Genomic DNA, 55,772 nt, shown 5'->3' with positions numbered 1-55,772 from the left:
CCTGTCGCTCGGGCTGGACGCCGTCGCCGGGGCAATCCTCGACCCAGCGGATCACGATCAGGTCGCCTTCGTGCAGCCACCGCACGCGCAGCACACCGCCCGACTTCCAGCACCCGTACTTGACCGCGTTGGTGGTCAGCTCGTGCAGGACGAGGCCAAGCGGGGTCACCTGCTTGGCGGGAAGGTCGACGCGGGGGCCGTCGAGCTCGACCTTGCGCGTCGAGGCGAGGTAGGGACGCACGGTCGTCTCGATCAGGGACTTGAGCGACGCCACCGGCGTCTCGAGCGTCCCTTGCGTCACCTCGTGCGCGGTCAGCAGCGCGTGAATTCGCTCGGCGATCCGATCGACCACCGGCTTTGCCTCCGGCGCGTCCTTGGCGCTCATCCGCACGATCGCGAGGATCACCGCAAACAGGTTCTTGACGCGGTGGTTGAGCTCGCGCGCGAGCAGGTCCGCGCGGTCCCGCGCTTCCGCCAGCGCGGTCGCCTGCGCCGCTTCCGCCTCGGCCCTGGCGGTGCGGACCGACAGCTTGAGGCCGAGCCAGAGCGCGACGAGGATCAGCGCCAGCAGCCCGACCAGCAACGGCATCACGCGGCCTTCGGCGCGCGCCGCGTTCTCGGACGCGTCGAGGAGGATGCCGCGCTCGATGTCTTCGAGCTCGCGCACGGCGATGCGCAGGCGTTCCATCGCTTCCTGGCCTTCGTCGGTGAGGACGAGGCGCCGCGCGCCGATCAGGTCGCCGTTCTCGATCAGGCGGAGCGACTGGTCGATCTCGGCGAACTTGGCATCGCCCAGGTTTTCGATTTCGTCGAGAAGATCGCTCTGTCGCGGCGTCGTCGTGTCGCCGAGCAGCTTGCGCAGCCGGCTCATCGTCGGCGCGTACTGTTCGCGCCCGAGGTGGTACGCGGCCAGGTACCGGCGATCGAGCGTGATCAGGTAACCGCGCTGGCCTGTCTCGGCATTGACCGCCGACCGGCCGATGTTGCCCAGCTCGGTAAGCACTGCGTTGGTGCGCGCAACCTGCGCGCGCTGCGCACGTTCGGCATCGATCGTGTTGAAGATGAGGAACATTGCCAGCAGCAGGGCTGCCGCGACGACGCCAAACGTGGCGAACGTGCTCCACCGCCTTCCCAACCGGGGCAGGGTGAATGGCGCGGCTGGGGGGCCCGCCTCGGTCGTCCTCTCGTCCATTCGATTGCCCGGTTAGGGACGGATCGTTGCGGCCACAAGAACTAGTGCGCAGCGCCCCAATTGGTTCCGTGCCCGATCTCGATCCCGAGCGGGACGTCGAGCGCCACGGCCGGCAGTGCGGCCTCGGCCATCACGCGTTCGATCACCGGCGACGCCCTGCCGACATCGCCCTCCGGCAATTCGAAGACCAGTTCGTCGTGGACCTGCAGCAGCATCCGGACGTGACCGAGCCCGGCGTCCTCCAGCGCGGGCATCATCCGCGCCATCGCGCGTTTGATGATGTCGGCGCTGGTGCCCTGGATCGGTGCGTTGATCGCGGCGCGCTCGCTGCCCTGGCGCTCGGCCTGGTTGCCCGACCGGATCCGCGGAAACCAGGTCTTGCGGCCGAACAGGGTTTCCGAATAGCCGCGCTCGCGCACCCGCTCGAGCGTGGTGTGAATATAGGCCTGGATGCCCGGGAACCGCTGGAAGTAGGTGTCGATGATCGCCTGCGCCTCGTCCGCCTCGATGCCGAGGCGGCCGGCCAGGCCCCAGCGGCTGATGCCGTAGAGGATCGCGAAGTTAACCGTCTTGGCGCGCGCGCGCGTCTCACGGTCGACCGTGCCGAACATTTCTTGAGCCGTGCGCGCGTGGATGTCTTCGCCCGCGGCAAAGGCTTCCTTCAGTTGCGGCACGTCGGCCATGTGCGCGGCGAGGCGAAGCTCGATCTGCGAATAGTCGGCGGCGAGCAGCACGTTGCCGGGCTCGGCCACGAAGGCCTCGCGGATCTGGCGGCCGATCTCTGTGCGGATCGGAATGTTCTGCAGGTTCGGATCGGTCGACGACAATCGCCCGGTCTGCGCGCCGACAAGGCTGTAGCTGGTGTGCACGCGCCCCGTTTCGGGATTGATCGCGGCCTGCAGCGCGTCGGTGTAGGTGCTCTTGAGCTTGGTCAGCTGGCGCCATTCGAGCACTTTCGTCGCGACCTCGGCTCCCTGCGCGGCAAGACCCTCGAGTATCGCCTGGTCGGTCGAATACTGCCCGCTCTTGCCCTTGCGTCCGCCCTTGTAGCCCATGCGGTCGAACAGGACGTCGCCGAGCTGCTTGGGACTGCCGATGGTGAACTCGACCCCGCAGCAATCCCACACCTCGCGTTCGATCCGCGCCGTCTCGCGAGCAAATTCCTTGCTCAGCTTCGCCAGCGCGGCGCGGTCGACCTTGATGCCGTGTCGCTCCATCGCCGCGACGACGGGGATCAGCGGCCGGTCGACACGCTCGTAGACCCGGGTTCCGCCTTCTTCGGCGAGGCGCGGTTTCAGCGTCTTGTAGAGCCGCCAGGTCACGTCGGCATCCTCGGCGGCGTATTCGGTCGCGCGGTCGAGCGGGACTTCGCCGAAGGGGATCGCCTTCTTGCCGGTGCCGCAGATGTCCTTGAAGGCCAGCGTGGCATGGCCGAGGTGGCGCTGCGACAGCTCGTCCATCCCGTGCCCGCCGCCGATCCCCCCGGCACCGATTCCGTCGAGGCTGCGGCCCGCGTCGAGCGCGAAGCTGACGATCATCGTGTCGTCGATCGGGGCGACGTCGATGCCGGCGCAGCGCGTCAGGATGTTGAGGTCGTACTTGATGTTCTGGCCGACTTTCAGCACCGCGTCGCTGGTCAGCAGCGGCCGCAGCGCGTCGTAGGCGGCCTGCCGGTCGACCTGCTGGGGCCTCTCGGCGAACATGTCGCTGCCGCCGTGTCCCAGCGGAATGTAGCAGGCGTCGTTCGGCCCCAGCGCCAGGCTGATGCCGGCGAGTTCCGCCCGCATCGCGTCGAGGCTGCTGGTCTCGGTATCGATCGCCACCAGGCGCGCCGCGAACGCGCGGTCGATCCACTGTTCCAGTCGTTCGAGGGTGGTCACGCATTCGTAGGCCGAGCGGTCAACCGCGGGCAGCTCGGGCAGGGGCTGGCGATTGCCCGCGGGCGAGGCGGCAGCACCGGCGGTCTGGGGCTTTGCCGGGTTGAGCTGGGTCGGGCGGTCGGGGCTGCCCTTGCCCGCATCGAGCCGCTTGAGCAGGCTGGTAAAGCCGTGTTCCGCGAGGAACGCCGACAGCGGTTCGGCGGGGACGCCATCGAGCTTCATGTCGTCGAGCGCGATCGGCAATTCGCAATCGCTCTTCAGTTCGACCAGCACACGGCTCAATTCGGCCATCGCGCGACCCTCGATCAGCCGTTCCTGCAGCTTCGATTTCTTCATCTGGGGCGCGGCGTCGAGCGCGGCGGCGAGGCTTCCGTATTCCTGGATCAGCTTCGAGGCCGTCTTGGGGCCTACGCCGAAGATCCCGGGAATGTTGTCGACGCTGTCGCCCATCAGCGCGAGCACGTCGCCCACCAGTTCGGGCGGCACCCCGAACTTCTCGATCACCTCGTCGCGCCCGATGCGGGCGTTCTTCATCGTGTCGAGCATGTCGATGCAGCCGCCGGTTTCGACACCGGGCTCGAGATCGTCCTCGGCGCACTGGCCGATGAGCTGCATCATGTCCTTGTCGGAACTGACGATCGTAACGTCCCAGCCCCGGCGGGTCGCAGCCTTGGCGTAGCTTGCGATGAGGTCGTCCGCCTCGAGGTCGTCCTCCTCGATGCACGGCAAGCTGAACGCGCGCGTCGCGTCGCGAATCAGCGGAAACTGGGGGACGAGGTCCTCGGGCGGGGGTGGGCGATTGGCCTTGTACTGATCGTAGAGCGCGTTGCGGAAGCTCGTCGAGCCCTTGTCGAGGATGACCGCGAGATGCGTCGGCCCGTCCGCCTTGTCGAGATCGTCGGCCAGCTTCCACAGCATCGTCGTGTACCCGTAAACCGCGCCCACCGGGGTTCCGGCGGGGTTGGTCAGCGGCGGCAGCCGGTGGTAGGCGCGAAAGATGTAGGCCGATCCGTCGACCAGGTAGAGATGCTGCTTGTCTGCCATCGCGGTCCTGCTAGCAGCCGCCGGAGCCGGGGTCAGCCTTATTTCCCACGCCCAGAAAAATGGCGGAATCCCGGCATTTCTGGGGCAAATTGCGGCGAAAATCGGGCCGAATCGCCACAATTCGCTTGCAGCGCCACAAAGCGGCCATTATTTGGGGCCGGCACGGCGGTTGCGCCGGGCTTTTACAACGCTGTTCAAGGAACAACGACTATGCGTAAGATCATCCTCGCCGCCGCCGCTGGCGCCGCCGCCCTGACCCTCTCGGCCTGCTCGGAAAAGACTGAAGACGCCGCCGCTGAGACCGCCGATTCGGCGATGGCCGACACCGAAGCCAATGCCGACGCGATGGGCGAAGCCGTCGAAGGCGCCGCGGACACCACCGCCGCTGCTGCCGACGACGCCGCCGCTGCTGCGGAAGCCGAAGTGCAGGACGAGACGACTGCCGAAGCGCAGGCCGACTGATCCTTCGCATTTCGCGAAAGACACGAGAGGGCGGTGCCGCAGGGCGCCGCCCTTTTCGTTTGTCCGGCCTGTTCGGCGCTGATGCGCGGCACTAGGATCCCAGGATGACCGCGATCGTCTTCGTCCTGTTCCCCGGTGTGACCCAGCTCGACCTGACCGGGCCGGCGCAGGTCCTGTCGCGGTTGCCGGGCGCGCGGGTGACCGTTGCTGCCGCGACGCGCGACCCGGTTGCGACCGATTCGGGCTTCGCGATGCTGCCGACCGCCACGTTCGACAGCGCGCCGTCCGCGGATATCCTCTGCGTTCCCGGCGGCCACGGGGTTGCCGATGCGCTTTCGGACGAACCGTCGATCGCCTTCATTCGCGCGGCGGCGGAAAGCGCCCGATGGGTGACGAGCGTGTGTACCGGCGCCTTCCTGCTCGGCCGCGCGGGACTGCTTGACGGGAGGCGCGCCACGACCCATTGGGCCTATGCCCACCTGCTTCCGCTGGTCGGGGCGTCTCATCAGCCCGGACGCGTCGTGGAGGACGGCAATCTCCTCACCGCGGGCGGGGTGACCGCGGGCATCGATTTCGCCCTGACGCTCGTCGCGCGCGAGGCGGGCCAGGCCGTGGCCGAAAGCATACAGCTATCGCTCGAATACGATCCGCACCCGCCGTTCGACAGCGGGACCCCGGCCACCGCCGGAATGCGGCGCACGCACGCGCTCAGGGCGTCGGTCTACGATGACGCGGCTGCGCGGATGGAATCCGCGCTGCGCGATCGGGCAGGCAACCCTCAGTAGGTGGCGTTGGCGTAGGCGCGGGCGGGCGTCGCCTGGTAGCCGTCGTATAGCGCGCGGGCTATGCTCGCGATCTTCGCGTCGCGGGCGGGTTTGGAACCTTGCCCCGTCACGTAAATCGCCACCGCGATCGCCCGACCATCGGGCGTGTGGATGATGCCGATGTCGCTCGCGGTGTTGCTGAGCGTGCCGGTCTTGTGCGCCACCTGCGTGCCATCGGGCAGCATGCCCTTCATGCGCCGGGCGCCGGTGCGGCAGCGTTCCATCGCGCCCAGGATCACCTTGCGGCTCGATTCCCTGAGGAACTTGCCCTGGTAAAGCCCGGCCAGCAGGCGGACCATCGTCTGCGGGGTGGCGCTGTCGCGGATGTCGATCCGCTTGGCGGGGTCGATTTCGCCATCGTCGCGCACGAGGGTCGCGATGTCGCGGGTCAGGTTGAAGTCGGGCATCCCGTTGCGGCTCGCCCAGGCGTTGACCGCGCTCGGCCCGCCGACCACCGCCAGCAGGGCATCGGTCGCCGGGTTGCTCGACCGCGTGATCATCATCTCGATAAGGTCGATCGCCTGGAACCGCTGTCCGGGCACGACGGGCGCCTTGGCCGACGAGAAGCGGGCGGACGCCACCGGCACCATCAGCGGAAACTCGCTCGTCAGGCTCCAGCGGCCCTGCTCAACCCCTTCCATGAAGGTCGCGGCGATTGCGATCTTGCTCGTCGAGGCCATCGGGAAACGCTGGTCGCCGAGCACCGAAACCTCGCGCCCGCTCGCCAGGTCGACCGCGTACACGCCGATGCGCCCGGCGGATCCGTCGGCGATCCGGGCCACCGTCGCCTCGAGCGGCCAGTCTGGCTGGGCGTCGAACCGCTGCGGCGCCCGCACGTCAGTGCCCAGCATCGAATCGAACAGCTGGTTGAATTCGGCGCTGTCGGCCGCCTGCGCGCTCGTGGCGCTCGCAAGCCCGAGCGCGATTGCGGCCCCCAGCCGCGCTATCCTTCCTAGTGCCATGACCCCACTCTCATCCCATCATGCTTATCAGGGACTTAACGGCATCGAGAAAAAACGATCAACACCGCTACGACGAAGAGTGGCGCATGCGCGGTACGAAGCGCAAGCCCCTTTTCGCGGCGGTCCCGCGGCGGGCCGATGTCAGATCCCGAACGGGAAGGTATCCGCCGCACCGTCATGCGGTTCATGGCCGGCGGGCTCGAGCGCGCTGGTCTCGTCGAACCAGACGTAGGCATCGAACTGTTCGGACAGGCTCGCCTCGCTGTAGTGGCTCCATCGCTCGCTTTGCGGGCGATAGATGACGCCGATGAACCGTTCCAGCCGCGGTTCGGCGAGGCGCGCCCGCAGCGCCGGATCGGCCCCCGGAATCACCAGGAATCGCGGTATTCCGGTCTCGTGACACGGATGTTCGATGCTGTCGGGGCGCGAGGGCAGCACGCGCTTGACCTCGCGCTCGCCGTCCCAGTCGCTCGCCGCCGAAACGGTGCCCGTATGGGTGCCGAAACCGACGAGCGCCACGTCCTCGCCCCACCGCTCGCGTGCGAGCTGGCCGATGTTGTGTTCCCCCCGCACGGCGCCCATGTCGGTCGCCCGGGCATCGCCGATGTGGCTGTTGTGTGCCCACACCAGCGCCTTGGCATCGGGTCCGCCGTGATCGAGGAGATGGCCAAGGGTCTCGGCCATGTGCGCGTCGCGCAGGTTCCAGCTTTCCGAGCCGCCGTAATACATCACCCGGTAATAGCGCTCGGCCGAGGCGACCAGGCGGGCGTTCATCGCGGCGCCGAACCCTTCGCCATCGCGGACCAGCGCCGCGTCGAGCAGTTCGCGGCACTGGTCGACGACCGCGTCTTCGCAGGCGGCGTAGCCGGCGGACACGGCCGCGCGGCCATAGACCGCGGGATCCGATTGCCACGGGGTGAGGCACCCGTAGCGTTCGCGCGCGACCGCCGCCGCCGCGGGATCGGTCTCGTCGAGATAGGCGAGCACCGCCGCAATCGAACCGGCCATGTTGTAGATGTCGAGGCCATAGAAACCGGCCATGGCATCCGGCGCCCGGTCGCGGTTGATCGCGTGCAGGTCGTGCATCAGCCGGGCGATCGCCGGGTTGCGCCACATCCAGGTCGGAAAGCGGGTGAACGGGCGCGGGGCGTCGGCGCGGTGCGGCAGGTGGCGAATCGCGCGGTCGAGGACCGCCGCGTCCGGCCAGTCGGCCTCGGCCGCGACGATGGTGAAGCCGTGCGTTTCGACGAAGCGCCGGGTGATCGCGGCACGCGCTTCATAGAATTCGCGGGTTCCGTGGCTGCATTCGCCGAGCATGACCACGCGCCGATCGGCAAGACCGTCGAATGCCTCGGCGAAACCGTGGTCGGCGGGGTCCGGCAGGGTGACTGCGTGGGCGGCGATCAGCTCGGACAGCGATGCGGCCCGGGCCGGCCGGTGGTCGGTCCGCGAACGCGCGCCGTCCTCCGGCACAGCGCCGGGCAGAAGGGGCACGAACCGGACCGGCGCAATGTCGTGGCCGGACCATTGCTCCTGGCCCGTGCGGGTGATGCAGCGCAGCTGCTGCACGTCCTCGCCCCCGACCGGCATCACCAGCCGCCCGCCGATCTTGAGCTGGTTCATGAGCGCGTCCGGCACCGCCTCTCCGCGTGCGGCGACAAGGATCGCGTCGAACGGCGCCTGTTCGGGCAACCCCGCCATGCCGTCGCCGGCGATCACTTCGCAGTTGTCGTATCCGAGCGCGGCGACACGCTCTGCGGCCTCGCGCGCAAGCACCGAATGGCGCTCGATCGCGAATACTTCGCCTGCCATCCGCGACAGCACCGCCGCCGCATAGCCCGACCCCGCGCCGACCTCGAGGACCCGGTCGGCGGGGCGAATCGCGGCCGCGTCGATCATCGCCGCGACGATGTAGGGTTGGCTGATGGTCTGCCCCTCCCCGATCGGGAGCGGTCCGTCCTCGTAGGCAAACTCGCGCATCTCGGCCGGGACGAACGCCTCGCGCGGCACCGCACGGAAGGCGTCGAGCAATCGCCGGTCGGTCAGGCCGCGGCGGGTGATCTGGCGTTCGACCATCCGCGACCGGCGTGAGTGTTCGTCACCCACGACGCCGTCAGGCCCCCTCGATGACCTCGAGGATCTCGGGACCGGGCATTCCGGTTACCTGCTTGTCGATTTCCGCGACCAGCACGTCCCTGGTCTCGACATGGAAGTGCCGGCGCATCTCGCCCAGCGTATCGGGGTCGGCGACCACGACCAGTTCCTCGATCCAGTGCTGCAGTACCGCGCGGTTGAGCCAGCTGGCGGCCGAGGCGGCATGATCGAGTTTTTCCTGCGTGTGATAGTCGTCGCTCTTGGGATCGTGATGCCCGAACGCGCCGCTTTCCTGCTCCCCGTCGAGCGACGGCTCCTCGACGAGTTCGAGCTTCGCCTCGTCGGGTGTGCCGCCATTGCGCATGAGCAGGAAGCGTTCGCCATCGGCGATCGCCACGTGGGCCTTTGCGGGTATTCGCATTTCCTGGTCTCCTCTTTCCTATCAACGGGTCGCCGCCCCCTCGGTGCCGGAAAAAGTGCGGCGCTCGCCTGCTAGGCCGGCGCTCTCTGCGGCAAGGCGGTTTCGCCTGGCGCGCGCGTGAGGTCCGTGCCGGTCACTTCGTCGGTGTGCACTTCGAACCGGGTAAGTTCGGCATGGCCGAATGCGGTGGTGATCGCCGTGTCGGTCGCGTCGCGGCCGCGCGCCATGACGATGCGGCCGATCCGCGGCGTGTTGTGGCGGGCATCGAAGGTATACCAGCGCCCGCCGAGATAGGCCTCGAACCAGGCCGAAAAGTCCATCGGCGCGTCGATCGGGTCGATCCCGATGTCGCCGAGGTAGCCAGTGCAGTAGCGCGCAGGGATGTTGACCGCGCGGCACAGGGCGATGGCAAGGTGCGCAAAGTCGCGGCACACGCCGCACCGCTTGTCGAACACCGAGCGCGCGGTGTTCTCGGTGCTCGCCTTCATGTAGTCGAACTCGATCCGCTCGTGCGCCGCGGTCACCAACGCCTGCGCGCGTGCCCAGCCCGGCGGATGGTCCCTGGCGATCTTCCACGCCTCGTCGGCAAGCCTGGTGACCTCGCAATAGCGCGAGCTCATCAGGTACGGCAGCGTTTCGTCGGGCAATTCCTCGACCGGGATCTGGCGGGCATCGGTATCGACCGCGTCGGGCTGACCGCTGTCCTCGATCACGAAATCGGCGCTGAGCCGTATGCCCCCTTCGGGCACCACGAAGCGCGTCGCGACGTTGCCGAAGGCATCGATGAACCGGCGCGCCGGGACCTCCGGTTCGGTGCGCAGGATCTCGGGCGTGCGCAAGTCGCCCTGGCGTTCGGGCCTGACGTTGAGCAACGCCACCATCGGCACGGGCACGGCGGTTTCGAAGGCGATGTCGTAGCCGGTGCGGATGAGCATCAGGCGGGTTCCTTGTGCGGGAAATGGGGATGCCGGGTCTCGACCTCGAGTTGCTTGATCCGGACATCGACGTTCATGTCGATCTGGCTGCCCTTGACGCCGCGCCAGGTGCCCGAAAGCGGGGTGGCCTGCTGCGGATCGCGCGCCACGGCGACCCGGATCAGGCCGCGGTTGCCGACGATCCCGTTGGTCGGGTCGTATTCCACCCAGCCCGATCCCGGCAGGAACACGCGCACCCAGGCGTGGGTCGAATGCCCGCCGACGCGGGCGTTGTCGTTGTCGGGCTGGTAGAGGTAGCCCGACACGAACCGCGCGGCGAGGCCGAGCGATCGCACCGCTTCCATCATCAGCAGTGCAAAATCGCGGCAGGTGCCCGATCCCAGCGACAGGGTCGTCAGCGGCGGCTGGATTCCTTTCGTTTCGCGCGGCTGGTAATCGAAATCCCGCCTGATCGCCTGGGTCATCCGCTTGAGCAGCGCGAGGGTGCCGCCGGCATTGCCAGGTTCGACGAAGCCCATCGCCCAGTCGTCGATCACGCGGTCGCGGTCCGAATAGTCGCGCTCGATCGAGCGAAGCAGGTCGGGCATGTCCTCGGCCGAGTAGGTGAACGGGTAGCAGGCGGCGTAGGGTTCGACCTGGATGTGCTCCTCGCAAGTCGGCAGGTGCTCGACTTCCGCCGAGCCGCGAATCTCGAGGGTGTCGGCCCGCCGGTCGAACGTCGCGATCGCGACGGCGTTGCCGAACACGTCCTGCAGCCAGCGCAGCGAGACCGGCTCGGGATCGATCTCGAGCGAGGCCGACAGCACCCGCTGGTCGTAACTCTCGCGCGGCCGCACGAGAATCCGGTGCTCGCCGAACGCGACGTCGCGGCGATAGCGGTAGCGGGTGACGTGGTTGATCGAGACTGTCGGCATCAGGGATTGGGATCGGGATTCGGCGTCCGGGTTGGCCAGCTTGCAAGAAACGTGCGAATGGCGCTGGCCCAGATGGCCAGACCTATCCTTCTCAACCCGCGAGACCCGAATCCGGTCCGGAAAATCCCGCCGGTCCGGGGCGATAGTCCCTTCGTCCTGGTCGGGGACCATGCCGGGAGCGCGATTCCCACGGGGCTTGGAGACCTTGGACTAGGCGCGGCCGACCGCGCGCGGCACATTGCGGTGGACCTCGGCTCGCGGGCGCTCGGCGATGCGCTTGCCCGGACGCTCGCGGCGCCTTTCGTGAGCCAGGTCTATTCGCGGCTGGTGATCGACTGCAACCGCGATCCGGCACGTGCGGATTCGATCGTCCCCGAAAGCGACGGGACGCGGATACCGGGAAACGTCGGGCTGTCGGCCCCCGCGCGCGAGGCGCGGCGAACCGAGATTCTCGAGCCCTACCAGGCGGCCATCGCGGAGATGCTCGATGCGCGGCCGGACCCGATCCTGATCGCGCTTCACAGCTTTACGCCGGTGATGGGGGGCGCGGCGCGACCCTGGGAGATCGGGGTGCTGCACGACGGCCGCCGGAACGACTTCGCGCTGCGCGTGCTCCGTGCATTGCACCGGCGGGGCGACCTCGTGGTGGGTGACAACGAGCCCTACCGGATGGACGATACCGACTACACCGTGCCGCGCCATGCCTACTCGCGTGGGCTGCGCTATGCCGAGATCGAGGTGCGGCAGGACCTCCTGGCCGACGATGCCGGCACGGCGCGGATCGCCGCGATCCTCGCCGGGGCGTTCGGCGCGGCCCTTGAGCCATAGAAAAAGGCCCGGCGGATCGCGCCGCCGGGCCTTCGCTGGTTCGGTTCGGCGCGGGCCTAGAAGCCCATGCCGCCCATGCCGCCCATGTCGGGCATGCCGCCGCCAGCGGCGGGCTTGTCTTCCGGCTTCTCGCTGATCGCCGCTTCGGTGGTGATCAGCAGGCCGGCGACCGAGGCCGCGTTCTGCAGCGCGGTGCGGACGACCTTGGTGGGATCGATCACGCCGGCCTGGACCAGGTTCTCGTAGGTGTCGGTCTGGGCGTTGAAGCCCATCGTCTCGTCGTTGCCGTCCATCAGCTTGCCCGAGACGACCGCGCCGTCGTGACCCGCGTTCGAGGCGATCTGGCGCACCAGCGAGGTGAGCGACTTGCGGACGATGTCGATGCCGCGGGTCTGGTCCTCGTTGGCGCCGGTGAGGCCCTCAAGGGCCTTCTGCGAGTACAGCAGCGCAGTGCCGCCGCCCGGGACGATACCTTCCTCGACCGCGGCGCGGGTTGCGTGAAGCGCGTCGTCGACGCGGTCCTTGCGCTCCTTGACCTCGACTTCAGAGGCGCCGCCGACCTTGATCACGGCCACGCCGCCGGCGAGCTTGGCGAGACGCTCCTGCAGCTTCTCGCGGTCGTAGTCGCTGGTGGTCGCGTCGATCTGGGTGCGGATCTCGCCCACGCGCGCCTTGATGTCGTCGGCCGAGCCGGCGCCATCGACGATCGTGGTGTTGTCCTTGTCGATCGACACGCGCTTGGCTTCGCCGAGCATCCCGAGGGTGACGTTCTCGAGCTTGATGCCGAGGTCCTCGGAGATCATCTCGCCCTTGGTCAGGATCGCGATGTCCTGCAGCATCGCCTTGCGGCGATCGCCGAAGCCGGGCGCCTTGACCGCCGCGACCTTGAGGCCGCCGCGCAGCTTGTTGACGACGAGCGTGGCGAGCGCCTCGCCCTCGATGTCCTCGGCAATGATCAGCAGCGGACGGCCCGACTGCACCACCGCCTCGAGGATCGGCAGCATCGCCTGGAGCGACGACAGCTTCTTCTCGTGGATCAGGATGTAGGGGTTATCCAGCTCGACGGTCATCTTGTCGGGGTTGGTGATGAAGTACGGGCTGAGGTAGCCGCGGTCGAACTGCATGCCCTCGACGACGTCGAGCTCGAATTCGAGACCCTTCGCCTCTTCGACGGTGATCACGCCTTCCTTGCCGACCTTTTCCATCGCCTCGGCGATCTTTTCGCCGACTTCGCGGTCGCCGTTGGCCGAGATGATGCCGACCTGGGCGATTTCCTGGCTGCCCGAGACTTCCTTCGAGCGGCCCTTGATGTTCTCGACGACCTTCTCGACCGCGAGGTCGATGCCGCGCTTGAGGTCCATCGGGTTCATGCCGGCGGCGACCGACTTCATGCCCTCGGTCACGATGGCCTGGGCCAGCACGGTGGCGGTGGTGGTGCCGTCACCCGCGTTGTCGTTGGTCTTCGAGGCCACTTCGCGCAGCATCTGCGCGCCCATGTTCTCGAACTTGTCCTTGAGCTCGATCTCCTTGGCGACGGTGACGCCGTCCTTGGTGATGCGCGGCGCGCCGAAGCTCTTGTCGATGACGACGTTGCGGCCCTTGGGGCCGAGCGTGACCTTCACCGCGTTGGCGAGGGTGTCGACGCCGGCGAGAATGCGTTCGCGCGCGTCGCGGCCGAACTTAACGTCCTTGGCAGCCATGTTGGTTTCTCCTGGAATTCGTCTGGATTGGGAAAGGCGTCAGGATGCGGCGTTCAGCCGATGATCCCCATGATGTCGCTTTCCTTCATGATGAGAAGGTCTTCACCGTCGATCTTGACCTCGGTGCCCGACCACTTGCCGAACAGCACGCGGTCGCCGACCTTGACGTCGAGCGCGATGCGGTCGCCGTCGTCGTCACGGGCGCCGTCGCCGACGGCGACGATCTCGCCCTCGCTCGGCTTTTCCTGCGCGCTGTCGGGAATGATGATGCCGCCGGCGGTCTTGCTGTCAGCCTCGATGCGGCGGACGAGAACGCGGTCGTGCAACGGACGAAATGCCATGATGCTTAGCCTCTCTCGATTGAGTGAACTCTTGGCACTCTCATGAAGAGAGTGCCAGCGCCGGCGCATTTAGTGCGCGCGCAAGCGAGGTCAACCGGTCGCGGGCAAGATTTTCGGCGGGCGTTCGGCCGCTGGCATCAGGCCGAAGCGTTCGCGCAGCAGCCACCGTCCGAGCAGGCCGGCCGAAACGGTTACCAGTGCGACGAGCAACCCGATCCACACACCCAGCCCGCCGAGCGGGGTACGGAAGCCGAGCCAGAGCATCGTCGCAAGACCCGGAATCCAGAACCCGGCCAGCGCGATCCACATCGGCGCGCGGGTGTCCTGTAGCCCGCGCAGGGACCCCGCGGCAACCGCCTGGAACCCGTCGAACAGCTGGAACGCCGCGGCGACCCGCAGATAGAGCACCGCGTATCCCACCGTCGCCGCGTACTGCGGCGCCCGGGGATCGATGTAGAGCGACAGCAGGGTCAGCGGGGCGACCAACATCGCGGTCGCCGTGGTCAGCATGAAGCCGGTGCCGACCACGATCGCCGACCAGCCGGCGCGGGCGATGCCATCGCGGTCGCCGGCGCCGTAATAGTACCCGACGCGGATCGTGGCCGCCTGCGATATGCCGAACGGGACCTGGAACGCGAACGAGGCGAGCTGCAGCGCCAGCGTGTGTGCGGCGAGCTGGTCGGCGCCGATCCGCCCGATCATGAACGCGGCGCTGTTGAACAGGCCGCCTTCGGCGATGATAGTCAGCGTCACCGGAGCGCCGAGCACCGCGAGGCGGCGGAAATAGCGCCAGTCCGGGCTCCACCACCGTCCAAAGATGTGGAACGCGCGCAGTCGCCGGTCGGCCTGGATCAGCGCGACATAGGCGAGCACGCCAAGCCAGGCGGTGACGCTGCTCGCAATCGCCGAGCCGATCATGCCGAGCGCGGGAAACCCGAAATGGCCGAATACGAGCGCGTAGTTGCTGAGCGCGGCGAAGCCGACCTGCAGGCCCACCACCATCGTCGCGATGACCGGCCGGTCGAGCGCCGAAACGAAGCTCCTGAGGACGTTGCAGACGAGCATCGGGATCGCCGCCCAGCCGAGCACGGCGAGAAATTCCCCCGCGCGGGCGGATATCTCGGGGTCCTGCCCCGTCATCAGCATGAAGGCCTCGCCCCGGTGCATCGCGATGGCGAGCAGGGCGGCGCTTCCGACCGCGAGCCACAGCGCCATGCGCGTCGCCCGCCTCACCTCGCGCACGACCCCGGTGCCCCGGCCGAGCGCAGCGGCGATGAGCGCGGAGACGATGCCGGTGAGGCCGGTCAGCGACCACATCAGCGTGCCGAACAGCGCGAACGACAGGCTCGCCGCGGCCAGCGGAATGGTGCCCAGCCGGGCGATGAACATCACGTCGATCGCCCAGACCATCATCTGCAGCAGGTTCGCCGCGGCCAGCGGCCAGGCTAGCGAGAGCGTCGCGAGGATCTCGCGCTTCCACGCCGCCCGGGCGTCGGGGATGCCTGCGTCCGACATAAAGCCGGCCCGGATAGGCGCGCGCGGTTGCCCGCGAAAGCGCCGGCTGAACCGGCGGCATATTTTCGCTTCAGCTTGCGGCAAGCGTGTCACAGCCTAAGAGGCTGGCCATGATCCGCATCCTCACGACCGCCGCCGCCGCAGCCCTCGCCGCCGTCGCATTGCCAGCGCACGCGGGCGAGCTTTACGGCGGTGTCTACAAGCACGCGGTCGACACGCCGTTCACGCTCGATTCGGGCGAACGCGGGGTCGACCTCCAGCTCGGCTGCCGGCTCGATCCCGTGCTCCCGCTCGCCAGGATCGAGCCCTACGTCTTCGGCTCGGTCAACACCGCCGAAGGGGGAACCGATCTCGTCGGCGTCGGGGTGAGCCGCAAGTTCGGGCTCGGGGGGGTCTACCTGCGACCGGGCGTGGGGCTCGTCCTGCACAACGCGCCCGAAACCCGGGTCAGTTCGACCAGCGGCCTCAGGACCGACCTCGGCAGCCGGGTTCTCTTCGAGCCGGAGATCGCGGTCGGCATTGCGATCGCTCCCCGCGCGACCATCGAGGCGAGCTGGGTGCACATCTCGAACGCGCGGCTGTTCGACAGCCAGCAGAATCCCGGCATCGACATGATCGGGCTGCGCGCCAATCTGAAGCTTTGACCCCGCACCGTCTGCGCCTACAGCGGCGCTGATGGAACACGAGGCCGCCACCCACTTCCTGCGCGACGGGGTGATCATGCTCGGCTTCGCGCTGGGCTTCGTGCTGCTGTTCCGGCGGCTGGGGCTGGGGGCGACGCTGGGCTACCTGGTCGCCGGCGCGGTGATCGGCCCGCAGGTCCTCGCGCTGACGGGCGAGGCCGAAGGCAAGATCGCGATCGCCGAACTCGGCATCGTGCTTCTGCTGTTCGTCGTCGGGCTCGAGCTTGCGCCGCAGCGACTGTGGCGCATGAAGAAGGAAATCCTCGGGCTGGGGTTTGCCCAGGTCATGCTGTGCGGCCTCGCGCTCACTGGCGCAATCGGGCTGCTGACAGGGTTCAGCTGGCCCGCGGCGATCGCCCTTGGCCTGCCGCTGGCGCTGTCCTCGACCGCCCAGGTCCTGCCGATGCTCCAATCGGCCGGACGGCTGCGGACGCCGTTCGGCGAGCGCGCGTTCTCGATCCTGCTGTTCCAGGACCTGTCGATCATCCCGATGATCACGGTGGTCGCCGCGCTGTCGCGCAACCCGGCGGACCAGGGTGGACCGCCCGGCTGGCAACTCGCCGCGACGACCGTGGCAGCGATCGTCGGGCTGCTGCTGGCGGGCCGGTTTCTGATCCGTCCGCTGTTTCGCCTGATCGGCCGGTTCGGCGAGCGCGAGATGTTCATCGTCGCCGCGCTGTTCACCGTGATGGCGAGCGCCGCGACGATGGAGTTGCTCGGCCTCTCGACCGCGCTCGGCGCATTCATCGCGGGCGTGATGCTGGCCGACACGCCCTATCGCCACGAGCTCGAGACCGACGTCGAGCCGTTCCGCTCGATCCTGCTCGGCCTGTTCTTCCTCGCCGTGGGCATGATGCTCGACCTTCAGGCGATCGCCGAGCGGCCGGTGTTCGTGCTCGTCGCGGCGATCGGGCTGATCGCCATCAAGGCGGCGGTGATCGGCGGCATCGGCATGGTCATGGGCATGGGCTGGCGCGGTTCGCTCGCGCTCGGGTTGCTCCTGAGCCAGGGCGGCGAATTCGGCTTCGTGATGTTCGCCCAGGCCCAGCAGGGAATGCTGATCGAGCCAGAGGCCGCCAGCCTGTTCGGCGCGGTGGTCACGCTGTCGATGGCGTCCACACCGTTCCTGATGATGCTGACCGCGCCGTTGCGCCGCGCGCCCGAAAGCAGCGAGCGGCGCGAGGGACCGCGGTCGGACGGCGCGGCGGCGCTTGTCGTCGGCTACGGCCGTTTCGGGCAGACCGTGGCGCAGATCATGATCGCCAGCGACATTTCGGTGACGCTGATCGATACCGATACCGACATGATCGACGTCGCCGGCGAGTTCGGCAGCAAGGTCTATTTCGGCGACGGCACGCGGATCGACCTGCTGCGCCAGGCGGGCGCGGCCGAAGCAGCGGTGATCTGCTTCTGCATGGACGGTCAGCAGGTGAACAAGGAACTGCTCGACGCCGTGCAGGAGGCGTTTCCCAGCGCGAAAGTGTTCGTTCGGGCCTACGATCGGCGGACGCTGATCGATCTGCGCGATGCGCCGCACGATTACGCCATACGCGAGGTCATGGAGTCGGCGGTGGCGATGGGCCGCAGTGCGCTCGAGGCGCTGGGCGATTCCCAGCAGGACATCGACGAGGCGGAGGATCACTACCGCAAGACCGACGCCGAACGGCTCGACGTCCAGCGCGAGGCGGGCGACTACCGCGCTGCTCGCGAGATGGTCATCCGCCAGGGCGAGCGGCCAAAGCGCGCGGGAAGCTGAATGCAAAAAGGGCGGCCCGCGCTTGCAGGCCGCCCTTCCCATGTCTCTCGAAGAGACGAGGCTCGTAAGCGCGAAGCTTACTTGAGCTCGACGGTGCCGCCGGCTTCCTCGATCTTCTTCTTGATCTCTTCGGCTTCCGCCTTGTTGACGCCTTCCTTGACGGCCTTGGGCGCGCCTTCGACGAGCGCCTTGGCTTCGGTCAGGCCGAGGCCGGTGATGGCGCGGACTTCCTTGATCACCTGGATCTTCTTGCCACCGTCGCCGGTGAGAATGACGTCGAATTCGTCCTTCTCTTCAGCGGCAGGGGCGTCGCCACCGGCACCGCCGGCAGGGGCGGCAACGGCGACCGCAGCGGCGGCGCTCACGCCCCACTCTTCTTCCAGCGCCTTGGCAAGCTCAGCGGCTTCCAGGACGGTCAGCTTCGACAGTTCTTCAACAAGCTTGGCGATATCGGCCATGATGTTTCACTCCAAATTCGGGCCGGGACAGGTGTCCCGAGAAAAGTTGCTTCAGGGAAAAACCGCTTACGCAGCGTCCTTGGCGCCATAGGCACCGAAGACGCGGGCAAGCTTGCTGGCGGGCGCGTTGACGAGCTGGACGACCTTGGTCGCCGGCGCGTTGACGAGGCCGATCAGCTTGGCACGCAGCTCGTCGAGGCTGGGCATCGAGGCGAGCGCCTTGACCCCTTCCGCGTCGAGCACCTGGCTGCCCATCGATCCGCCGACGATCTCGAGCTTGTCGTTCGTCTTGGCGAAATCCACCGCGGCCTTGGCCGCCGCCACCGGGTCGGTCGACCAGGCGAGGCCCGTCGGACCGTTGAGGAAATCCTCGAGGCCCGTGTAGACGGTGTCGTTGAGTGCCAGCTTGGCCAGACGGTTCTTCGCCACCTTGTAGGTCGCACCAGCGTCGCGCATCTTCGCGCGCAGGTCGGTGGACTGGGCCACCGACATGCCGAGGTTGCGGGTGACAACCACCACGCCGACCTCGTTGAAGACTTCGCTCAGCTCGGCGACCGCGTCGGCTTTCTGCGAACGATCCATGCCTTGCTCCTTCACTAGTGGCCGCGGGAAACCCGCGACCGGCTCACGTAGCCACGAACGCGCCGAAACACGCCGTGGGCGAGTCCATCGATGGGGAAGGAGCGGTGCGAACACCGTGATAGGCCGCAGCGCAGGGCTAGGGCCGGAAAATCTCGTTTCCCCGTCTAGGCTGGAAATTAAGGTCGGGCAGATCCCGGCCACCAACTGTCTCGGACGGACGACCGGACGGCACGGAGCCACCGGTCGGGGCGGGCCTCTAGAGAAAACGGCCGCGAAGTCAACAGACGACTTCGCGGCGCGCAAGGAGGACAGGAGGGCAGGCCGGAGCCGGCTTCAAGCCGATTCCGCCTCGCCCGGGCGATAGGCGATCAGGTCGCCGGGCTGACATTCCAGTTCGCGGCAGATCGCGCCGAGCGTCGAGAAGCGTATCGCCCTGGCCTTGCCGGTCTTGAGGATCGACAGGTTAGCAAGGGTCAGCCCCACGCGTTCGGCCAGTTCGGTCAGCGTCATGCGGCGCGCATGCAGCAGGTCGTCGAGCATGATCACGATCCCGGTGGCTTCCTCGGCGGGCATCAGACGGTTCCCTCCAGATCCGCGCGCAGGGCAGCGCCGTGACGAAACACCCGGGCCAGGATGAAGAGGACGACCACCAGCAGGATGCCATCGACGTCGAGGCCGCCGTCCACCGAAAGGTGCAGGTTTTCCGCCTCGTCCGCGTAGGAAACCAGCTGCAGGCCGAGCCAGACCGCCGGCAGGGTGACCAGTTGGACGCCCAGGATCAGCCAGCCCATCTGCGCCAGCCTGGTCGCATTGGCGGGCTGGAAAGGATCACCTTCACCCACGGTGGCGATGATCCGGCGAAGATCGCGGAAGAACAGGAACAGCATTGCCACGATCGCAAGGCCGATCGCCATGACCCCGGCCAGCGCCCAGAAGGGAAAGCCTGCAGGCAAGTCGTCGAGGCCGAGCGAGGTGGCGAGCGGCGAGCCCGCCAGCAAAGCAACGGGAATGCCGGCAAGAAGCGCGGCCGCGCCGACCGCAAGGCCGATTTGGGCGATCACGCAGATCACCTTTCCGGCAAGGAGGAGCGGGTCGGTCCCGCGACCCGAGTGTGCAGTATCGGCCATCGGATCAGGCCAGCTGCGCGGCAGCGATCGGCGCGGGCGACCCCGGAACGACGACGGTCTGCTGGAAGGTGACGACCGTCAGAACGACGGCGGCGACGATGGCCATGAGGTTGGAAGCGGTGCGGGTCATTTCTCGATCTCCAATATGCTTGATGCCGATTATCGATAAACAATTGCCGGCATATCGTCAATCGATAAATATCGAAAAACGATAAGATACTGAAGCGACGAAGATAATTTCAGCGAAAAATGCCCGCTGCGTGCGAGAAGGGCGGGTCGGCGGGTTTGACTCGCCCGATTCGCGCACCTATATGCGCCGCCGACCGCTCGCTTCGAGCACGGTCCGGCGATGCGCGGCGACGGACCCAGGATGGAAGCGGCGTTTCCATAATCGCGACGCAGGAACCGTAGCGGGGCCCCGGAAAGGGTGTGCCCATCGCTGCGGCCTTTTTGCGTCTCGCGGTTTCTCGCCCGCGCACGAGATTTCGAAGGCACCGCCGCTTTTCCCGCGGCGACAAGACAGAGGCAATACCCCTCCTATGGCGACCAAGGCAAAGGCACCGGCGACCAGCCGCGGCAAGCAGACCGGCACCGCGAAGAAGCGCATCCGCCGCATCTTCGGCGACATCCACGAAGTCGTGCAGATGCCCAACCTGATCGAGGTCCAGCGCGAGAGCTACGAGCAGTTCCTGCGCTCGGACAAGAACACCGGCTACGTGTCCGGTCTCGAGAAGACCCTGCGCAGCGTGTTCCCGATCCGCGATTTTGCCGGCACCGCCGAGCTCGATTTCGTCCATTACGAACTGGAAGACCCCAAGTACGACACCACCGAGTGCCGTCAGCGCGGGATCACCTACGCCGCCCCGATGAAGGTCACCCTGCGCCTGATCGTGTTCGAGGTCGACCAGGAGACCGAGACCCGCTCCGTGCTCGATATCAAGGAGCAGGACGTCTACATGGGCGACATGCCGCTCATGACCGAGAACGGCACCTTCATCATCAACGGCACCGAGCGCGTGATCGTATCTCAGATGCACCGCTCGCCGGGCGTGCTGTTCGACCACGACCGCGGCAAGACCCACTCCTCGGGCAAGCTGCTGTTCGCCGCGCGGGTCATCCCCTACCGCGGCTCGTGGCTCGACTTCGAGTTCGACGCCAAGGACATCGTCAACGTCCGCATCGACCGCAAGCGCAAGCTGCCGGTGACCGCGCTGCTCTATGCGCTCGGTCTCGATAGCGAGGAAATCCTCCACCACTTCTACGACACCATCGTGTGGGAGCGGGTCAGCGGCAAGCAGGGCGACGGGTGGAAGATTCCGTTCACTCCCGAGGCGTGGCGCGGCCAGAAGCCGGCCTTCGCGCTGGTCGATGCCGCAACCGGCGAGGAAGTGTTCCCGGCCGGGCAGAAGATCAGCCCGCGCGCCGCGAACAAGGCGGCCAAGGACGGGCTCGAGGCGCTGCTGATCCCGACCGAGGAGATCTTCGGCCGCTTCGCCGCGAACGATCTCATCGACGAGAAGACCGGCCGCATCTGGATCGAGGCGGGCGACGAAGTCAGCCCCGAGAACCTCGAGGCGCTCGACAAGGCCGGCGTCGACCGGCTGACCCTGCTCGACATCGACGACGTCAACACCGGTCCGTGGATCCGCAACACGCTCAAGGTCGACAAGGCCGAGAACCGCGAGGAAGGCCTCGAGGCGATCTACAAGGTCATGCGCCCGGGCGAGCCGCCGACCAAGGAAACCGCCGAGGCGCTGTTCGAGGGCCTGTTCTTCGACAGTGAGCGGTACGACCTGTCGGCCGTTGGCCGCGTCAAGCTCAACATGCGGCTCGGCCTCGATGCCGAGGACACCGTGACCACGCTGCGCAAGGAAGACATCCTCGCGGTGGTCAAGGAGCTCGTCGGCCTGAAGGACGGCAAGGGCGAAGTCGACGATATCGACAACCTCGGCAACCGCCGCGTGCGCTCGGTCGGCGAGCTGCTCGAGAACCAGTACCGCGTCGGGTTGCTGCGCATGGAGCGCGCGGTCAAGGAGCGGATGAGCTCGGTCGACGTGTCGACCGTGATGCCGAACGACCTGATCAACGCCAAGCCCGCCGTGGCCGCGGTGCGCGAGTTCTTCGGTTCCTCGCAGCTCTCGCAGTTCATGGACCAGACCAACCCGCTGTCGGAAGTGACGCACAAGCGCCGCGTTTCGGCATTGGGGCCGGGCGGCCTCACCCGCGAACGTGCCGGGTTCGAGGTGCGCGACGTGCACCCGACGCATTACGGCCGCATCTGTCCGATCGAGACGCCCGAAGGTCCGAACATCGGCCTGATCAACTCGCTGTCGACCTTTGCGCGCGTCAACAAGTACGGCTTCATCGAGACGCCGTACCGGCTCGTGAAGGACGGCAAGGTATCGGGCGAGGTGGTTTACCTCTCGGCGATGGAAGAGCAGAAGCACGCGGTCGCGCAGGCTTCGGCCGAGACCGACGCCGAGGGCCGCTTCGTCGAGGATCTCGTCTCGGCCCGCCAGGGCGGCGAGTTCGTGATGCTGCCCAACGACCAGATCACGCTGATGGACGTTTCGCCCAAGCAGCTCGTCTCGGTCGCCGCCTCGCTGATCCCGTTCCTCGAGAACGACGACGCGAACCGCGCGCTGATGGGTTCGAACATGCAGCGCCAGGCGGTGCCGCTGGTTCGCGCCGAGGCGCCGTTCGTCGGCACCGGCATGGAAGAGACCGTGGCGCGCGACAGCGGCGCGGCGATCACCGCCAGCCGCGGCGGCGTGGTCGACCAGGTCGACGCGACCCGGATCGTCATCCGCGCGGTCGGCGACGTCGAACCCGGCCAGTCCGGCGTCGACATCTACCGGCTGCAGAAGTTCGAGCGGTCGAACCAGTCGACCTGCATCAACCAGCGCCCGCTGGTGAAGGTGGGCGAGACGGTCGAGGCCGGCGACATCATCGCCGACGGCCCGTCGACCGAGTTCGGCGAGCTGGCGCTGGGGCGCAACAGCCTCGTCGCGTTCATGCCGTGGAACGGCTACAACTACGAGGACTCGATCCTGATCTCGGAACGCATCGTCAAGGACGACGTGTTCACCTCGATCCACATCGAGGAATTCGAGGTCATGGCCCGCGACACCAAGCTCGGGCCCGAGGACATCACCCGCGACATCCCGAACGTCGGCGAGGAGGCACTGCGCAACCTCGACGAGGCGGGCATCGTCTACATCGGCGCCGAAGTGCACCCGGGTGACATCCTCGTCGGCAAGATCACGCCGAAGGGCGAAAGCCCGATGACGCCGGAGGAAAAGCTCCTCCGCGCGATCTTCGGCGAAAAGGCCAGCGACGTGCGCGACACCTCGCTCCGCCTGCCGCCGGGCGTGACCGGGACGATCGTCGACGTGCGCGTGTTCAACCGCCACGGCATCGAGATCGACGACCGTACCCGCGCGATCCAGAACCAGGAGATCGAGGCCCTCCGCAAGGACAGCCAGGACGAGCGGGCGATCCTCAACCGCGCGACCTACAACCGCCTGAAGGAGATGCTCGTCGGGCAGGTGGCCTCGGCGACCCCCAAGGGCGTCAAGAAGGGCGAGACGATCACCGAGGACCTGCTCGAGGGCGTCGAGCGCCACGAATGGTTCAAGTTCGCCGTCGCCGACGACCAGCGCCAGTCGCAGATCGAGGCGATCAAGGGCCAGTACGACGAGGCCGTGAAGGGCATCGACGAGAAGTTCGAGGACCGTAAGGAAAAGCTCGAGCGCGGCGACGAGCTCGCCCCGGGCGTGCTCAAGATGGTCAAGGTCTTCGTCGCGGTGAAGCGCAAGCTGCAGCCGGGCGACAAGATGGCCGGCCGCCACGGCAACAAGGGCGTCATCAGCCGCATCCTGCCGGCCGAGGACATGCCGTTCATGGAAGACGGCACCCCGGTCGACATCGTGCTGAACCCGCTCGGCGTGCCGAGCCGCATGAACGTCGGGCAGATCTTCGAAACGCACCTTGGCCTCGCGGCCCGCGGCCTCGGCCAGCAGGTCACCGCCGCGCTCGAGGAATGGCGCGAGGCGAACCCCGATCCCAAGGCGGCCGCGGCCCCCTCGGCGGTCGTGGAAAAGCTCAAGGAGGTCTACGGCGAGCAGTACCACGCCGACATCGACAGCCGTTCGGCCGAGGACATCGTCGAGATGGCCGGCACGCTCAAGGACGGCGTTCCGTTCGGCACCCCGGTGTTCGACGGCGCGCGCGAGGCCGACGTGTCGGCGATGCTGGAAAAGGCGGGCCTGCCCACCTCGGGCCAGGTCACGCTCTACGACGGGCGCACCGGCGACGCGTTCGACCGGCAGGTGACCGTTGGCTACATCTACATGCTGAAGCTCCACCACCTCGTCGACGACAAGATCCACGCGCGCTCGATCGGGCCGTACAGCCTCGTCACCCAGCAGCCGCTGGGCGGCAAGGCGCAGTTCGGCGGCCAGCGCTTCGGCGAGATGGAGGTCTGGGCGCTCCAGGCCTACGGCGCCGCCTACACGCTGCAAGAAATGCTCACCGTGAAGTCGGACGACGTGGTCGGCCGGCAGAAGGTCTACGAGGCGATCGTCAAGGGCGACGACACCTTCGAGGCCGGCATCCCGGAGAGCTTCAACGTGCTCGTCAAGGAAATGCGCAGCCTCGGGCTCAACGTCGAACTCTCCTCGCTCGGCGAGGACGAGGACGACGACGGCCTGCAGATCGCGGCGGAATAGGGGAGCGGCTCCGGCCTTCCCCAACCCGCCCCGAAGAAATCACCCGTAAGGGATTAAAGTCATGAACGAACTGACCAAATTCACCAACCAGCTCGCCAAGCCCGAGACGTTCGACCAGATTCAGATCGGCATCGCCTCGCCCGAGCGCATCCGCAGCTGGTCGTTCGGCGAGATCAAGAAGCCGGAAACGATCAACTACCGCACGTTCAAGCCCGAGCGTGACGGCCTGTTCTGTGCGCGCATCTTCGGTCCGGTGAAGGACTACGAGTGCCTGTGCGGCAAGTACAAGCGCATGAAGTACAAGGGCGTCGTCTGCGAGAAGTGCGGCGTCGAGGTGACGGTGACCAAGGTCCGCCGCGAGCGCATGGGCCACATTGAACTCGCTGCGCCGGTCGCGCACATCTGGTTCCTGAAGTCGCTGCCTTCGCGCATCGGCCTGCTGCTCGACATGCAGCTCAAGCAGCTCGAACGCGTCCTGTACTTCGAATCGTACATCGTCACGGAACCGGGCCTGACCCCGCTCGAGAAGTTCCAGCTGCTCACCGAGGACGAACTCCTCGACGCGCAGGACGAGTACGGCGAGGACGCGTTCAGCGCGGGTATCGGCGCCGAAGCGGTCAAGATGATGCTCATGGACCTCGACCTCGAAGGCGAGCGCGACGCGCTGCTGGAAGAGCTCGAAACCACCAAGTCGACGCTCAAGCCCAAGAAGATCATCAAGCGGCTGAAGGTCGTCGAGAGCTTCATCGATTCGGGCAACCGCCCCGAATGGATGATCCTCGAAGTGATCCCGGTCATTCCGCCCGAACTGCGCCCGCTGGTGCCGCTCGACGGCGGCCGGTTCGCGACGTCGGACCTCAACGACCTCTACCGCCGCGTGATCAACCGCAACAACCGCCTGAAGCGGCTGATCGAGCTGCGCGCGCCGGACATCATCGTCCGCAACGAAAAGCGGATGCTGCAGGAAGCGGTCGACGCGCTGTTCGACAACGGCCGCCGCGGCCGCGTGATCACCGGCGCCAACAAGCGCCCGCTGAAGTCATTGAGCGACATGCTCAAGGGCAAGCAGGGCCGCTTCCGCCAGAACCTGCTCGGCAAGCGGGTCGATTACTCGGGCCGCTCGGTCATCGTGACCGGCCCGGAACTCAAGCTGCACCAATGCGGCCTGCCCAAGAAGATGGCGCTCGAGCTGTTCAAGCCGTTCATCTACGCACGCCTCGACGCCAAGGGCCTCTCGATGACGCTCAAGCAGGCCAAGAAGTGGGTCGAGAAGGAGCGCAAGGAAGTCTGGGACATCCTCGATGAAGTCATCCGCGAGCACCCGGTCCTCCTGAACCGCGCGCCCACGCTCCACCGCCTCGGCATCCAGGCGTTCGAGCCGGTCCTCATCGAGGGCAAGGCGATCCAGCTCCACCCGCTGGTCTGCGCCGCGTTCAACGCCGACTTCGACGGCGATCAGATGGCCGTGCACGTCCCGCTGAGCCTCGAGGCGCAGCTGGAAGCGCGCGTGCTGATGATGAGCACCAACAACATCCTCAGCCCCGCCAACGGCAAGCCGATCATCGTTCCCTCGCAGGACATGGTGCTGGGCCTCTACTACCTGTCGATGGACCGCGAGGGCGAACCCGGCGAGGGCATGATGCTGGCCGACATGGCCGAAGTGCACCAGGCGCTGCACGTCGGCGCGGTCACGCTGCACTCGAAGATCATCAGCCGCGTCCCGCAGACGGGCGAGGACGGCAAGGAGTACATGCTCCGCGTCGAGACCACGCCGGGCCGGATGCTGATCGGCGAATGCCTGCCCAAGCGGCACACCGTGCCGTTCGAGGTGATCAACCGGCTCCTCACGAAGAAGGAGATCGGCGACGTCATCGACCAGGTCTACCGCCACACCGGCCAGAAGGACACCGTGCTGTTCGCCGACGCCATCATGGCGCTGGGCTTCCGCCACGCATTCAAGGCCGGCATCTCGTTCGGCAAGGACGACATGATCATCCCCGACAGCAAGGAAGGGATGATCGAGGAGGCCAAGGCCCTCGTCGCCGACTACGAGCAGCAGTACCAGGACGGTCTGATCACCCAGCAGGAAAAGTACAACAAGGTGATCGACGCCTGGAGCCGCACCGGCGACAAGGTGGCCGACGCGATGATGGACGAGATCCGCGCCCGTCCCAAGGACGAGAACGGCCGCGAGGCGCAGATCAACTCGATCTACATGATGAGCCACTCCGGTGCGCGCGGCAGCCCGGCGCAGATGAAGCAGCTTGCCGGGATGCGCGGCCTGATGGCCAAGCCCTCGGGCGAAATCATCGAGACGCCGATCATCTCGAACTTCAAGGAAGGCCTGACCGTCCTTGAATACTTCAACTCGACCCACGGCGCCCGCAAGGGCCTCGCGGACACCGCGCTCAAGACGGCGAACTCGGGTTACCTGACCCGCCGCCTCGTCGACGTGTCGCAGGACTGCGTGATCGTGCAGGACGACTGCGGCACCGACCGCGCGCTCGAAATGCGCGCGATCGTGCAGGGCGGTTCGGTGATCGCCTCGCTCGGCGAGCGCATCCTCGGCCGCACCACGGCGGAAGACCTGGTCAACGCCAAGACCGGCGAAGTCATCGTCAAGGCGGGCACGCTGCTCGACGAGGCGATGGTCAAGGCGATCGAGGAGGCCGAGGTCCAGTCGGCCAAGATCCGCTCGCCGCTGATCTGCGAGGCCGAACAGGGCGTCTGCGGCACCTGCTACGGGCGCGACCTTGCGCGCGGCACGCCGGTGAACATCGGCGAGGCCGTGGGCGTGATCGCGGCGCAGTCGATCGGCGAGCCGGGCACCCAGCTGACGATGCGGACCTTCCACATCGGCGGCGCGGCGCAGCTCAACGAAACCTCGCACCTCGAGGCGATCTCTGACGGCAAGGTCGAATACCGCGACATGCCGACGATCGTCGACAAGCGCGGGCGCATCCTCAGCCTCGCCCGCAACGGCGAGATCGTGGTCATCGACGCCGAGGGCCGCGAGCGCGAACTGCACCGCGTGCCCTACGGCACCGTGCTGATGCACAAGAGCGGCGACAAGGTGAAGATCGGCGAACGTCTCGCTGAATGGGACCCGTTCACGCTGCCGATCATCACCGAGCAGTCGGGTACCGTGCGCTTCCAGGACCTCGTCGACGGCGTGACGATGGAAGAGCGGGTCGACGATGCGACGGGCATCGCCCAGCGCGTGGTCACCGAACTGCGCGCGTCGAGCCGCAAGAAGAAGGACGACCTGCGTCCGCGCCTCACCCTGCTGGGCGAGGAAGGCGGCAAGAAGGGCGAAGAGACCGAGGCCGCGCGCTACATGCTGGCGCCGGGCACCTCGCTCTCGGTCGAGGACGGTCAGCACGTCGAGGCGGGCGACATCCTTGCCCGCGCCTCGCGCGAGGCCGCCAAGACCCGCGACATCACCGGCGGTCTGCCGCGAGTCGCCGAACTGTTCGAGGCGCGCATGCCCAAGGACGTCTCGGTGATCGCCAAGATCTCCGGCCGGGTCGAATTCGTCCGCGAGTACAAGGCGAAGCGCAAGATCGCGATCGTGCCCGAGGAGGGGGATCCGGTGGAATACCTGATCCCGAAGACCAAGGTCATCGACGTGCAGGAAGGCGACTTCGTCAAGAAGGGCGACACGCTGATCTCGGGCAGCCCCAATCCGCACGACATCCTGGAAGTGATGGGGATCGAGGCGCTGGCCGAGTACCTCGTCAACGAGATCCAGGAAGTCTACCGGCTCCAGGGCGTGAAGATCAACGACAAGCACATCGAGGTGATCGTTCGCCAGATGCTGCAGAAGGTCGAGATCACCGATGGCGGCGACACCGTGCTGCTGCCGGGCGAACAGGTCGACCGCGAGGAAATGGACGAGATCAACGCCAAGCTGGGCAAGGGCAAGTCGCCCGCGACCGGCACCCCGGTGCTGCTCGGCATCACCAAGGCCTCGCTCCAGACCCGCTCGTTCATCTCGGCCGCCTCGTTCCAGGAAACCACCCGCGTGCTGACGCAGGCGGCGGTCGAAGGGAAGAAGGACTCGCTGATCGGCCTCAAGGAGAACGTCATCGTCGGCCGGCTCATCCCGGCGGGCACCGGCGCGGGCATGAACCGGATGCGCATCGCGGCGAGCAGCCGCGACGCCGCGCTCCGGGCCGCGTGGAAGAAGGCGCAGGAGCACCTCATCATGGCGAACTCCGCCGAAGAGGAGCACGCGGCCGAGCTCGAGCAGGGCGTCGAAGCGGCGATCGGCGACGATCCGCTGGCGACCATGGAGGGCGAGACCCACGGCACCGATGCCGATGCGGGCGAATACCTCGAGCAGAGCGACGAGCAGCCGGTCGAGGATACTGAAGAGTAAGCCCGGCCGACTAACAGGAACGGCCCCGCCGGAGCGATCCGGCGGGGCTTTTCTTTTGGGCCGCGCGTGCGACACTACCCCAATGCGAACGGCAGCCCCCGTCCTCTTCATCGTCGCGCTGGCCGGCTGCGGCGAAGCCGGAAAGACGGCGCGCGACCCCGATCCGGTGGCCGAGCCGGACCCTGCCCCGCGGCCGACAATGGGCCTGGTGACGACGCTTGCCGGCGAGTGGCGGGTCGCGGGAATCGACGGCGAGCCGTTCGACGAGCCCTACGGGCTTGCGCTCAGCGCAAGCGATGGCGAACTGTGGTGGGAACCGCGCTGCGCCGGGATGGTCCGCAGCTACCGGATCGCAGGGACGACGGTCACGTTCGGCCAGCCAGCGGGGGTCGAACCGCCGCCGCCCGGGGCGCCGCCGCCACCGGTCTGCGCGATCGGCATCCCGTCGAGGCTGCCAGATGTGGCCCGCGCGCTCGATGCCGCGACCAGCGTCACACGCACGCCGGAAAACGGGGTCCTGATATCGGGTGGGGGCCGCAGCGTCCTGCTGTTCGCGCAGTAGTCAGCCGGGTTCGACCGCCGGGACCTCGGCGACGACGGGGTCGTGGCCCCAGTGCCGCAACAGGCGCAGCACGTCGCCCCCGGCCAGCCCCAGCGTTGCGGTATTGCGCAAGGGGTGTACGTTGATCCTCTCCGCCGCGGCCAGTGCGGCGTCTATCACGACGTGCACGCTTTCCGGACCTGCGTTGATCATCGCCAGCGGGGTGACTGACCCGGGAGCAATGCCAAGCAGGCGTTCCATGTCCTCGGCCTTGCCGAAACTCACGCGCTTGCAGCCGATTGCCGCAGGCAGCGCCTTCAGATCTACGCGCGCTTCGGCGGGCACGGTAACGAGCCAGAACGTGCCTTCAGCATCCTTGAGGAACAGGTTCTTTGTGTGCGCCCCGGGGATGTGCCGATCGACCGCGCGGCTTTCTGCGACCGTGAAGACCGCCGCGTGTTCGTGCGCCTCGTACGGGATCGAGAGCGCGGCGAGATCGGCCAGCAGACCAAGCTCGCCGCGCACGGGCCGAATTACGAACCGATCCTGTGGAGCGCGCAGAGCTTGTTGCCGTCCGGATCGCGCAGGTAGGCAAGATACATCCCCGAACCCGGACGCTCGCCCGGCGGATCTTCGATCGCGGTGCCGCCGTTGTCGACCCCGGCCTGGTGCCAGGCGTCGGCCTGCTCGGGGGACATGGCGAGACCGATCGTGCAGCCGTTACCGTGAGTGGCCGGCTCGCCGTCGATCGGTTTGGTGACGAGGAAGACCCCGCCGTTGTGGAGGTACACCAGGCGGCCCTTGGGATCGACGCTCCCCGCGCGACCGCCCATGGCGGTGAACGTAGCGTCGTAGAATTTCTTCGACCGGTCGAGGTCGTTCGATCCGACCATCATGTGACTGTACATTCGGCTCTCCCGCAATTGAGTTGCGACTTGCTACTCGCTGTCCGGAGCGCGGTCAAAGCGCTTTATTCGCCTTGATCGATTTACCGCTTCGCAAGCCCGAAAGGCTAGCGTGCGGGGCATGGCAGACCGCCGCGCCACGCTTGCCGCTCTCGCTTCCGCCGCCGTGGTCGGCTGGTGCTCGCGGCCCTGGGGCGATGGCCCGCAAGCGCAGATCGACCACCCCGCTCCGGACACGCCGGCGGATCGCGAGGCAGTGCGCAGGTTTCGCGAATGGCAAAAGGCGAACGCCCTCCCGGCTGTATACCTCGAACCGGTCGGCCCGGCGCTCGCGACTCCAGGCGGATCGCGGATCGGCGGGCCAGTCTGGCTGCCAGCGGGCGAACGGTGGCCGACCGACGCGAAGGGCGTGCCGATGACCTTCCTCGCGCAGCTCGACTTTGCGAAGTTGCCGACGCTGGAGGACTATCCCTCGCATGGCATCCTCCAGTTCTTCATCGGCCACGATGTCTACTATGGGGCCGACTTCAACGGACCCGGGGGCGGAAGCTTTCGCGTCTTCTGGCGCCCTACGCTCGACGGTGTGGGTGCGATGCACCTCGGCAAGGTGCGGAACGACCTTAAGCACGGATTCGACACCAATTCTCCCCTGGAGCCCAAATCGGTGCTGACGGGCTATCGTCTCGCCGGCCGAAAAGGCACGCACGAACCGACGATCACCGACTGGCGGTTCCAACGCGACCTCAAGGACATTGCCGACGGGCGCGGGCGGGGCGGGGTCAACCGCCTCGTCAACGCGCAGCTGGAGAAGCACCTCGAGCGCCACCATTTGGGCGGCAATCCCGATTTCACGCAGGACGACTGGCGCTGGGAGCCGAAATACCAGGGCTACGACCGCGTGCTGCTCAACCTGTGGAGCGACAACACGGTGATGTGGGGCGACGCGGGCCAGGGCCAGTTCCTGATCCGGCGCGCCGACCTGCTCGCGCGAGATTTCAGCCGAGTTGCCTACCAGTGGGATTGCAGCTGAGAGCTAACCCCCGTTTCAGCCTTCGTGGATCGCCTTGGGCACCATGCAGGCCATGACGCCCTCGCGCCCGTCCTCGCTACCGTAGCCCGACCATTTCACGCCGCCGAACGGCGCGTCGACCGCCGAGACGCCGCCAGTGTCGATCGCCAGCATCCCTGCCTCGACTTCCGCCGCAAGCCGGCGTCGCCGCGCCGGATCGCTCGTCCAGGCATAGGCGGCAAGGCCGTAGGGCAGGCGATTGGCCTCTTCGATCATCGCGTCCTCGCCCGCCATCGGATTGAGGATCGCCACGGGGCCGAACGGCTCCTCGTTCATGATCTCGGCTTCCTGCGAGACTTCGCTGAGAACAGTGGGTTGGTGGAAAAAGCCCTGGTTGCCGATCCGCTCGCCGCCGAACAGCAGATTCGCGCCGTGCGACTTGGCGTCGCCGATTAGGCTCTCCATCCGCTCGAGGCCGCGCGCGGACGCCATCGGACCCATCGCGGTGTCCTTGTCCATCCCGTTGCCAACGGTGACGGCCTTGGCGCGCTCGACGAAACCGTCGCGGAACTTCTCGAAAACCGGTTCCTCGACAAGGAAGCGCGTGGGGCTGACGCAGACTTGTCCTGCGTTGCGGTACTTGTTCGCCACCATCGTATCGAGCGCCTTGTCGATGTCGCTGTCAGCGAACACCAGCACAGGCGCGTGGCCGCCCAGTTCCATCGTCGCGATCTTGAGATCATCGGCGGCGAGCCTGGCGAGGTGCTTGCCAACCGCAGTTGAGCCGGTGAAGGTCACCTTGCGGATCACGGGGGAGCCGAGCAGGTGGCGACTGACCTCGTCGGGCACGCCGAACACGCACTGCGCCGCATCGCCCGGCACACCCGCGTCAACGAGAGCCTGGACCAGCGCGAGGCCGGCCGAGGGGGTCTCTTCTGACGGCTTGACGATCGTCGAGCATCCAGCGGCGAGCGCGCCGCCGATCTTGCGCATGACGTTGAGCGCGGGGAAGTTCCACGCCGCGAACCCGGCGACCGGGCCGACCGGGTGATACTGCACCTCGACCCGCGAACCCGCCGGACGCACCAGCGTGCGACCGTAGATGCGCTTGCATTCGCCGGCGTAGAATTCGAGCAGCATCGCACAGTAGATCGTCTCGCCGACCGCTTCCTTGATCGGCTTGCCCTGCTCCCGCGTGATCGCGGCGCCGATTTCGTTCGCGCGCTCGCGGATGAGCGCGGCGGCCTTCGTCAGAATCGCCGCACGCTGGTCTGCGCCGGTGCCGCGCCACGCCTTGAACCCGCGCGCGGCGGCCTCGAGCGCGCGGTCGAGGTCGCCCGTGGTCGCATGGGTCACCTGCCCGATCGCCTCTCCGGTCGCCGGATCGAGCACGTCCGCGGTGTCGCGCCCATCTCCGGAAAGGGTTTCGCCGGCGATCAGCAGGTGGGTGTCGGTCATGTCTTGCGGTCTCCAGTGCGGCTTGGGTTCGGGTCCGAAGTGCGAGCGGCACGGCGCGAATGCAAGGGCGATGCGCGGTCTGGCGCGGTTCATGTGCGGTGGGCTACAGGCCGGCGATGATCCGTCTCGCCGTTCCCGCCCTGCTTCTCGCCGCGGCCCCCGCCATCGCCCAGGACGCCGCTCCGGCGGAAGGACCGGCAGCCCCGCTCTCGATGCAGCAGCAGGCCGCGCTCAAGTGCTCTGCCGCCTTCGCGCTCGGCGCCGCCGAGCAGGCGCAGGGCCGCAACAAGGCGTGGCCCCTGCTTGCCGAAAGGGGCAAGGAATTCTTCGTCCGCTCCTCTGCCGCGATCATGGACGAAACCGGCTGGACGCGCGACCAGGTCGCCGACGAGCTGACCGCGCAGGCGCGCGATCTCCGCCGGCCGGGAGCACTCGAGGCGGCGATGCAGCCGTGCCTCCTGCTGCTCGACGCGTCGGGGCTCTGACGCGGCGAACCGGGGCGGCGTTCAGCGGCGGGCAAGCGCGCGCCTCCTAGGCTTTGCGCCGATTCGCCTGGTCTTCGGACCGCTTGTCCCGGGAGGTTCGCCATGCGCGTTCTCGTCACCACTCTCGCCGCTGCGGCCCTTGCCGCTCCGCTTCCCGCCTTCGCGCAGGACTACGGCCCGGATGCCGATGTCGATACCGATACCGAGGTCGCTGCCGCCCAGATCGAGGCGGCGCTCGGAAATCCGGCGGTACAGGCGGCGGTGGCCGAGGGGATGGCAGCGGCGAGCGAGGCGATGCTCGACCTGCCGCTCGCGCCGCTCGCGCGTGCCGTGGCCCAGGCAGCCGGCGAGGACCCGGAAGAAATCGATCCGGACATGACCATGCGCAGTGTCTCGCCCCGGGCGCAGGAGGTACCCGACAGGGTGCGCGAGAGCCTGCCCCGGATGATGGGCGCGATGGGCTCGATGGCCGGCGGTATCGGCGCGATGATGCCCGCGCTGCGCGAGATGGCCGAACGGATGCGCGCGGCGATCGAAGACGCCGGCACCTCTGCCCGCTACTGAGGTTTTTCCGCCGCTTATTTCCCGCCTGTCAGGTGGATTTGCGCCGCGCGCTGGTGCATGACGCCAGGCCATGTGGCGCCTCTACCAATTTCCGCTCTGCCCGTTCAGCCGCAAGGTTCGCCTGCTGCTGAGCGAAAAGGGCGTCGGCTACGAACTCTGGCGCGAAAACCCGTGGGAGCCGTCGGAGGGCTTCTGGCGGCTCAACGCCGCAGGGCGCACGCCGGTGCTCGAGGACAAGGCGAAGGGCGTCGTCCTCGCCGACAGCCGGGCGATCTGTGAATACTTCGAGGAAACCGTCGACAGGGCCGCGATGATCAACGGCACCGCGGCCAACCGCGCGGAGATCCGCCGCCTGGTCGCGCTGTTCGACGAAAACTTCTACGGCGACGTGGTCGCTCCGCTGCTCCACGAACGGATGAAGAAGCGGCTCGTCCTGCGCCAGCCTCCCGACAGCAGGGTCCTGCGCGAGGCGATGAAGCTGGCGCACGAGCATCTCGAATACGTCGACTGGCTGGTCGAGACGCGGGCCTGGCTCGCCGGGTCTACCATGAGCCTCGCCGACCTCGCCGCCGCGGCGCAGATCTCGGTTGCGGACTACCTTGGCGGGATCGACTGGACCGGCCACGACGAGGCGCGCGGCTGGTACGCGGTGTTCAAGAGCCGGCCGAGCTTCCGCCCGCTGCTGACCGAGCGGATGGAGGTGATCCAGCCCCCGGCACATTACGGCAAGGTGGACGCGTGACCCGCGCTTGAGGCGGCGACTTCAATACCCATATCCTGCCCGAAGGAGACTGCCCGATGAGCATCGACCCCAGGGACCTGACCGACGACCAGTGGCGCGAGAAGCTCAGCCCCGAGCAATACCAGGTCCTGCGCCAGGCGGGGACCGAGCGCGCCTTCACCGGCAAGTACGACAAGAACTACGATCCCGGCGAATATCGCTGCGCCGGCTGCGGCCAGCTACTGTTCGAGAGCGACGCCAAGTACAACAGCGGGTGCGGCTGGCCGGCCTTTACCGCGCCGGCGGAAGGGTCTGCAGTGGAGGAGCACCGCGACCTGAGCCACGGCATGATCCGCACCGAAGTCGTCTGTTCGAATTGCGCCGGCCATCTCGGTCACGTGTTTCCAGACGGTCCCAGAGAAGCGGGCGGAATGCGCTACTGCATCAATTCCGCCGCGCTCGATTTCTCGCCCCGGGACGACGCGCAGGAATAGCCGTTCACGCCGGGTTACATCTCGCCTATGCACCCCCGCGACGGAAGGTAACGAGGGTGCGGCTCTAGGATGGCCAGGCGAGGGAGCCGGCGCGCGGCAAGCGAGGCGCAGCGGCGGCGGCAGAGCGGGAAAGCGAAGCACGCGGCAAGCGGCTGGCGCCTGTGGCTGCGCCGGGTTTTTCTGTGGGGCGGCGGCGCGGCCGTGCTGGGCGTGATCTTCGTCGCGCTGGCGGTGCTGTTCGCGGCGCGTTCGCTCCCCAGCTACGCCTCGCTCAAGGCGAGCCAGCCGGGTCAGACCATCGTCGTGCGGGCGCGCGACGGGACCGAGCTGGTCGAGCTGGGGCCGAGCTACGGCAAGTGGCTCGACAGCTCGCAGATCCCGCAGGTGATGAAAGACGCGATGGTGTCGGTCGAGGACCGGCGGTTCTATTCGCATCCCGGCGTCGACCCGATCGGCCTCATGCGGGCGGTCTACGTCTGGATCACCGGCGAACGGCGGCTGCAGGCGACCTCGACCCTGACCCAGCAGCTGGCGCGCAACCTGTTCCTCAACTCGAACCGCTCTTTCGACCGCAAGGCGCGCGAGATCATCCTCGCGATGGCGCTCGAGACGAAGTTTTCCAAGCAGCAGATCCTCGAGCTTTATCTGAACAAGGTCTATTTCGGGGGCGGGGCGTATGGCGTCGATTCCGCCAGCCGCAAGTTCTTCAGCCACGACGCGACCGACCTGTCGACCGCCGAGGCGGCGATCATCGCGGGGCTCGTCAAGGCGCCCAGCCGCTACTCGCCGACCGCCGACATCGACGCGGCGGTGGGTCGGGCAAACGTGGTGCTGCGGCTGATGCGCGAGCAGGGGCGGATCAGCGCCAGCGAGGCCGCGGTCGACCCGAGCGCGGTCAAGCTGAAGAAGGACGCGAGCCAGAACTCGGTGCGCTACTTCACCGACTGGGCGCTGCCCCAGCTCGAGATCCTGCTGCCCGAGACGTTCGAGCCGATCGAGGTGTGGACCACGCTCGACGTCGGAATGCAGCAGGCGGCGGCGACCGCGATCAAGTCCAACGTGCCTGGCGGGGCGCAGGGCGCGCTGGTGTCGATGGACCGCGACGGGGCGATCCTCGCGATGGTCGGCGGCACCGACTACGTCACCACCAACTACAACCGCGCGACCGATGCGGTGCGCCAGCCCGGCTCGGCGTGGAAGCTGTTCGTCTATCTCGCGGCGCTCGAGGCGGGTTACACGCCCGACGACCGCGTGAAGGACGTGCCGGTCACGATCGACGGCTGGAGCCCCCGAAACGACGGCCGCAGCTACGCTGGCGAGATCGACGTGCGCACCGCGTTCGCATACTCCAAGAACACGGTCGCGGCGCAGCTCGGCAACGAAGTCGGGTTCGGAACGGTCGCGTCGATGGCGCGGCGGTTCGGCATCACCACGCCGATCTCGACCTATCCGGCGATGGTGCTGGGTACCAGTGAAGTCCGCGTGATCGACCTGACCCGCGCCTTTGCCGAAGTGGGCGCGGGCGGGATGAGCCTCGAGCCGTTCGGCATCGTCAAGGTGACCACGACCGCCGGCGACGTGCTCTACCAGCACGAACAGGCGCGCTCGACACGGCTTGTGCCAGATTATGTGGCGGCGGGAATGACCGACCTCTTGCAGACCGCGGTCAGCACCGGCACCGGGCGTGCCGCGCAGATCGGGCGGCCGGTCGCGGGCAAGACCGGCACTACGAGTTCGAGCAAGGATGGATGGTTCCTCGGCTTTTCGAGCGGGATCACCACCGGGGTCTGGATGGGCCGCGACGATGCGAAGCCGGTTTCCGGCCTGCACGGTGGCACCGCCCCGGCGCGCGCCTTCGCCGCCTACATGAAGTACGCGGTCAAGGACCGGCCGGTCGAGGCGTTCGACACCGATCTCAAACTGCCCGACTGGCAACTGGAACCCGACGAGGAATACCTGTTCGGCGGCAACCCGGACGATTACTATTACATCGACGAGCAAGGCAATCTCGTCGAGCCTTCGCGTCCCGGACCCGGTCAGTCCCAGCCCCCTGACCCCTTTCCCGTCGAGGGCGAGCAGGTCCCCGGCGTTCCGGCGCGGCGGCCGGGACCGCCCGATGAGGCGACCCAGGCGGCGAGCGACGATTTCCTCGACCGCGCCACCGGCGTGCGGCCTCCGTCGCCGCCTGCCGTGCCGCGTCCCCGGCAAACCGCGGTGCCGCCCTCGGCTGCACCCGCTCAGCGCCCTCCAGGCAACTAGAAAATTGTCTCGATTCTGTCGTCGTCGGCAGCAATTAACGAGTCCTTCAAGTAATTCGCTCCATTGCGGCGAAATAACACACGGTCGCTCTCAATTCTTCATCAGGAAGGAAGAGCGTAAAAATGAAACCAGGCTCAAAGGCCGAGCGACGCACGGCAATGCGGCACAGCACGTCGCTCGAAGGACAATTGAAAAGCAGCCGCGGCGCGCGCCAGGCCGTGGGAATCGTCGACCTTTCGACCCACGGCTTCAACGCATCGTTGCAATCGCGCCCGCTCGCCGGTGGCACGGGATTCAGCCTCAAGATCGGGGGGCTCGAAATGCTGGGGGCCGAGGTCTGCTGGGCGAACTGCACCAATGCCGGCTTCCGCTTCGATCGCCCGCTTCATCCGGCGGTCCTCGATCACGTCGTGCGGTCCCATCCGCCCGAGGCATCGGACACCTGACCTCGCGATCGATGGGCCCACGGATGCACGCCGGGCAGGACGAGCCGCTCAAGGGTGAACCGGGACAGGCGTGCGATCGCCGCGGCGACGCGCGCATCGAGTCGGGCGCTTCGGCCATCGCGCGGATACCCGCCAGTCCCCACCGGGTCACGCTGATCGACGTTTCGCGCACAGGTTGCCGGATCCGGGTCGGCGGACTCGCCGTGCCCGTCGGCGCCACGGTGACCCTCGATTTCGGGCCGGACCGGCGATTGTCGGGCCAAGTCGTATGGGCACAGCCACGCACGGCGGGAATCCGGTTCGACGAGGCACTGCCGGGAAGCCTCGCCGCCGCACTGGGCATCGAACCGGCTGTGGGTGTGGTCGTGGATGCCGGACCCGCATCCAGCGCCGGACCGGTCGCCCAGGGCCAGATGTGCCGCCTGCCCCACTGGCTGCGGGTCGTTCTGGGCCGTGCGGCCTAGCCAGGTTCGGCGGGTCCAGGGAATATCCCCGCCCGGCGTGCTGCCAGGCGGGGGCCTGTCGGCCGCTTCGCGTGCTGCTCAGCGCAGGCGAATGGGCACGTAAGTCAGCGGCCGCCCGCGTCGCTGGATCCGCAGGAGTACGCTTTCGCGCCCGGCCGACTTCGCCTCACGGACGATCGCCTCGAGGTCCCCGATCGCGTTGACCGGCCGGTAATTGGCGGTGACGACGATGTCGCCGCGCTGCAGGCCCTTCTGGCCCGCGTCGGAATTGCCGTCCACGCCCAGGATCACCAGCCCGCCGGTATCGGTCGGCACGCCGAGCTGCTGAGCATACCGCGCGGTCAGCGGGGACACCTGAAGGCCAAGGTCGCGCGCCAGCGCCTCGCCGCTGGTCGCGCCGCTCGCGGGGCGATCGTCGTCCTGCTGCGGGTCGCCGTTGAACATCTGCGACTGGGCGAGTTCCTCTTCGCTGGGACGCTTGCCGACGGTCACGGTCACCGAGCGGCGCTGCCCTTCGCGGTAGAGCTCGATCGGGATGCGCTTGCCCGGCGCGATGTTGGCGACGAGGAAGGAGAGCGTCTGGTCGCTCGTCACCTGCTTGCCGTCGACCCGGGTGATCACGTCGCCCGGCTTGATCCCGGCCTTGTCGGCCGCCTGGCCGGGCTCGACCGACTGGACGAATTCGCCCTGGTTGGGCGGCAGGTCCAGCGAATCGGCGAGGTCGCCCGCGACCGGCTGGATCTGCACGCCGAGGTAGCCCCGCTCGATTTCCTGGCCCGCGCGCAGCTTCTCGACGATCGGCGCGGCGATCTCGGCGGGAATGGCGAAGCCGATGCCCACGCTGCCGCCCGAAGGGGAGAAGATCGCGTTGTTGATGCCGATGACGTTGCCCTGCATGTCGAACAGCGGGCCGCCCGAGTTGCCGCGGTTGATGCTGGCGTCGGTCTGGATGTACCGGTCGTAGGCGCCGCCCGACCCGGTGTTGCGGTAGACCGCCGAAACGATGCCGCTGGTCACCGTGCCGCCGAGCGCGAACGGGTTGCCGATCGCGATCACCCAGTCGCCCACGCGGGCCTGGCTGGAATCGCCGAACTTGACGAACGGGAAGGGCTCGCGCCGCTCGATCTTGAGCACCGCGAGGTCGGACGAGGCGTCGTTGCCGATCAGCTTGGCCGGCAGGACGGTGCCGTCGGTCAGGGTGACCGAGATTTCCTCGACCTCGCCGCGGCCCTGCGGCGCGATGACATGGTTGTTGGTAACGACGTAGCCGTCGGCCGAGATGATGAAGCCCGAGCCCAGCGACTGCGCTTCGCGGGTCTGCGGCTGGCCGCCGCCGCGATTGCCGAACAGGCCCTCGAACGGCGTGCCCGCAAAGGGGTTCTGCTGGCCAGCCACCTGGATCCGCTGGCGGGTCGAGATGTTGACCACCGCCGGCTGGAGCTGGGCGGTGAGATCGGCGAAACTCGCGGGCGCGCCGGCGCGGGGCACCACGCGGGCCATCTGGCTGTCGTCGTTCTGCGCCACCTGGGCACCCGCCGGGTGACCGGTGATCAGGGATATCGCGGCACCGCCGAGGAGCAGCGCCGATGTCAGTCCATAGGAGTATCGCACGCGCCTGGATTCCTTTACTTGCATCTCTTCCAATTCTCCCTCGGGCGCGCACTCTCGCCCGCGGGGCTTAACCCTCATTGAACATACCGACGAACGCTCAACGCGATCCGCGGAACTGCTTCAGGTACTCGTTGCTCGGGTCGAGCACGAAGGTGCTCCCGGACTTGGAGTCCGCCGCGAAGGTCGTGTCGTAGCTCTGCATGGCGCGATAGAAATCGTAGAACTGCGGGTCCTTGCCATAGGCTTCGGCGTAGATCTTGGCGGCCTGTGCGTCGGCCTCGGCGCGGATGATCTGGCCGTTCTTCTGGCCCTGCGCGCGCAAGGTCGCGGCTTCCTGCTGGCGCGCCGTTTCCATGCGCCGGAAGGCTGAGATCAGCGGGCTGCCGTCAGGCAGGTCGGCCTGCTTGATCCGCACGTCGATCACCTGCGCGCCGTACTTGCGGGCCTGCTCGTCGAGCTTGCGGGTGATGTTCGCCATCGTCGTCCCGCGCTCGGCGGTGAGCAGCGAGGCGAAGCTGCGCCGGCCGAGTTCCTGCCGCACCACCGACGAAAGGATCTGCGACAGCTGGCTGTCCACCGTCGGCAGCGTGCCGGCGGTCTGGACCATCCTGACCGGGTCAATGATCCGGTACCGGGCATAGGCATCGACGTTGAGGCGGAGCTGGTCGGTCGACAGGACCGTCTGCGGTTCCATGTCGATCTTGAGCACCCGCTTGTCGATCCGCTCGACCCGCTCGTAGAACGGGATCCGCAGGACGATGCCGGCGCCGGTTTCGCCATAGGGCTTGTCCGGCTGAAAGCGGTTGGCGACCCGGTCGGGACGGCCCGCCTGGATGATCACCGCTTCCTGCGTCTCGGGCACGACGACCACGCTCGACCACAGCGCTACGAGCGCGAGGGCGACCGCGACGATCGAGGTCTTATGGGTTTCCCAGAAGCCTTCCATCACTGGTCTCCCGCCGCGGACTGGCCCGCCGCCTGGGCGCGCCGCTTGAGTTCGGGAAGCGGCAGGTAGGGCGTGACCCCCTGCGCTTCGATCACGGTCTTGTCGTTGTTGCGCAACACGCGCTCCATCGTCTCGTAGTAGAGCCGCCGCTTGGTCACGTCGGGGGCCAAACGGTACTGCTCGTAGATCTTGTCGAAGCTGGCCGCGTCACCCTGCGCGCGGGCGAGAACCTGTTGCGCGTAGGCTTCGGCCCGGTTGATCTCGGCGTCGGCGTCCTGCTGAGCGGCCGACACGTCCTTGAACGCCTCCTCGACTTCCTTTGGCGGATCGGTCTTCCTGATCTGGACGCCCTGGACCGCGATGCCCGAGCGGTAGGTGTCGAGGATCGCCTGCATACGCCGCATGACCGAACCCTCGATGTCGGCACGGCCGGCGCCCGACAGCACCTCGTCGAGTGACTTCTGCGCGACCGATGCGCGCATCGCGGCCTCGGCCACGTCGCGCAGGGTCTCTTCGGGGTCCTTGAGCTGGAAGCGGAACTGCTTGAGGTCCTTGATCGACCAGCGGACGTTGTAGCTGAGGTCGACGAGGTTCTGGTCGCCGGTCAGCATCAGCTTCTGCGCCGTGCCTTCGGGGATCTGCTCGTCGCGGAACTGGCTGACTTCCTCGATGTCGACCTGCTGGATCGGCCACGGCAACGTGGTGTTGAGGCCCGGCGTCAGGGTGCGCGAGTACTGGCCGAAGGTGGTGACGATGCCTTCTTCCTTGGGGCCGACCTGGTGGACCATCGACACGCCCAGCCAGACGAGCACGATCGCCCCGACTGCGAAGGGAAACCAGCTCCCGCCGCCGGGCCGCTCGGGCAGGCGAAAGCCCGGTCCGCCCCCTCCGCCACCGATCCGGCGGCGCGGGCCTTCGGGGCCGCGGTGCTTGAAGATGTCCTCGATGCTGGCCGACCGGCGCGGTTCATCGCCGGAAGGGAGCCACGGATTGCGCGGTCCCTTGCGTGCGGGCTTGTCCGCCGCCGGTTCGTCGGGGCTCGCAGCCCCGTCGTCCGCAGCGCCGGTTTCCGGTTCCTCGCCAGGCGTCTTGCCGCCGCCGGGCTTGGAGCCCCACGGGCTCTTGCCGGCCATCGCGAGGCCGATAACGCGTCCCAACCCATCCTTCATGTCCATGGGGTCACTTATAGGTACGCCGGGACGGAAAAACAGGGGTTGCGCTCGCGATTTTGCTGCTAGTGCCGCGGTCCTATGGACGAGAGTACGCTGAAGGATCGCCTGCCCCGGACAATCGCGACGCGGGTGCGGTCGCTCAAACTGCGCGACGGGACGGTTACCGTGATCCTTGACGGGACGGGTCTTGCGCCGGGCGGCCGGGGCGACCTCGAGAATGCGGTGAAGGACCTGCTCGGCGAGGTCGAGGGCGTGACCGAGGTGCGGATCGCGGTGATGAGCGACAAGCCTGCCGCGCCGGTGATCGTCGCGGTCGGATCGGGCAAGGGCGGCGTCGGCAAGTCGACGCTCACCGCCAACCTCGCGGTCGCGCTGGCCCGGATGGGCCGCAAGGTCGGCCTCGTCGATGCCGACATCTACGGCCCCAGCCAGCCGACACTGCTCGACACCGAGGGCGTGCGGCCCGAGGCGCGCGGCGAGAAGCTGGTGCCGGTCGAGAGCCGGTTCGGCGTGCCGATGCTGTCGATGGGCCACCTGGTCGAGCCGGGCAAGGCGCTCGCCTGGCGCGGGCCGATGGCCTCTGGTGCACTGGGGCAGTTGATCGAAGCGGATTGGGGCGACGTCGAGGTGCTGCTGCTCGACCTCCCGCCGGGTACCGGCGACGTGCAGATCACCATGCTGCAGAAGCACCGGCCGGCGGGCGCGGTGATCGTTTCCACCCCGCAGGACCTTGCTCTGATCGACGCGCAGCGCGCCGCGGAGCTGTTCGCCAAGGGGCCGGTCCCGGTGATCGGGCTGGTCGAGAACATGGCCGGCTATGCTTGCCCGCATTGCGGCGAGGTGAGCGACCCGTTCGGCCGCGGGGGCGTAGAAACCGCGGCCGCAGCCGCAGGACTGCCCTTCCTCGGGCGCATTCCGCTCACCCTCGCCTTGCGCGAAGCGAGCGACGCCGGCGAACCGCCCGCGGCGGGCGAGAGCGAGGTGGCGGACACGTTCACCGCGATCGCTGCGAAGGTTTCCGCCTGGCTCGACGAGAGGTCGGCGTAAGCGATGCAGGTCAGCCGCCGGGGCCTTCTTGCAGGCGCCGCGGTGGGCGGCGGGCTGGTGGTCGCGTGGGCACTCTGGCCGCGCGAATACCGCGCTCCGCTGACCCCGGGCCGCGGCGAGTGGGCCTATTCGTCGTGGCTCAAGATCGGGCGTGACGGCGTTGTCACGGTGGCAGTCCCGCAGCTTGAAATGGGGCAGGGGGTGACCACGGTGCTCCCCCAGATCGTCGCGGCCGAACTGGGCGCCGACTGGCGCACGGTCGCGGTTGAGCCGGCTCCCGTTTCGGGTGCCTATCCCAACCTGCCGCTTGCGGCGAAGTGGGCACCGCTGTGGATGCCCTTCGCGTCCGGGCTGGCCGACGATCCGCGCAAGCTGGTCACGCGGCGGTGGGCCGAATCGACCGGCTTTACCGCGACCGCCGAGGGAAGCTCGCTCGCTGCCTACGAAGGCCCCGCGCGCGAAGCGGCGGCGGCGGCGCGCGCGATGCTGTGCATGGCCGCTGCCGACAGGTGGGACGTTTCGTGGGAGGAGTGCGAAGTCCGCGACGGGATCGTCGTCCACGCGGGCCGGCACCTGAGCTTCGCGGCACTCGCCGAGCACGCATCGAGCTACGACCCGCCCGATCCGCCGCCGGTCCGGCCCGAACCCTACGCCGAGGCGCCCGCCGCGAGCGGAGAGATCGAGAGCCTTGTCTATCCGCGGCTCGACCTGCCGGCCAAGGTCGACGGCACGTTCCCCTTCGCGGGCGACATTCGCCTGCCGGGAATGCTCTACGCCGCGATAAGGCAGGGGCCCATCGGCGATACCGAACTCGAGGGATTCGACGAGGCGGCGGGCGCGACAGTCCGCGGCCTGCGTGCGGTGGTCAGGTCGCGCGGCTGGCTCGCCGCGGTGGCCGACACCTGGTGGGCAGCGGAACAGGCGCTGTCGGCGATGAGTCCGGTCTGGCAGACCACCGGCCGTGCCGGGAGCGAGCGGATCGACGACGCGCTCGACGCCGCGCTGACCGTAGGGGAAGCGAGCCGCATCGCCACCCGCGGCGCGGGCGATTCCGGCAAGGGCGAGCCCACGGTCACACACCGCTACGAGATCGCGCCGGCAACGCACGCGACGATCGAGACCGCGACCGCAACCGCCCGGCTTGCGGACGGCAAGCTGGAACTCTGGGTCGCTTCGCAGGCGCCGGCGCTGGCCAAGGCGGCTGCAGCGAAGGCGGTCGGACTGTCGGCAGAAGACGCGGTGCTCTATCCGATGGCCGCGGGCGGCAGCTTCGACCGGCGGCTGGAACACGATCACGCGATCCAGGCGGCGGTGATCGCCAAGGCCGCTGGAGCGCCGGTCCAGCTCGTCTGGTCGCGCTGGCAGGAACACGTCGGCGGGCGCCCGCGCGCCCCGCTCGCCGCGCTCGCCAGCGCGTGGACCGCGCAGGAAGACGGAACGCCGACTGCGTTGCGGCTGCGGGTCGCGATGCCATCTACCACCGCCGAGTTCGGGGCCCGCCTGTTCGGCAACAAGACCGCGCTGGCCGCGCGCCGGGCCGCCGCTGCGGCGCCCGACCCGCTCGCCTTCGAAGGGGCGACCACGCCCTATGCCATCCCCGACGTGGCGATCGACCATGTCCCGGTCGACGTCGGCCTGCCCAGCGGGCGGCTGCGCGGCAACGCGCACGGATACCTCGCCTTCATCACCGAAAGTTTCATCGACGAACTGGCCGCGCGCGTCGGGCGCGAGCCACTGGGCTTCCGCATGGCGCTGCTGGGCAGCGACCCGCGCCTTGCCGAATGCCTCCAGCGTGCCGCGCGCCTTGGCGAATGGGACGGCGGATCGGGCCAGAGCGGCAATGGCATCGCGTGCTGGCGCATCGGCGATCCGGAAAGCGGGGGCCCGGTGGCGCGGATCGCCTGCGTCGCTTCGGCACGGGCGGGCGAGGGCGGGGTGCGCGTCGAGAAACTCAGCGTGGCGGTCGACCTGGGGCGGATCGTCAATCTCGACATCGCCCGTCAGCAGATCGAGGGTGGTCTGATCTTCGGCGTGGGCCTCGCGACCGGCTCGGCGCTCCAGTTCCAATCGGGACTTCCGACCACGAGCCGGCTCGGCGCGCTTGGGTTGCCCGCGCTCGCCGACAGCCCCGAGATCGCGGTCGACTTCATTCCCGGCGAAGGCGAACCCGCCGATCCCGGCGAGATCGGCGTTGCCGTGGCACCCCCCGCCATCGCCAACGCGCTCCATTCGGCGACCGGCCTGCGCCTGCGCCGCCTTCCCCTGCTGTCCGAGGGCCTATGACCTGGCAACCGCAATCGCTTCCCGCCGACCACCCGCCCGTCAGGAGCGGCCGGATCGGCGTGCTCGTCGTGAATCTGGGCACGCCCGACGCGCCCGACCCGGCCAGCGTCAAGCGTTACCTCGGCGAGTTTCTGTCCGATCGCCGAGTGGTCGAGATCCCCGCGCTTCTGTGGCAGCCGATCCTGCGCGGGATCATCCTCAACACGCGGCCGAAGAAGAGCGCGGAAGCCTATGGCCAGGTCTGGACCGAGGAGGGTTCGCCGCTCGCCGCGATCACGAAGGCGCAGGCGGCAGGCCTGCAGGACCGCCTCGGCGCAGGCGTGATCGTGCGCTACGCGATGCGATACGGCCGCCCCTCGATCGGCGACGAACTGCAGGCGCTGATGGACGCCGGGTGCGACCGGATCCTCCTCGCGCCGCTCTATCCGCAATACAGCGGCGCGACCACGGCGACCGTGGTGGACAAGGCTGCGGACAAGCTGCGGACAATGCGTTGGCAACCCGCACTGCGCACCCTGCCGCCCTATCACGACGATCCTGCCTACATCGACGCACTCGCCGCCGATCTCTCCGCGCAGCTCGACCGGCTCGACTTCGCGCCCGAGGTCATGCTGCTCAGTTTCCACGGAATGCCGCAGCGCACGCTCGAACTGGGCGATCCCTACCACTGTCACTGCCGAAAGACGGCGCGCTTGCTCGAGGCAGCTCTGGACCGCCGGGACCTACGGATCGTCACGACCTTCCAGAGCCGGTTCGGGCGTGCGAAGTGGCTGGAGCCCGCCACCGATGTCGTCATCGAGGAAGAGGCCCGCGCGGGCACGAAGCGTCTCGTGGTCGCGGCGCCGGGCTTTTCCGCCGATTGCCTCGAAACGCTCGAGGAGCTGGCGATCCGCGGCCGCGAACAGTTCCTCGAGGCTGGCGGCGCGCAGTTCGCGGCGCTGTCCTGCCTCAACGCGGGCGATGCGGGGATGGCGATGCTCGAAACGATCGTCCGCCGCGAGCTTGCCGGGTGGCTCTAGCGGGCTTACAACCATGTAAGTTGTCAGGAGCTACCCGTGGCCAGCCTCGCCGAACCGATCCTCGCGGCTCACCAGCCGACACAAGCACCCCCGTCGCATTGGTCCGAAGGGCGACTGACCGACGCCGATGTCGCTCACATTCCCGGCGAATCCGGGCCGCCGGTCGTCGGCAACCTGTTCCGAATGCTCGCCGATCCGCACGGCTTCCACTGGCGCATGTTCCGCGAATACGGCCCGGTCTACAAGAACAAGACCCTGGGCTACTGGCACATCATGCTGATCGGGGCCGAGGCGAACGAGCTGCTGCTGTTCGACCGCGACAAGATCTTCTCGAGCGAACAGGGCTGGGGCCCGACCCTGCACCAGCTGTTCCCGCGCGGGCTGATGCTGCTCGACTTCGACCACCACCGGGCCGACCGGCGCGCGCTGTCGATCGCCTTCAAGCCCGAGCCGATGCGCCATTACGCCGACGCCCTCGACCGGGGGATCGCGGAAGAGGTGGCGCGGTGGAACGGCGAGATGCTGTTCTACCCGGCGATCAAGAAGCTGACGCTCGACCTTGCCGCCGACAGCTTCCTTGGCCTTCCCTGGGGTCCTGAGGCCGACCGGATCAACCAGGCGTTCGTCGACATGGTCGCCGCCTCGGTGACCCCGGTCCGCAAGCCGCTGCCGTTCACCCAGATGCGCAAGGGCGTGAAGGGACGCGCATTCCTCGTGGACTACTTCACGAAGCAGACCCTCAAGCGCCGCGCGGGCGAGGGGCTGGGGCAGGACATGTTCAGCCAGTTCGCCACCGCCACACGCGAGGACGGGGAAATGCTGCCGGTCGACGAGGTCGTCGACCACATGAACTTCCTGATGATGGCCGCGCACGACACCATCACCTCGTCCGCGACGAGCCTGGTCTGGCTGCTCGCCAGGCATCCCGAATGGCAGGAGAAGGTCCGGCAGGAGGCCTTCGCGGTGACCGGCGGGCCGGACAGCCACGGCAAGCCGCGCGGCGCGACATACGACGATCTGCCGAAGTTCGATCTGCTCGAGATGGCGTTCAAGGAGGCACTGCGGCTGATCACCCCGGTGCCCTCGATCCCGCGGCGCGCGCTGCGCAGCTTCGAATTCAACGGGGTTCACATACCCGCGGGTGCGGCGTGCGGGTTCAACGCGCACCTGACGCACCACATGGAGCAATACTGGGACAGCCCGGACACCTTCGACCCGATGCGCTTCACGCCCGACAAGGTGAAGGCGCGGCACAAGTATGCCTGGATCCCGTTCGGCGGCGGGGCGCACATGTGCCTGGGCCTGCACTTTGCCTACATGCAGGTGAAGATCCTCATGGCGCAGCTGCTCCAGCGTTACCACATCGAGGTTGCCGATGGCTACGCGCCGGAATGGCAGCCGTGGCCGATCCCCAAGCCCAGGGATGGTCTCAGGATCGCGCTTCGCCCGCTCTAGAAATCGATCGCTATCCCGTCCTTAACCCAGTCGCCGTAGCGGGTCGGGCTGAGGTCCTCGTCCACTGTCGGCGGCGCGGGCTCGGGCGCGGGATCGCTCGTCCAGTGAGCGGGCTTCTCGAACGTCTCGGGGCGTTTGGTGGCGCGCCCATCGCCATTTGGCTGGCTCATGCGGCCAAGATGGGCGCGCTGGCGCCCGGGTGCAATCGCCGATAGGGGCACGGGCATGGCAAAGGTTCAGGGTCTCCCCGCGCGCGCCGCTGCGCTCCGCATGCTCGACGCGGTGTTGCGCCGGGGCGAGACGCTCGAGATGGCCGAGCGCGCCCATGCGAAGGGCCTGACGCCGAGCGACCGCGGCCTCGCCCGCGCGATCGCCAGCGAGACCTTGCGCTGGCTGGTCGATCTCGACGCCCTGATCGACAGCGCCACCAAGCAGAATCTTCCCCACGACGCCAAGCCGCGCATGGTGCTGCGGATGATGCTCGCGCAGGTCCTGCGCCTCGACACCCCGCCACACGCCGCGATCGCGACCGGGCTCGAACTGCTTGCCGGCGGTCCGCGGCGGCTGGCGCACGGGGTGTTCTCGGCGCTGGTGAAGCGCGGGGTTTCGCTACCCGCGGTGCCGACGCTGCCGGAACCGGTGGCACGTCGCTGGGGCGAGCGCGCCGCGCCGATCGCCGCCGCGCTGGCCGAGCCGCCGCCGCTTGACCTCGCGCTCGGGGACCGGCGCGAGACCGACCGCTGGGCGAAGGAGCTGGGCGGGATGACGCTGGCCCCCGGCCATGTCCGCCTGCCCCGGGGCACCGCGGTCGAACGCCTCGCCGGGTTCGACGCCGGGGCATGGTGGGTCCAGGATCTCGCCGCGTCACTGCCCGGCAGGCTGCTTGGGGCGGGGGAGGGCCGGACCGTGCTCGACCTGTGCGCCGCGCCCGGCGGCAAGACGCTTCAGCTTGCTGCCGCAGGCTGGCAGGTGACCAGCGTCGACAAGAGCCTCAAGCGGCTCGACCGGCTGGTCGAGAACCTCGAGAGGACCGGCCTGTCCGCCGAGGTCGTCGCTGCCGACGCGCTGGCGTGGAAGCCGGGCCGCACGTGGGACGCGATCCTGCTCGACGCGCCGTGCACCGCGACCGGCACCTGCCGGCGCCATCCCGACGTGCTCCACCGCATCGGGCCGCGCCAGATCGAGGAGATGGCCGAGCTGCAGGCCGCGCTGCTGGACCGCGCGGCCGGCTGGCTCGCCCCCGGCGGCACGCTGGTCTACGCGACCTGTTCGCTCGAGCCGGAAGAGGGCGAGGCGCGCGCCGCGGGCGTCGCGCTCGATCCGCTTCCGGTCGAGGCCGGCGAACTGCCCGCCGGCCTTGCGCCGACGCCCGAGGGCTGGCTGCGGACCGAGCCGTCGATGCTCGGCGAAGCGGGCGGCATCGACGGCTTCTTCGCCGCGCGCTGGCGGCGGAGCTAGGCCTTCACCTTGTCCTGGAAGCTCTTCCTGAGCTTCATCAGCTTGGGCGGAATGACCGCGAGGCAATAGGGATTGCTCTTGCCTTCGCCCTCCCAGTACTCCTGGTGGTAATCCTCGGCCGGGTACCATTCGCCCGGCCCCTCGATCGTGGTCACCGCCTGCTGGCCCGGATGCTCGTCGTTCCAGCGCGCGATGGCGGCCTCCGCCTCGGCGCGCTGGGCGTCGTCGAGCGGAAAGATCGCGCTGCGGTACTGCGTGCCGACATCGTTGCCCTGGCGATTGAGCTGGGTCGGATCGTGGGTGCCGAGGAAGACGTCGTAGATTTCCGGCAATGTGATCGAGGCGGGGTCATAGGTGACCCGGATGGCTTCCGCGTGGCCGGTGCTGCCCGAACATACCTCCTTGTAACTCGGGTTCTCGACGTGGCCGCCGATATACCCGCTCTCGACCGCGCTCACTCCGACGACGTCGCGGAAGACTGCCTCGGTACACCAGAAGCATCCGCCTGCGACGATTGCCTGTTCGCTCATGCCATTCTCCTTTGGTGGGGGAGATAGGAAGCCTGGTTCCCCTTGTCAGCCGGCGGGTTGCGGCTACTCTTGCGATCCTGGCTTTTCGGGAGAGTATTCGTGCGTTCAGGTTACACTTTTCTTGCCCTCTCGCTCCTGCTGGCGGCCCCTGCGGCCGCTCACGACCCGGTTTCGATCGAGGCGGCAGCTGCGGCCGCGCTGGCGCGCGACAACCGCGCGCAGGACGCGGCGCGCGACCAGTATCGCCACCCGGCCGAAACGCTCGCCTTCTTCCAGGTCGAGCCCGACATGAAGGTCGGCGAATATGCGCCCGGCGGCGGATGGTACTCCCGCGTGCTCGGCAACTACCTGAGCCCGAAGGGGCGGCTGGTCGGGCTCTATTTCACGCCCGAGGAGGGTATCTTCGACGAAAAGACGCGGGAAGGCATTCGCCAGGGCGCGGCGGGCTTTGCGGCAAAGGTGGAGGGCTGGACCGCGCGTCCCGCAGCGGGCACATCGGCGCTCACGCTCGACGGGATCACCGACGCCGACAAGGGCACCTTCGACCGGATCCTGGTCATACGCATGATGCACAACATGATGCGCTGGAACTTTGCCGACAGCGAACTGAAGGCGATGCGCGATCTGCTGAAGCCCGGGGGCATGCTCGGGATCGTTCAGCACCGCGCACCCGAGTGGGCTGATGGCGACTACAGCAACGGCACCAGGGGATACCTGCGCCAGTCGGACGTTGTCGGTTTCGTCGAGGCGATGGGGTTCGACCTCGTCGGCGCAAGCGAGATCAACGCCAACCCGCGCGATACCGCCGATTACCCCGAGGGCGTGTGGGAGATGCCGCCCACCCTGCGCACGAAACGTGACGATCTGCGCACCCTGGGCGAGAGCGACCGGATGACCTTGCTGTTCCGCAAGCGCTGAGGCGCGCCGCGGGGCGGTGAACGGCGCATTCGGGTGGACTTCGCGCCGCGGGAGAAATAGGCCGCGGGCATGGCCTCCAGCGAACGCACCCTCACCGTCGCCGCGCTTCAGCTCGACCTCTCGTCCGACGACGCGGCGGCGAACATCGCCGCCGTTTCCTCGTTGGTCGAGGACGCTGCGAACAAGGGAGCGCAGGTAATCCTCCCGCCCGAACTCTTCTCCGGGCCCTACTTCTGCAAGGTGGAGGAGGAGGCCTTCTTCGCGCGGGCGCGACCGACGCTGGACGACCCCTCGGTCCTGGCGATGCAGAAGCTCGCCAAGGCGCTCCGGGTCGCGATCCCCACCAGCTTCTTCGAGCGCGACGGGCACCATTACTACAACACGCTGGCAATGATCGGCGCCGACGGCGAGATCATGGGCACCTACCGCAAGAGCCACATTCCCGACGGCCCCGGCTATGAGGAAAAGTACTATTTCCGGCCCGGCAACGACGGGTTCAAGGTGTGGGACGTGTTCGGGACCCGCATCGGCGTCGGCATCTGCTGGGACCAGTGGTATCCCGAAAGCGCGCGGGTCATGGCGCTGATGGGTGCCGAACTCCTGTTCTATCCCACCGCGATCGGTTCCGAACCCTACGATGCCGCGCTCGATACCAGCCGGATGTGGCGCCGCGCCATGCTCGGCCATGCGGTGTCGAACTGCATGCCGGTTATCGCCGCCAACCGCATCGGCACCGAAGACGGGCAGACGTTCTACGGCCACAGTTTCGTGACCGACGAGTGGGGCGATTTCCATTGCGAATACGGAGCCGCGGAAGCCGGCGCTCTCGTGGCCACGATCGACCTCGACCGGGCGGCGAGGCACCGCGCGGGCATGGGGTTCTTCCGCGACCGGCGCCCGCAGCTCTACGGCCGGATCTGCGAGGACGTCTGACCGCGCACCGCTACCTGGTCGCGCTGGGGTCGAACGTGCGGCATCCCCGCTACGGCAACCCGCGAAGTGTGATCGCCGCGGCGCTCGCGGCACTGGACAAGGCCGGCGCCCGCGTCGAGGTCGCCTCGCCGGTGATCGCGAGCGTCCCGCTCGGCCCCTCGCGCCGCCGCTACGCCAACGCCGCCGCCGTGATCGCCAGCGCGCTGGCGCCCGAAGGGCTGCTCGACGTGCTGCAGGCCATCGAGCGCGATTTCGGCCGCCGCCGGCGCGGCGCGCGGTGGGGCGCCCGGGTGCTCGACCTCGACCTGATCCTGTGGAGCGGGGGGGCGTGGGCCAGCGACCGCCTCGTGGTGCCGCACCCGCTGTTCCGCCGCCGCGCCTTCGTCCTGAGGCCGGCCGCGGCGATCGCACCCGAGTGGCGCGACCCGCTGACAGGCCTGACCCTTGCCCATCTCCATGCGCGCTTGACCCGCGGCAATCCGCTGGCCTAGGGCCCCGCCTGCCGCACGGTTGCGTCGGGCCCTTAGCTCAGTCGGTAGAGCAACTGACTTTTAATCAGTAGGTCGCTGGTTCGAACCCAGCAGGGCTCACCACGCAGTCACACCGAATTCCCGGATTCATCGGCCGCCGGAGAACTGCGCCAAGAACTCCCGGAATTCCGCCATTCTTGCGGGCTCGTTCCGCCAGGTTTGTGGGATAGAGACACTCTGGCACGCGCCGGAGCCGGCAAATCGTCCGAGATTCTCCGAGTTCGAAATCGCGTCCTAAAACGTGATTTGCGGTCAGTCGGCTGCGAAGCCGAGCATGGCGCGCTGCTCGGACCATTCCATCGGCAGCGATCCCAGCCGCGCGAGCTTACGCGCGGTTAGTGACTTGGGTTGGCGTCCATCGGCTATGGCGCGAACAATGTCCGGCGCGAGATAGGCCAGCCGCGCAGTCCGCTCGAGATGCCTGTGCTGAGTGACAGGCATGGAGGCCAACTCGTCAGCCGTCATCGCGAGTAGCTGGTCGCGCGATGCGAACCCGCGAGCCGCCAGTTCGACCAGACGGTGATCGGGAGGGGCGGCGCCATTGCTGGGCGGTTCAAGTCGGAGGCGCTGTTCGTGTCCGAACCAATCGGTGGTTGCCGGCACCGCCAGATGGATGCGGCTATCAACCTCGCTCTCAATTTCTGCCAGCGCGAGCAGGGATCTCGAGCTTATGGTCGCCATGAGGCAATCGCGGCTGACCACCACCCGCAGATCGAGCTGGCCGAGCAGCAAGCGGATCTCGGCGATGGTCATCGTCCGAAGTCGTTCGGCGAGGTCTGCGCAGTGATCGAGCAAGGCGAACAGCTGGGCCGGGTCGAGCAACTGATGTTGGCGATGCAGAACCTGCGAATTCGAGAGCAGCGCGGATAATGCCGTGCGAACGCCTGCATCAAGCTCGCCTGCTGGCAGCCGCAATGACTGCTCTCGCGAACCGTCGCCACGGTTTGAAGCGTAGTAGCTGTAGCGTCGGCCGTGGTTGCGGGTGTGGTAGGGCGACATCGGCCGATCGTGCTCGTCGCAAATCATTCCGGCTAGCAAACTGACTCGGCGCTGCGCCTTGGCGGAAGTCCGCGGGTTAGTTCGTTCGGCGAGCTTGGCCTGCACCGCGTCGAACAACTCGGCATCGACGATCGCGTCGTGCTGCCCCTCGTAAGCCTTGCCCTTATGCATTGTCAGCCCGAGGTAGAGGCGATTGGAGAGCAGGTGGTAGAGCGCTCCCCGCTTGAAAGGCACTCCGCCGCGGAACGTGCCGTCGCGTCCTTTCACTTTCTTGCTAACAATGCCGTCGCGCTCGAGTTCATCGAGCAGCTCGAAGATGTTCTGCGATTTCAGGTAGCGCCGCATGATATTGCGGACAGTCTCAGCCTCTTGAGACACCACAACCAGCCTGCGGTCCTCAACTCGGTACCCGAGCGCCACGGGACCGCCCATCCACATGCCCTTCGCCTTCGAGGCAGCGACCTTGTCGCGGATGCGCTCTGAGATGACCTCGCGCTCGAACTGCGCAAACGAGAGGAGCACGTTGAGGGTCAGCCTGCCCATCGAACTGGTGGTGTTGAACGCCTGCGTGACGCTGACAAAGGAGGCGCCCATCTCATCAAGCACCTCAACTATCTTGGCAAAGTCGGCGAGGCTGCGGGTCAACCGATCGACCTTGTAGACGACGACCACGTCGACCTTGCCGCTGCGAACATCGGCGAGCAGCTGCTGGAGTCCAGGACGGTCCATGTTGCCCCCTGTGAACCCGCCGTCGTCGTAGAGGTCCGGCAGCAAGGACCACCCTTCATGTCGCTGGGACAGAATGTAGGCAGCACAGGCTTCACGCTGTGCATCGAGGCTATTGAACGCTTTCTCGAGCCCCTCCTCAGTGCTCTTGCGCGTGTAAATGGCGCAGCGCAGGCGCTTGGGAGACTCGCTAGCCATCGCGCCGCACTGCCAGTTTGCCGAGCCGCGGGCTGTGCAGGCCAAAGAAGCGCGGCCCCGACCACTGCGTACCGGTGATGAGCCGGGCGATCTCGGACAGCGAGCGATAGCGCACTCCCCTGTACTCGTAGCTGCCTTCGAGCACGACGACCTGGTGGACTTCGCCGTGCCAGGTACGCGATAGCCATGTGCCGGGCTTGACCGGACCGGCTGCTGCGCCGTCGCGAACACGATCATCCTTGCTGTTGAGCTGAGCAAGACGGCGCAGCTCGGCCTTGGTCAGACCGCCGCCCAGTGCCTTGACCTGGACATCATGCGCAAGGGCGCGGGCCAGCAGGCCCGCGCCGAAAGCCGGAGGTGCGGCTGTGCCCATGCGGCGATGCCACTCCGCCTTGCGCTCGGCAGAGGGCATCGCTGCAATGGCCGCGACGCGCTGTTCGATGGTCATGCGTCGATGGTTCCGGCGGGTTGGCGTTCGTCAGCAGCGCCGAGCTCACGCTTATCGGTCACCCGGTACGTGCGCACACCGTCAACCTTGATGCTGGTGATCTCAAAGCCCTTCTTCTTGAGGCCCGTCAGCGCTGCCCGAGTGGTGTGCGGCAGCCACCCGGTCGCCTCGACAAGCTGATCCAGCGTTGCGCCTTCACTTCGCGTGAGTAGGCCCAGGATCGCAGCCGTCTTCGTCGGCGGCTTGGCATCGCTCGCTGATGGCAAGGCGGAAGCATGGTTGGCGTGATCGGCCGTCCCCGCTGATGCCGCCACTGGGGTGATCTTCGGCTGAGGCTCCCGCGCCATCCGGCGTGGCTTTTTCTTAGGCGTGTTGTTGGCAGTCTTTGTCATGGATGGTGCTCCTGTCGGACCAGCGGCCATCGCTGCTCCCACCACCCAGAGCCCTGCCGATCGAGCCGATCAGGGCTGCTGCCGCCAATGAGGCTGGCAGCGATTCACATGAAGACCAATGCTTGCTTGGAGCACGAAGTCGAATGGATTTCGCTTTGATCAGTCCCAGCCAGAGGCCGCCCGATGAAGAACCCTCGCAGCTTGCGCCAGCGAACGGAGACTATCGGAGAGTTGCACGACGCGTTCGATCCGCGCTTCCTGAACCAGAGGATCGTCGGATCTGGCGAGCGCAAGATCAGGGGCGGCGTCTTCCATGAGCCTTCCGGCCTCAAGCAGGAGGTGCTGCACCAGATCGGGAGTATCGCTGCGTTCTCGCCTCGCCATATCAGCGACACATGCTCGAATGTGGCTAGCAGTCCAGCCGCAGCTTTCGCATAATCAGCGGATGGATTCGCTCGCCTTCCAGCTTTCGGGCCATTCGTGCGTCGCCGCGCGAGGTCTATTGAACATCTCGCGGGAAGAGCTGGCTAGTCTCGCCGGGATCAGCCTCTCGTCTCTGCGGAGGTTGGAGCAGGGAGAAAAGGTCAGTGACTATGTGATTGATCGTGTTCTGAAAGCGCTTCGAGCAGAGGGGATCCACTTTATTGGCAGCGGCACTGCTCCGGAGCTGGTGAGCAAGACACTCTCCGCTTGAGCACCTCTGAAGCGTCCGAAAGGCGCCCTATAATCGGTCATTCCGGCCAGAACGGTGAATGCCCGAAAGCAGCCGTCCGCTCAGAAAATCCCTATCGGCTGCTTCGCACCCCATAAGCGGTCATGTAACTGCGCCAACATTAACCCTAATAGCCGCCGCCATGAGTTGAAAAACCGCTTGTGAGCCGCGTCGCAATTCACGCGAGTAATTGCTCTGAATTAGCCATTTACTCGCCGTC

The 55,772-nt window shown here is 67.6% G+C and carries 53 protein-coding genes and 1 tRNA gene (2 of these 54 running past the window's edge); 27 read left to right on the top strand and 27 right to left on the bottom strand.

Annotation, left to right across the window (positions count from 1 at the left end):
• Together N0B51_RS01225 and polA are read right to left on the bottom strand one after the other, a co-directional pair.
• Positions 1-1,192, bottom strand: partial view of a sensor histidine kinase gene (locus N0B51_RS01225; protein ID WP_259960368.1) — the 5' portion only. 110 nt of this gene lie to the left of the window's left edge; 1,192 of the gene's 1,302 nt are visible here — the first part of the coding sequence; it begins with the start codon at positions 1,190-1,192; its stop codon lies off the left edge, out of view.
• 41 nt (positions 1,193-1,233) lie between these two features.
• Positions 1,234-4,116, bottom strand: coding sequence for a DNA polymerase I (gene polA / locus N0B51_RS01220; protein ID WP_259960367.1), 2,883 nt, complete (start codon positions 4,114-4,116; stop codon positions 1,234-1,236).
• Positions 4,117-4,326: 210 nt separating this feature from the next.
• Between polA and N0B51_RS01215 the strand changes: the two genes are divergently transcribed.
• Both N0B51_RS01215 and N0B51_RS01210 read left to right on the top strand, forming a co-directional pair.
• Positions 4,327-4,578, top strand: a complete 252-nt coding sequence (locus N0B51_RS01215) for a hypothetical protein (protein ID WP_259960366.1) — start codon at positions 4,327-4,329, stop codon at positions 4,576-4,578.
• A gap of 104 nt (positions 4,579-4,682) precedes the next feature.
• A complete protein-coding gene (locus tag N0B51_RS01210; RefSeq protein WP_259960365.1) occupies positions 4,683-5,363 on the top strand; it encodes a DJ-1/PfpI family protein in 681 nt (226 codons plus the stop codon).
• Here the strand turns inward: N0B51_RS01210 and N0B51_RS01205 are convergent.
• The 5 genes from N0B51_RS01205 to N0B51_RS01185 form a co-directional block, all read right to left on the bottom strand.
• Positions 5,357-6,364 (bottom strand): serine hydrolase, encoded by a 1,008-nt coding sequence (locus N0B51_RS01205; RefSeq protein WP_259960364.1) that lies wholly within the window; start codon positions 6,362-6,364, stop codon positions 5,357-5,359. The two genes, N0B51_RS01210 and N0B51_RS01205, sit on opposite strands and share 7 nt — an antisense overlap.
• A gap of 141 nt (positions 6,365-6,505) precedes the next feature.
• Positions 6,506-8,470: a protein-L-isoaspartate(D-aspartate) O-methyltransferase gene (locus N0B51_RS01200; RefSeq protein WP_259960363.1), complete on the bottom strand. Its 1,965-nt coding sequence runs from the start codon at positions 8,468-8,470 to the stop codon at positions 6,506-6,508.
• 7 nt (positions 8,471-8,477) lie between these two features.
• Positions 8,478-8,879, bottom strand: coding sequence for a baeRF12 domain-containing protein (locus N0B51_RS01195; RefSeq protein WP_259960362.1), 402 nt, complete (start codon positions 8,877-8,879; stop codon positions 8,478-8,480).
• 71 nt (positions 8,880-8,950) lie between these two features.
• Entirely contained in the window at positions 8,951-9,814 is an 864-nt protein-coding gene (locus N0B51_RS01190; RefSeq protein ID WP_259960361.1) for a transglutaminase-like domain-containing protein, read from the bottom strand.
• Positions 9,814-10,728 (bottom strand): transglutaminase family protein, encoded by a 915-nt coding sequence (locus N0B51_RS01185; protein ID WP_259960360.1) that lies wholly within the window; start codon positions 10,726-10,728, stop codon positions 9,814-9,816. The genes N0B51_RS01190 and N0B51_RS01185 overlap by 1 nt, the downstream gene beginning before the upstream one ends.
• An 84-nt stretch (positions 10,729-10,812) precedes the next feature.
• Between N0B51_RS01185 and N0B51_RS01180 the strand changes: the two genes are divergently transcribed.
• Positions 10,813-11,556 (top strand): N-formylglutamate amidohydrolase, encoded by a 744-nt coding sequence (locus N0B51_RS01180; RefSeq protein ID WP_311201822.1) that lies wholly within the window; start codon positions 10,813-10,815, stop codon positions 11,554-11,556.
• A 56-nt stretch (positions 11,557-11,612) separates the two neighbouring features.
• Here the strand turns inward: N0B51_RS01180 and groL are convergent, their stop codons facing one another.
• The 3 genes from groL to N0B51_RS01165 all read right to left on the bottom strand — a co-directional run bounded on the left by groL (position 11,613) and on the right by N0B51_RS01165 (position 15,112).
• Entirely contained in the window at positions 11,613-13,256 is a 1,644-nt protein-coding gene (gene groL, locus N0B51_RS01175) for a chaperonin GroEL (RefSeq protein WP_259960359.1), read from the bottom strand.
• 53 nt (positions 13,257-13,309) lie between these two features.
• Positions 13,310-13,597, bottom strand: a complete 288-nt coding sequence (gene groES, locus N0B51_RS01170) for a co-chaperone GroES (protein WP_259960358.1) — start codon at positions 13,595-13,597, stop codon at positions 13,310-13,312.
• A gap of 90 nt (positions 13,598-13,687) precedes the next feature.
• Complete coding sequence (locus tag N0B51_RS01165) at positions 13,688-15,112, bottom strand: MATE family efflux transporter (protein WP_259960357.1); 1,425 nt, start codon at positions 15,110-15,112, stop codon at positions 13,688-13,690.
• 110 nt (positions 15,113-15,222) lie between these two features.
• On the opposite strand from N0B51_RS01165, the gene N0B51_RS01160 reads away from it, so the two are divergent.
• Together N0B51_RS01160 and N0B51_RS01155 are read left to right on the top strand one after the other, a co-directional pair.
• On the top strand, positions 15,223-15,756 hold the full coding sequence (locus N0B51_RS01160; RefSeq protein ID WP_259960356.1) for an acyloxyacyl hydrolase: 534 nt from the start codon (positions 15,223-15,225) through the stop codon (positions 15,754-15,756).
• Positions 15,757-15,787: 31 nt separating this feature from the next.
• Positions 15,788-17,551 (top strand): cation:proton antiporter domain-containing protein, encoded by a 1,764-nt coding sequence (locus N0B51_RS01155; protein ID WP_259960355.1) that lies wholly within the window; start codon positions 15,788-15,790, stop codon positions 17,549-17,551.
• A 77-nt stretch (positions 17,552-17,628) separates the two neighbouring features.
• On the opposite strand, the gene rplL is transcribed toward N0B51_RS01155, so the two are convergent.
• From rplL to N0B51_RS01130, 5 genes are all read right to left on the bottom strand, one after another.
• Entirely contained in the window at positions 17,629-18,009 is a 381-nt protein-coding gene (gene rplL / locus N0B51_RS01150) for a 50S ribosomal protein L7/L12 (protein WP_259960354.1), read from the bottom strand.
• 66 nt (positions 18,010-18,075) lie between these two features.
• Positions 18,076-18,591 carry a 50S ribosomal protein L10 gene (gene rplJ, locus N0B51_RS01145; RefSeq protein ID WP_259960353.1) on the bottom strand — a complete coding sequence of 172 codons (516 nt, stop codon included), beginning with the start codon at positions 18,589-18,591 and terminating at the stop codon, positions 18,076-18,078.
• A 333-nt stretch (positions 18,592-18,924) separates the two neighbouring features.
• On the bottom strand, positions 18,925-19,164 hold the full coding sequence (locus tag N0B51_RS01140; RefSeq protein ID WP_259960352.1) for a helix-turn-helix domain-containing protein: 240 nt from the start codon (positions 19,162-19,164) through the stop codon (positions 18,925-18,927).
• A complete protein-coding gene (locus N0B51_RS01135; RefSeq protein ID WP_259960351.1) occupies positions 19,164-19,718 on the bottom strand; it encodes a DUF2975 domain-containing protein in 555 nt (184 codons plus the stop codon). Before N0B51_RS01135 ends, N0B51_RS01140 begins: the two co-directional genes overlap by 1 nt.
• Positions 19,719-19,722: 4 nt before the next feature.
• Positions 19,723-19,848 carry a hypothetical protein gene (locus N0B51_RS01130; RefSeq protein ID WP_259960350.1) on the bottom strand — a complete coding sequence of 42 codons (126 nt, stop codon included), beginning with the start codon at positions 19,846-19,848 and terminating at the stop codon, positions 19,723-19,725.
• A gap of 409 nt (positions 19,849-20,257) precedes the next feature.
• Between N0B51_RS01130 and rpoB the strand changes: the two genes are divergently transcribed.
• The 3 genes from rpoB (at position 20,258) to N0B51_RS01115 (ending at position 29,391) form a co-directional block, all read left to right on the top strand.
• A complete protein-coding gene (rpoB, locus tag N0B51_RS01125; RefSeq protein ID WP_259960349.1) occupies positions 20,258-24,448 on the top strand; it encodes a DNA-directed RNA polymerase subunit beta in 4,191 nt (1,396 codons plus the stop codon).
• 61 nt (positions 24,449-24,509) lie between these two features.
• The gene (rpoC, locus tag N0B51_RS01120) at positions 24,510-28,829 is read left to right on the top strand and encodes a DNA-directed RNA polymerase subunit beta' (protein ID WP_259960348.1); all 4,320 of its coding nucleotides are present in this window, start codon (positions 24,510-24,512) and stop codon (positions 28,827-28,829) included.
• An 82-nt stretch (positions 28,830-28,911) separates the two neighbouring features.
• Positions 28,912-29,391 (top strand): hypothetical protein, encoded by a 480-nt coding sequence (locus tag N0B51_RS01115; protein WP_259960347.1) that lies wholly within the window; start codon positions 28,912-28,914, stop codon positions 29,389-29,391.
• On the opposite strand, the gene N0B51_RS01110 is transcribed toward N0B51_RS01115, so the two are convergent.
• Together N0B51_RS01110 and N0B51_RS01105 are read right to left on the bottom strand one after the other, a co-directional pair.
• Positions 29,392-29,895: a prolyl-tRNA synthetase associated domain-containing protein gene (locus N0B51_RS01110; protein ID WP_259960346.1), complete on the bottom strand. Its 504-nt coding sequence runs from the start codon at positions 29,893-29,895 to the stop codon at positions 29,392-29,394.
• Between the two features lie 8 nt (positions 29,896-29,903).
• The gene (locus N0B51_RS01105; protein ID WP_259960345.1) at positions 29,904-30,278 is read right to left on the bottom strand and encodes a VOC family protein; all 375 of its coding nucleotides are present in this window, start codon (positions 30,276-30,278) and stop codon (positions 29,904-29,906) included.
• A 118-nt stretch (positions 30,279-30,396) separates the two neighbouring features.
• Here N0B51_RS01105 and N0B51_RS01100 point away from each other — a divergent pair, with 118 nt between their 5' ends.
• Positions 30,397-31,305 carry a YwqG family protein gene (locus tag N0B51_RS01100; protein ID WP_259960344.1) on the top strand — a complete coding sequence of 303 codons (909 nt, stop codon included), beginning with the start codon at positions 30,397-30,399 and terminating at the stop codon, positions 31,303-31,305.
• 15 nt (positions 31,306-31,320) lie between these two features.
• Here N0B51_RS01100 and N0B51_RS01095 read toward each other — a convergent pair whose 3' ends face one another.
• Entirely contained in the window at positions 31,321-32,742 is a 1,422-nt protein-coding gene (locus N0B51_RS01095; RefSeq protein WP_259960343.1) for an NAD-dependent succinate-semialdehyde dehydrogenase, read from the bottom strand.
• A 116-nt stretch (positions 32,743-32,858) separates the two neighbouring features.
• Between N0B51_RS01095 and N0B51_RS01090 the strand changes: the two genes are divergently transcribed.
• The 7 genes from N0B51_RS01090 (at position 32,859) to N0B51_RS01060 (ending at position 38,175) form a co-directional block, all read left to right on the top strand.
• Positions 32,859-33,227 carry a hypothetical protein gene (locus N0B51_RS01090; protein WP_259960342.1) on the top strand — a complete coding sequence of 123 codons (369 nt, stop codon included), beginning with the start codon at positions 32,859-32,861 and terminating at the stop codon, positions 33,225-33,227.
• A 102-nt stretch (positions 33,228-33,329) separates the two neighbouring features.
• Entirely contained in the window at positions 33,330-33,791 is a 462-nt protein-coding gene (locus N0B51_RS01085) for a hypothetical protein (protein WP_259960341.1), read from the top strand.
• A 70-nt stretch (positions 33,792-33,861) separates the two neighbouring features.
• Positions 33,862-34,533 carry a glutathione S-transferase family protein gene (locus tag N0B51_RS01080; protein ID WP_259960340.1) on the top strand — a complete coding sequence of 224 codons (672 nt, stop codon included), beginning with the start codon at positions 33,862-33,864 and terminating at the stop codon, positions 34,531-34,533.
• Positions 34,534-34,589: 56 nt separating this feature from the next.
• Positions 34,590-35,006 (top strand): peptide-methionine (R)-S-oxide reductase MsrB, encoded by a 417-nt coding sequence (gene msrB, locus N0B51_RS01075; protein ID WP_259960339.1) that lies wholly within the window; start codon positions 34,590-34,592, stop codon positions 35,004-35,006.
• A 69-nt stretch (positions 35,007-35,075) separates the two neighbouring features.
• Entirely contained in the window at positions 35,076-37,265 is a 2,190-nt protein-coding gene (locus tag N0B51_RS01070) for a transglycosylase domain-containing protein (protein WP_259960338.1), read from the top strand.
• Positions 37,266-37,423: 158 nt separating this feature from the next.
• Complete coding sequence (locus tag N0B51_RS01065) at positions 37,424-37,711, top strand: hypothetical protein (RefSeq protein WP_259960337.1); 288 nt, start codon at positions 37,424-37,426, stop codon at positions 37,709-37,711.
• 23 nt (positions 37,712-37,734) lie between these two features.
• Entirely contained in the window at positions 37,735-38,175 is a 441-nt protein-coding gene (locus N0B51_RS01060) for a PilZ domain-containing protein (RefSeq protein WP_259960336.1), read from the top strand.
• A gap of 78 nt (positions 38,176-38,253) precedes the next feature.
• Here N0B51_RS01060 and N0B51_RS01055 read toward each other — a convergent pair whose 3' ends face one another.
• The 3 genes from N0B51_RS01055 to hflK all read right to left on the bottom strand — a co-directional run bounded on the left by N0B51_RS01055 (position 38,254) and on the right by hflK (position 41,907).
• A complete protein-coding gene (locus tag N0B51_RS01055) occupies positions 38,254-39,786 on the bottom strand; it encodes a Do family serine endopeptidase (RefSeq protein ID WP_259960335.1) in 1,533 nt (510 codons plus the stop codon).
• A gap of 97 nt (positions 39,787-39,883) precedes the next feature.
• Positions 39,884-40,732 (bottom strand): protease modulator HflC, encoded by an 849-nt coding sequence (gene hflC, locus N0B51_RS01050; RefSeq protein WP_259960334.1) that lies wholly within the window; start codon positions 40,730-40,732, stop codon positions 39,884-39,886.
• Positions 40,732-41,907: an FtsH protease activity modulator HflK gene (hflK, locus tag N0B51_RS01045; protein ID WP_259960333.1), complete on the bottom strand. Its 1,176-nt coding sequence runs from the start codon at positions 41,905-41,907 to the stop codon at positions 40,732-40,734. Before hflK ends, hflC begins: the two co-directional genes overlap by 1 nt.
• Before the next feature lie 75 nt (positions 41,908-41,982).
• Between hflK and N0B51_RS01040 the strand changes: the two genes are divergently transcribed.
• From N0B51_RS01040 to N0B51_RS01025, 4 genes are read left to right on the top strand one after another with little or no spacing between them, the layout of a single operon-like run.
• Positions 41,983-42,951, top strand: coding sequence for an Mrp/NBP35 family ATP-binding protein (locus N0B51_RS01040; protein WP_311201815.1), 969 nt, complete (start codon positions 41,983-41,985; stop codon positions 42,949-42,951).
• A gap of 3 nt (positions 42,952-42,954) precedes the next feature.
• Entirely contained in the window at positions 42,955-45,234 is a 2,280-nt protein-coding gene (locus N0B51_RS01035) for a molybdopterin cofactor-binding domain-containing protein (protein ID WP_259960332.1), read from the top strand.
• Positions 45,231-46,253 carry a ferrochelatase gene (hemH, locus tag N0B51_RS01030; protein WP_259960331.1) on the top strand — a complete coding sequence of 341 codons (1,023 nt, stop codon included), beginning with the start codon at positions 45,231-45,233 and terminating at the stop codon, positions 46,251-46,253. Before N0B51_RS01035 ends, hemH begins: the two co-directional genes overlap by 4 nt.
• Positions 46,254-46,289: 36 nt before the next feature.
• Positions 46,290-47,708 (top strand): cytochrome P450, encoded by a 1,419-nt coding sequence (locus N0B51_RS01025; RefSeq protein WP_259960330.1) that lies wholly within the window; start codon positions 46,290-46,292, stop codon positions 47,706-47,708.
• On the opposite strand, the gene N0B51_RS01020 is transcribed toward N0B51_RS01025, so the two are convergent.
• On the bottom strand, positions 47,705-47,878 hold the full coding sequence (locus N0B51_RS01020; protein ID WP_259960329.1) for a DUF1674 domain-containing protein: 174 nt from the start codon (positions 47,876-47,878) through the stop codon (positions 47,705-47,707). The two genes, N0B51_RS01025 and N0B51_RS01020, sit on opposite strands and share 4 nt — an antisense overlap.
• A gap of 55 nt (positions 47,879-47,933) precedes the next feature.
• On the opposite strand from N0B51_RS01020, the gene N0B51_RS01015 reads away from it, so the two are divergent.
• The gene (locus N0B51_RS01015) at positions 47,934-49,166 is read left to right on the top strand and encodes an RsmB/NOP family class I SAM-dependent RNA methyltransferase (RefSeq protein WP_259960328.1); all 1,233 of its coding nucleotides are present in this window, start codon (positions 47,934-47,936) and stop codon (positions 49,164-49,166) included.
• Here N0B51_RS01015 and msrA read toward each other — a convergent pair.
• Entirely contained in the window at positions 49,163-49,696 is a 534-nt protein-coding gene (gene msrA / locus N0B51_RS01010; RefSeq protein ID WP_259960327.1) for a peptide-methionine (S)-S-oxide reductase MsrA, read from the bottom strand. The two genes, N0B51_RS01015 and msrA, sit on opposite strands and share 4 nt — an antisense overlap.
• 99 nt (positions 49,697-49,795) lie before the next feature.
• On the opposite strand from msrA, the gene N0B51_RS01005 reads away from it, so the two are divergent.
• The 4 genes from N0B51_RS01005 (at position 49,796) to N0B51_RS00990 (ending at position 52,140) form a co-directional block, all read left to right on the top strand.
• Complete coding sequence (locus tag N0B51_RS01005) at positions 49,796-50,614, top strand: class I SAM-dependent methyltransferase (RefSeq protein WP_259960326.1); 819 nt, start codon at positions 49,796-49,798, stop codon at positions 50,612-50,614.
• Positions 50,615-50,683: 69 nt separating this feature from the next.
• A complete protein-coding gene (gene aguB / locus N0B51_RS01000; RefSeq protein WP_259960325.1) occupies positions 50,684-51,547 on the top strand; it encodes an N-carbamoylputrescine amidase in 864 nt (287 codons plus the stop codon).
• A complete protein-coding gene (gene folK, locus N0B51_RS00995; protein ID WP_259960782.1) occupies positions 51,544-52,038 on the top strand; it encodes a 2-amino-4-hydroxy-6-hydroxymethyldihydropteridine diphosphokinase in 495 nt (164 codons plus the stop codon). Before aguB ends, folK begins: the two co-directional genes overlap by 4 nt.
• Before the next feature lie 26 nt (positions 52,039-52,064).
• A tRNA-Lys gene (locus tag N0B51_RS00990) sits at positions 52,065-52,140 on the top strand.
• 189 nt (positions 52,141-52,329) lie between these two features.
• Here the strand turns inward: N0B51_RS00990 and N0B51_RS00985 are convergent.
• From N0B51_RS00985 to N0B51_RS00975, 3 genes are read right to left on the bottom strand one after another with little or no spacing between them, the layout of a single operon-like run.
• Positions 52,330-54,000 (bottom strand): recombinase family protein, encoded by a 1,671-nt coding sequence (locus N0B51_RS00985; protein ID WP_259960324.1) that lies wholly within the window; start codon positions 53,998-54,000, stop codon positions 52,330-52,332.
• Complete coding sequence (locus tag N0B51_RS00980) at positions 53,993-54,448, bottom strand: DUF2924 domain-containing protein (protein WP_259960323.1); 456 nt, start codon at positions 54,446-54,448, stop codon at positions 53,993-53,995. The genes N0B51_RS00985 and N0B51_RS00980 overlap by 8 nt, the downstream gene beginning before the upstream one ends.
• On the bottom strand, positions 54,445-54,840 hold the full coding sequence (locus tag N0B51_RS00975; protein ID WP_259960322.1) for a DUF3489 domain-containing protein: 396 nt from the start codon (positions 54,838-54,840) through the stop codon (positions 54,445-54,447). The genes N0B51_RS00980 and N0B51_RS00975 overlap by 4 nt, the downstream gene beginning before the upstream one ends.
• 183 nt (positions 54,841-55,023) lie before the next feature.
• On the opposite strand from N0B51_RS00975, the gene N0B51_RS00970 reads away from it, so the two are divergent.
• Both N0B51_RS00970 and N0B51_RS00965 read left to right on the top strand, forming a co-directional pair.
• A complete protein-coding gene (locus tag N0B51_RS00970) occupies positions 55,024-55,278 on the top strand; it encodes a hypothetical protein (RefSeq protein ID WP_259960321.1) in 255 nt (84 codons plus the stop codon).
• A 7-nt stretch (positions 55,279-55,285) separates the two neighbouring features.
• Positions 55,286-55,534, top strand: a complete 249-nt coding sequence (locus N0B51_RS00965) for a helix-turn-helix domain-containing protein (RefSeq protein WP_259960320.1) — start codon at positions 55,286-55,288, stop codon at positions 55,532-55,534.
• 226 nt (positions 55,535-55,760) lie between these two features.
• On the opposite strand, the gene N0B51_RS00960 is transcribed toward N0B51_RS00965, so the two are convergent.
• Positions 55,761-55,772, bottom strand: the 3' portion of a protein-coding gene (locus N0B51_RS00960) for a RelA/SpoT domain-containing protein (protein ID WP_259960319.1). Its footprint extends 2,985 nt past the window's final position; the window shows 12 of its 2,997 coding nt (coding positions 2,986-2,997); its start codon lies beyond the right edge, outside the window — the gene reads right to left on this strand; the stop codon is at positions 55,761-55,763.

It is taken from the genome of Tsuneonella litorea (assembly GCF_025154015.1).
GTDB classification, from domain to species: domain Bacteria; phylum Pseudomonadota; class Alphaproteobacteria; order Sphingomonadales; family Sphingomonadaceae; genus Tsuneonella; species Tsuneonella litorea.
Note: the sequence above shows the minus strand (reverse complement) of the source record. Positions and strands in the feature narration are given on the sequence as shown.

What these genes read in the sequence shown, in the direction of transcription:
- polA (WP_259960367.1), bottom strand. Translation starts at nt 4,116, where the DNA reads ATGGCAGACAAGCAGCATCTCTACCTGGTCGACGGATCGGCCTACATC.
- N0B51_RS01215 (WP_259960366.1), top strand. Translation starts at nt 4,327, where the DNA reads ATGCGTAAGATCATCCTCGCCGCCGCCGCTGGCGCCGCCGCCCTGACC.
- N0B51_RS01210 (WP_259960365.1), top strand. Translation starts at nt 4,683, where the DNA reads ATGACCGCGATCGTCTTCGTCCTGTTCCCCGGTGTGACCCAGCTCGAC.
- N0B51_RS01205 (WP_259960364.1), bottom strand. Translation starts at nt 6,364, where the DNA reads ATGGCACTAGGAAGGATAGCGCGGCTGGGGGCCGCAATCGCGCTCGGG.
- N0B51_RS01195 (WP_259960362.1), bottom strand. Translation starts at nt 8,879, where the DNA reads ATGCGAATACCCGCAAAGGCCCACGTGGCGATCGCCGATGGCGAACGC.
- N0B51_RS01190 (WP_259960361.1), bottom strand. Translation starts at nt 9,814, where the DNA reads ATGCTCATCCGCACCGGCTACGACATCGCCTTCGAAACCGCCGTGCCC.
- N0B51_RS01185 (WP_259960360.1), bottom strand. Translation starts at nt 10,728, where the DNA reads ATGCCGACAGTCTCGATCAACCACGTCACCCGCTACCGCTATCGCCGC.
- groL (WP_259960359.1), bottom strand. Translation starts at nt 13,256, where the DNA reads ATGGCTGCCAAGGACGTTAAGTTCGGCCGCGACGCGCGCGAACGCATT.
- groES (WP_259960358.1), bottom strand. Translation starts at nt 13,597, where the DNA reads ATGGCATTTCGTCCGTTGCACGACCGCGTTCTCGTCCGCCGCATCGAG.
- N0B51_RS01165 (WP_259960357.1), bottom strand. Translation starts at nt 15,112, where the DNA reads ATGTCGGACGCAGGCATCCCCGACGCCCGGGCGGCGTGGAAGCGCGAG.
- N0B51_RS01160 (WP_259960356.1), top strand. Translation starts at nt 15,223, where the DNA reads ATGATCCGCATCCTCACGACCGCCGCCGCCGCAGCCCTCGCCGCCGTC.
- N0B51_RS01155 (WP_259960355.1), top strand. Translation starts at nt 15,788, where the DNA reads ATGGAACACGAGGCCGCCACCCACTTCCTGCGCGACGGGGTGATCATG.
- rplL (WP_259960354.1), bottom strand. Translation starts at nt 18,009, where the DNA reads ATGGCCGATATCGCCAAGCTTGTTGAAGAACTGTCGAAGCTGACCGTC.
- rplJ (WP_259960353.1), bottom strand. Translation starts at nt 18,591, where the DNA reads ATGGATCGTTCGCAGAAAGCCGACGCGGTCGCCGAGCTGAGCGAAGTC.
- N0B51_RS01140 (WP_259960352.1), bottom strand. Translation starts at nt 19,164, where the DNA reads ATGCCCGCCGAGGAAGCCACCGGGATCGTGATCATGCTCGACGACCTG.
- N0B51_RS01135 (WP_259960351.1), bottom strand. Translation starts at nt 19,718, where the DNA reads ATGGCCGATACTGCACACTCGGGTCGCGGGACCGACCCGCTCCTCCTT.
- N0B51_RS01130 (WP_259960350.1), bottom strand. Translation starts at nt 19,848, where the DNA reads ATGACCCGCACCGCTTCCAACCTCATGGCCATCGTCGCCGCCGTCGTT.
- rpoB (WP_259960349.1), top strand. Translation starts at nt 20,258, where the DNA reads ATGGCGACCAAGGCAAAGGCACCGGCGACCAGCCGCGGCAAGCAGACC.
- rpoC (WP_259960348.1), top strand. Translation starts at nt 24,510, where the DNA reads ATGAACGAACTGACCAAATTCACCAACCAGCTCGCCAAGCCCGAGACG.
- N0B51_RS01115 (WP_259960347.1), top strand. Translation starts at nt 28,912, where the DNA reads ATGCGAACGGCAGCCCCCGTCCTCTTCATCGTCGCGCTGGCCGGCTGC.
- N0B51_RS01105 (WP_259960345.1), bottom strand. Translation starts at nt 30,278, where the DNA reads ATGTACAGTCACATGATGGTCGGATCGAACGACCTCGACCGGTCGAAG.
- N0B51_RS01100 (WP_259960344.1), top strand. Translation starts at nt 30,397, where the DNA reads ATGGCAGACCGCCGCGCCACGCTTGCCGCTCTCGCTTCCGCCGCCGTG.
- N0B51_RS01095 (WP_259960343.1), bottom strand. Translation starts at nt 32,742, where the DNA reads ATGACCGACACCCACCTGCTGATCGCCGGCGAAACCCTTTCCGGAGAT.
- N0B51_RS01090 (WP_259960342.1), top strand. Translation starts at nt 32,859, where the DNA reads ATGATCCGTCTCGCCGTTCCCGCCCTGCTTCTCGCCGCGGCCCCCGCC.
- N0B51_RS01085 (WP_259960341.1), top strand. Translation starts at nt 33,330, where the DNA reads ATGCGCGTTCTCGTCACCACTCTCGCCGCTGCGGCCCTTGCCGCTCCG.
- N0B51_RS01080 (WP_259960340.1), top strand. Translation starts at nt 33,862, where the DNA reads ATGTGGCGCCTCTACCAATTTCCGCTCTGCCCGTTCAGCCGCAAGGTT.
- msrB (WP_259960339.1), top strand. Translation starts at nt 34,590, where the DNA reads ATGAGCATCGACCCCAGGGACCTGACCGACGACCAGTGGCGCGAGAAG.
- N0B51_RS01070 (WP_259960338.1), top strand. Translation starts at nt 35,076, where the DNA reads ATGGCCAGGCGAGGGAGCCGGCGCGCGGCAAGCGAGGCGCAGCGGCGG.
- N0B51_RS01065 (WP_259960337.1), top strand. Translation starts at nt 37,424, where the DNA reads ATGCGGCACAGCACGTCGCTCGAAGGACAATTGAAAAGCAGCCGCGGC.
- N0B51_RS01060 (WP_259960336.1), top strand. Translation starts at nt 37,735, where the DNA reads ATGCACGCCGGGCAGGACGAGCCGCTCAAGGGTGAACCGGGACAGGCG.
- hflC (WP_259960334.1), bottom strand. Translation starts at nt 40,732, where the DNA reads ATGGAAGGCTTCTGGGAAACCCATAAGACCTCGATCGTCGCGGTCGCC.
- hflK (WP_259960333.1), bottom strand. Translation starts at nt 41,907, where the DNA reads ATGGACATGAAGGATGGGTTGGGACGCGTTATCGGCCTCGCGATGGCC.
- N0B51_RS01040 (WP_311201815.1), top strand. Translation starts at nt 41,983, where the DNA reads ATGGACGAGAGTACGCTGAAGGATCGCCTGCCCCGGACAATCGCGACG.
- N0B51_RS01035 (WP_259960332.1), top strand. Translation starts at nt 42,955, where the DNA reads ATGCAGGTCAGCCGCCGGGGCCTTCTTGCAGGCGCCGCGGTGGGCGGC.
- hemH (WP_259960331.1), top strand. Translation starts at nt 45,231, where the DNA reads ATGACCTGGCAACCGCAATCGCTTCCCGCCGACCACCCGCCCGTCAGG.
- N0B51_RS01020 (WP_259960329.1), bottom strand. Translation starts at nt 47,878, where the DNA reads ATGAGCCAGCCAAATGGCGATGGGCGCGCCACCAAACGCCCCGAGACG.
- N0B51_RS01015 (WP_259960328.1), top strand. Translation starts at nt 47,934, where the DNA reads ATGGCAAAGGTTCAGGGTCTCCCCGCGCGCGCCGCTGCGCTCCGCATG.
- msrA (WP_259960327.1), bottom strand. Translation starts at nt 49,696, where the DNA reads ATGAGCGAACAGGCAATCGTCGCAGGCGGATGCTTCTGGTGTACCGAG.
- aguB (WP_259960325.1), top strand. Translation starts at nt 50,684, where the DNA reads ATGGCCTCCAGCGAACGCACCCTCACCGTCGCCGCGCTTCAGCTCGAC.
- N0B51_RS00985 (WP_259960324.1), bottom strand. Translation starts at nt 54,000, where the DNA reads ATGGCTAGCGAGTCTCCCAAGCGCCTGCGCTGCGCCATTTACACGCGC.
- N0B51_RS00980 (WP_259960323.1), bottom strand. Translation starts at nt 54,448, where the DNA reads ATGACCATCGAACAGCGCGTCGCGGCCATTGCAGCGATGCCCTCTGCC.
- N0B51_RS00975 (WP_259960322.1), bottom strand. Translation starts at nt 54,840, where the DNA reads ATGACAAAGACTGCCAACAACACGCCTAAGAAAAAGCCACGCCGGATG.
- N0B51_RS00970 (WP_259960321.1), top strand. Translation starts at nt 55,024, where the DNA reads ATGAAGAACCCTCGCAGCTTGCGCCAGCGAACGGAGACTATCGGAGAG.
- N0B51_RS00965 (WP_259960320.1), top strand. Translation starts at nt 55,286, where the DNA reads ATGGATTCGCTCGCCTTCCAGCTTTCGGGCCATTCGTGCGTCGCCGCG.